Here is a 56,805-nt window from a genome sequence, read left to right on the forward strand (position 1 = left end):
GAATCGGTGCGCGAGACTTCGCGTCGCACCGTCGCCATACTGGTCGCGCTGGTCGCGCTGGCCGCCTGCGGTTCGGCTCCCACCGTCGAACAGCCGACCTCCGCCACCGGGTCCGCGCCGCGATTGCCCGCTCCCACAGGTCATTTCACCGTCGGGCGTACCGTGCACCACCTCGTCGACGCAACCCGCCGTGACCCCTGGACGCCGGAGCGCGACCGTGAGCTCATGGTCAGCGTGTATTACCCGGCGCAGCCCGGAACCGGCACGCCCGCACCGTACGCGACCCCCGGGGAAGCTGAGTTGCTGCTGCGCCGCGAGGGCGCGCCCGCGGACCCGGAGGCCGCCCGGCTGCTCGGCGCCACCCGTACCAACAGCGCCGCCGATGCCACACCGGTCGACGGTTCCCACCCGCTGGTCGTGCTGTCGCCCGGATTCGGCGCACCCCGCTACACCCTCACCGCCCTCGCGGAGGACCTCGCCTCGCACGGCTATGTGGTCGCGGCGGTCGACCACGTCAACGAGGCGTCCGGAACCGAACTCCCGGACGGACGGATCGCCACCTGCGTGGTCTGCGAGACGGTGGACGCCCCGGGCACGCTCGACACCCTCACCGCGGCACGGGCGGCCGATGTGTCCTTCCTGCTCGATCGGTTGGCCGCGACCGCGCCGTCGTGGCCACCGGCCCGGTACGTGGCCGCGAGCCGGATCGGTATGGCGGGCCATTCCATCGGCGGTGCCGCGGCCGCCGCGGCCATGGCGCGGGATCCATGGGTGCGCGCCGGAGCGAATATGGACGGCGCGTTCTTCGGTGCTGCGCCCGCGGACGGGTTCGGCGACCGCGCCTTCCTGATGCTCGGCACCGATGACGAGACGCACCGGCCCGGCGGTGCCGACACCACCTGGGACGCCATGTGGGCGGCACTGCACGGCTGGAAGCGGTGGCTGACCGTCACCGGTTCCGATCACTTCACCTTCAGTGACAGCCCCGTGCTGGTCGAGCAGTTGGGCGGCGGGGCCGACCTGCTCGGCCTGCCCACGACGAGCACCCTCTCCGGGCCGCGTGCGGTGGAGCTCACCCGCGCTTACGTCCGCGCCTTCTTCGATCGGCATCTGCTCGGTGTCGCACAGCCGCTACTGGACGGCCCGCACCCGGCCTGTCCGGAGGTGCGCTTCCAGCACACCTGAACCGTGCCGGGTCGCCGCGGCGGGCTGGGCGGGGATCGTCCGTATCGTCGATGTGGACATGTTGATCTTTTTACTGGTCCTCGCGGGCTTCGCGTTCCTGGACTCGCTCGACGTGCTGATGGTCGGCGTCACCACGGCGGTGATCTACGACAGTCGGCTCGGTCGGCGCTCGCCGGTGCCCGGGGTGCTCAGCTTCCTCGCCGGAGTCTTCGCCGTCACAACGACTTTCGGCATCTGCACGGTACTGGGGTTGAGCTTCGTCACCGACCTGGTGGATTTCACGGTGACGCCGACGCTGCGGTACTGGGGTGAGCTGATCGCGGGAATCGTACTGCTGGCACTCGGGGCCGTCCGTATCTCCGGGAGTACGACGGCGACGGTGCCGACGTGGGCGCTGGAGGCGCGGCGACGGCCGTGGCTGCTCGGGCTGGCGGGGATCGCCATCGGTCTCGGGCAGGCCCCCACGGCGGTGCCCTATCTGGCGGCCCTGGCCATGCTCTCGGCACGCGACCCCAGACCCGCGCTGTGGCCGCTGATCATCATCGGATACTGCGCCATCGCGCTGCTGCCGCCGGCGCTGGTCCTGCTCACCGCCACCCGCGAGACCGCGCGGGCCCGGCGGTTCCACCGGAGCCTCGTCCGGGGCATGCGCCGGTTCGGCCCGGCGTCGGTGCGGGTGCTCTTCCTGATCTTCGGAGCCGTCCTCGTGATCGACGCGCTACGCCACCACGCGGTGCTGTGGTGAGATCCGACGCCGCTCACGCACCACTACCCGGCGACGGATCCGTGGGGGATTCGGCACGGTGCCGGGCGAACTCACGGCCGACGGCGGTGATCGGCGGGTCACCGTAGATCCACTCGCGGGCGATGCGGTGCCAGTTGTTGGTGGCGGTCAGGCTGCCGATGGTGCCGAAGGTCATGAGTTCGGCGCGGCGGGAGAACAGGTGTTCGGCGGGCAGGTTGTCGACGCGTTGCACGACGGCGTCGGCGCGGGGGTCGACGGCGCGGGCGAAGGCGGTGGTGGCGATATCGCCGGTCACCGTGACCTCGTCGTCGACCAGACTCCACCACGCGGTCGCGGCGATGTACTCCAGGCATTCCTCGGCGGGGACGGGCGTGGTCGGGTCGATGACGCCGCGGCGCACCAGCAGGGTGCGCAGATCCTCCGCCCGTCCTTCGACGGCGGCGCGGACGCAGTCGATTTCGAAGCGCACGTATTCGGGACGCATGCGGTGGAACAGCCCGAAGTCGACGAATGCCACGCGCCCGTCCGCGCCGAGCAGGACATTGCCCGGGTGCGGGTCGCCGCAGTACTCGTTGTCGCGGTAGAGGGAGCCGACATAGAAGCGGTAGACGATCTCGGCGATGCGTTCGCGGTGCGACGCGGGCAGTTCCGCCCCCGTCACGAAGGGCCGGCCGTCCACGAGGTCGCTGACCAGCACCCGGCGAGTGCACAGGGGTGCGACGACATCGGGCACGTGTACGAGGGTGTGATCGCGGTAGCGATGGGCCATATGCCGCTGTGCCCGCGCCTCGGCCAGGTAGTCCAGCTCGCCGGTGATGGCGAGCGAGACTTCCTCGAGCACCCGGGAATCGGCGAGGGCGGGCAGCATGGGCCGCCAGAAGGCGGCGAACAGCCGTAGATTCTCCAGGTCGGCGCGCACGGCCTCCTCGATGCCCGGGTACTGCACCTTCACCGCCACCGCGCGGCCGTCCCGCAGCGTCGCGCGATAGACCTGGCCGATGGACGCGGCCGCCAGCGGCTCGGTGTCGAACTCGGCGAACACCTCCCGCATCGGCCCGAGGTCGGCCTCCAGTACCGAACGCAGCTGTGGGAAGGGCATGCGCGGCGCTTGATCGCACAGATCCGCGAGGCGTTCCCGGAAACGCTCCCGGTGCGATTCCGGGAACATGTCCAGGTCGAGCAGCGACATGGTCTGCCCGACCTTCATGGCCGCGCCCTTCATCCCGCCGAGAATCGTGAACAGCTGATCGGCGGCCCGCAGCGTCTGCTTCTCCGCCAGCCGCGCCCGCAACTCCTCCGACCGCCCCACCATGGACAGCCGAACCCCGGTGTCGCGCAGCACCTCTCGCGCCACCGCCCGACCGAGTCGGTGGGCGCGAGCGATCCGGCTGGTCGGGATGCGATCGGCCACCCCACCATCGTCACCACCGGTGCGGCGCACTGTCAAAGGTCGGCTCGCACCCCGCTGTCCCGGAACACCGACCGAAAGGGCACCCGACGCGAACGCACGCCGAGTCACACACGGCAAGTACAGCGCGCGACGCCGCGCGTTCTGCGCGCGAGATGCCCCTTCGGCCCCGACCGCGAAGCCGGTCACCGCGGATGCGAGCGGAGCGGCCACGTGGGGTGGTCGCCGCTCCTCGAGCCGGTGCTCAGTGTTGTTGCGGGCCGGGCTGTTGGGGGCCCGGGCGCTGCGGGTCGTAGTAGGTCGGCTGCTGCGGGTAGGACACCTGGTGCGACGGGTCGGGGAGACCGCGCTGACCGGAGTCGCGCTGACCCGCGTCGCGCTGGCGACCCAGTGCGGCGGCGGTGGGATCCTCCACCGGCTGCCGGGCATCGGCCTCGGCGGCGCGGACCGCGCGTTCGGCGGCCGGGTCGGTGGCCATATCGAACCAGTCGGCGACCTCGTCGGAATCGTCCTCGGGACGTTCGCCGGTGTCTCCGTCTGGGGCCGGTTCGTAGCGGAAGACGCCGTCCTCACCCTGGGTGGCGAAGTTGCGGGCGAAGCCCTCCAGGGCCTTGCCGAAGTCGCTGGGCACCATCCACACCTTGTTGGCGTCCCCGCGCGCGACCAGGGGCAGGGTCTGCATGTACTGGTAGGCCAGCAGCTCCGGCGTCGGCTTGCCGGACTTGATGGCCGCGAACACCTTCTCGATGGCCTTGGCCTGGCCCTGCGCCTGCAGATAGGCGGCGGCGCGCTCACCCTGGGCGCGCAGGATGCGGCCCTGCCGTTCACCCTCGGCGGACAGGATCGCCGATTGCTTGGAGCCCTCGGCGGACAGGATCTGCGCCTGCTTCTGACCTTCGGCGGTCTTGATCGACGCCTCCCGCTGACCTTCCGCGGTGAGAATCATGGCGCGCTTCTCGCGGTCGGCCTTCATCTGCTTCTCCATCGACTCCTGAATCGACGGCGGCGGATCGATGGCCTTCAGTTCGACGCGCGAGACCCGCAGCCCCCAGCGGCCGGTGGCCTCGTCGAGCACGCCGCGCAGCTGGCTGTTGATGAAGTCACGGGAGGTGAGCGTCTCCTCCAGCGTCATGCCACCGACCACGTTGCGCAGCGTCGTCACCGTCAACTGTTCAACGGCGGCAATGTAATTCGAGATCTCGTAGACCGCGGCCTGCGGGGTGGTGACCTGGAAGTACACCACCGAGTCGATCTGCACGGTCAGGTTGTCCTGCGTGATCACCGGCTGCGGCGGGAAGGACACCACCCGCTCGCGCAGATCCACCTTGGCGCGAATGCGATCGGCGAACGGCACCAGGAAGGTCAGCTGACCGGACACGGTGCGGGAGTAGCGGCCGAGGCGTTCGATGACGGCGGCCTCCGCCTGCGGCACCAACGCCACCGATTTGAACACCACCACCACGACCAGCAGGACGAGTACGGCGGCAACGATGAGTACAGCCATAATTTACGGCCCTTTCCACACGACGGCGGTCGCGCCGTCGATCTCCGCGACGTAGACGGTCGCGCCTTCCTCGTAACGATCGGACGGGTCGAGCGGCCGGGCGCTCCACACCTCGCCCTCCAGTTTGACCCGCCCGCCGTGCTCGTCGACGGGCTCCAGCACCCGCGCCGTCTTGCCCGGCAGCGCCTCCATACCCATGGGCTTGGCGGGGCGAACCGCGTAGCGGCGCAACAGAACCGGACGGACCACCAGCATGAGCGCGACGGCGGAGATGCCGAACACCACCGCGTCGACGATCAGGGAGGTGTCCGTCAGCCCGCTCACGCCGGCCGTCACCAGCGCGGCACTTCCCAACATGAGCAGGGTCAGATCCCCGACCAGTACCTCCGCCGCCGCGAGAAGCAATCCCGCGACCAGCCAAATGATTGCGGCCACGCCTCCACCCTAGTGCTTTTACCGCTACGTCGGCGGAGATCGAATCCGAACGTGACCTGATACCGGTGCGTGATCCCTCACCGGCGTCGAGGACCCGCACACCCAACCGGTCCGCGGCACGGCCGGTATCGCGGCCCAGCTGGTGTGGCGGCACGGCGCGGTATCCCGACGCAGCCGGCATCCCAGCGCAGCCGGCATCCCAGCGCAGCCGATATCGCGCGACGGCGCGGTGTCGCCGCAGGGTGCGGTGTCGCGGCGCGGCCGGTGTCGCGGTTCACTCCCGTAGGACGCGGGTCGCTGCCTCGCGCGGCACGCTCGGACCGGTAGCTTCTATGCGGTGAGCGGGCGTGACATGTACGGCGGTGACATCTACTCGGGCCATACCCGGAAGCAGCGGCGCGAGGTGCCGAAGGTGGTGGCCGAACGCGATCTCGTCGCCGAGGACGCTGCCACCGGATTCTGCGGTGCCGTAGTGGGTTTCGACCGCAGCTACGACGGCGAGTTCGTGAAGCTGGAGGACCGCGCCGGTCGGGTACGGCTGTTCGCGCTGCGCGAGGCGGCCTTCCTCATCGACGGTCGGCCGGTGACCCTGGTGAAACCCGCGGCCACCGCGCCCCGGCAGCCCACGCGGTCCGCCTCCGGGTCCACCCGGGTGGACGGGCTGCGCGCCCGGGTGGCGCGGGCCAGCCGGATCTGGGTGGAGGGCGTGCACGACGCCGCCCTCGTGGAACGGGTGTGGGGGCACGACCTGCGGGTCGAGGGCGTGGTGGTCGAGCATCTGGAGGGGCTGGACAATCTCGCGCAGCGGCTGGGCGAGTTCGGCCCGGGGCCGGGTCGCCGGGTCGGCGTCCTGGTCGACCACCTGGTAACCGGTTCCAAGGAGACCGGCCTCACCACCGGGCTCGGCGAGCACGTCCTCGTCACCGGACACCCGTACGTGGACGTGTGGGAGGCGGTGCGGCCCGCCGCGCTGGGCATTCGCGAATGGCCGCGGGTGCCGCGGGGCGAGGATTGGAAGACGGGCGTCTGCACCCGGCTCGGCTGGGGTACACCGCAGGACGGGTGGCGGCGGGTGTACAACGCGGTCAACGGTTTTCGCGATCTGGAGAGTCCGCTCATCGGCGCCGTCGAACGACTCATCGACTTCGTCACCGAACCCGCCTAGGACCGCGCGACACAGCAGCCTTCGCCGGGCGCGCCCTGCGGCGTGCCCCGCCGCCTGGCCACCTATGGCCACGAACCGCCGTACGACGTGATAACACCCGCACCGCCGGACACCTGGCACCGCACTACGCCGTCGGGTACCGCTCGTCGACCGGAACCCGCGGTCGTCGAAGGCCATCGCACGCCACAACCGTGTCATGCGCGCTCGCGCCTCAACGCCGAGTGCGCTGTCGGATCTCCGGCGTGCGGTGGCCATGCCCGCCGCTCCCGGACCTCGGCCGCCCACCGGGCTTCCCGCTCCGCGCGCCCGGTCCGCAGCCCTCCAGTTATCCTCGAAGAATGAGTACCCCGAGCGCCACGCTGACGGTCTGGGCAGGCTCCTGGCTGGCCGGGCACAGCGCCCCCGACGACGTGCTGGACGCGCTGCGCGCCTGGGCGCCCCGGCAGACCGTGGCCGCCGGGGACCCCGTCACGGGCGGTCACACCGGGCTGCCCTGGGCGTCCGACGACTCGCTCGACGCGCACGGCGCCGGAATCATGGTGCTGCTCAAGTTGATTCGGGAAGCCGTGGCCGGCCCGAGCGCTCGGGCGCGGCTGGTGCTGCCGGTCCCCGGCGATGTGCGCGGCCTGCCGAGCGGTACCGAATTCGCGTCCGCCGCAATGGAGGTCGGCGAGGGGCTGCTCTTGGGCGCGCCGGGCGGCCACGGCACCGGCCTGGTGCCGACGTGGTCCGACGACGACACCCTGCGGTGGACCGTCTACGCGACCCCCATACCGCCGACCGCCGAACCCGATATGCCCTTGGGCGAGGCGGAATTCACCATGCGGCAGGCGGTGCGCGAGGCCGCCGACGCGCTGCAGCGACTACAGACCACCCGACTCGGCGCCGGTACGGCGGGACCGCGCGAACTGGTGGAGGCGGAATTGGCGAGTCATTCCAAACACCGCTACCCGGACTCCATGCCGCTGCGGGCCCGGCGCATTCTCGACACCGCCGACCAGGTGGCCGCCATTCTGACCGTGGCCGAACGCGAGCCCGCCTCCGCACCCACCTCCGCCAGTGCGGCCGCCGCGCAGGAGACCCTGCTGCGCCCGCTCTGGAACGCGATCCGCGGTGCCCGGCTGGCGGCGGTCCATGCTGCCGGGTCCTGACCCGGACGCGCCCGCCGTGCGGGAAGATCGAGCCATGAACGACGCCCTACGGTTCGTTTCCACCGTCGACGAGCTCGACGCGCTCCCGCTGCTCTCGGTCATCATGGCCGCCAAACCGTCCCGCTCGGTCTTCCAGAAGTGGATCGACCGCCAGGAGGGCGGACCCATCTGGGTTCGCATGATGAGCGACGACCGCTACACCTCCGAGGAGCTGAGCGTCGGCCCGTTCCCGCTCTCGGCCCCGCAGCGGTTCTGGTTCGTCGTGCTCTACGACCCGTCGGTGCAGGGCCATCCGAACGATTGGGAGATCGTCGACGAGCTGGCGCGCGACCGCGCCGAATAATCGGATGCGCGGGCCCACGACCCCGTCCTACCGTGGTTCGGGTGGAGGTCATGTTCAAACGCACCGGCCAGCGTCGCTATGCGACGGTGGTGACCGATGCCGCGCACGGTGCCCGCGAACTCGATCCGGCTCCCGGATATCACGATGACGTCCCGCACGATCTGGCGCACTACCTGGTGGAATGTGAGCTCGGCCTGACCGCTGGGGTGTTCGGTCGCGCCGCCCGCGGTGGCGGCGCGTTCCGCCCGGTGTCCACCGGCGCGCAGGATGCCCGCGCCGCCCGCCGCCATTCCCGCAAACAGCGCCAGCGCGAGGACCGGCTGCGCCTCACCGATCACGACGGCGACAACGAAATGAACCTGTCCGAGCGACTCGCCGGGCTGTGCCTGGTCTACTGGGCGCGGCGGCACGACCCCACGGCGCGGCGCCCCTCCTGGGCCGCCGCCGAGGCGGAACTGGACGACTCACACCGCGCCGCCCTCGAACGGATCGTCGATCGCCTCGATGTGCTGGCTCCGCGCTGGCGGGCGCTCCGCGTCGGCGATGCGATCGGCTTCACCTGGCCGTATCCGGAGCCGACGACACCGTAGACATCTCCGATGACGCGCACGGGACGCGGGCGGGATTCACCGCCCGCGTCCCGCGCGGCGAGCGGTCGTCGGCCTCCCGACGTGCCTATACTCCTGCACCGAATCGCACCGCCGCGCTACCGTCCGGCAGTCCGCGGCGGCTCATATCGCTCGGTCCCCGCATGTCTGATCGAATCCCGCCTGCCCGTGGACGAATCTCGGAGGTACCGCATGAGTCGACACACGCCCTATTTCGCCGATGTCCAATCGCACTACGACCTCTCGGATGAATTCTTCTTCCTGTTCCTCGATCAGACCCGCACCTACAGCTGCGGATATTTCGAGCGCCCGGACTATTCCCTCGAACAGGCACAACTGGCCAAGATCGACCTCGCGCTCGGAAAGCTCGACCTGCGGCCGGGAATGACACTGCTCGATATCGGCTGCGGTTGGGGATCGACCATGGTGCGGGCGTTGGAGCGATACGACGTGAACGTCATCGGCCTGACCCTGAGTCGCAACCAGCACGCCTATGTCGAATCGCTGCTCGACCAGCGGCCCTCGGGTCGCCGCGCCGAGGTCAGGGTGCAGGGATGGGAGGAGTTCGACGAGCGGGTAGACCGGATCGTCAGCATCGGCGCGTTCGAGCACTTCCGGCGGGAGCGCTACGCGGACTTCTTCGACTTCGCCTATGCCGCGCTGCCCGACGAGGGTCGAATGCTGTTGCACACCATCGTCATGTACACACAGGGACATCTGCACGATCACGGCATCACCTACACCCGCGACGATGTCGATTTCCTGAAGTTCATTCGGAAGGAGATCTTCCCGGGCGGGTGCCTCCCGTTTCCGGCCAGCTCGGCATTCGGCGGCGTCAAGGAATTCGCCGAGGCCGCCGATTTCACGGTGGAGCGGATTCACCCGCTGCAACCGCATTACGCCAAGACCCTGGACCACTGGGCCGCGGCGCTGCGGCAACGCCGCGCGGAGGCCATCGCGCTGTGCGGCGAGGAAACCTATGACACCTACATTCGGTATCTGACCGGTTGCGCGGCCCGATTCCGCTCCGGGCTCATCGATGTCATGCAGTTCACCTGCGTCAAATAGCGGACGGCGGCCGGTGGATCGGAACGTCCCGATCCACCGGTCCGCAGGCCCGAGGCGTCACACCCGCTGCTCCTGCTGCTCGTAGTAACGCTTCATGGACGGGTAGTAGTCGTCGAAGCTCGGTTGCGCCGCACCGTGTTCGGCGGCTACCCACGCATCCAGGTAGTACTCCCAGCCGGGGCCGACGTCCGCGGCGGCGACTCCCGGTGCGAGGTGCTGGGTGAAGGTGAGTTCGGTACCGTCGGACCGCGCGGTGAGCACCGCTTCGAGCACCCATTCACCGAGGTCGTCGGTCGTGCGCAGGATCAGGTGGCGGGGTGGTTCGCAGGTGTCGATGTGCATGTCGAAGATGGGCTGGTTCTCCTCGAAGAGCATGCGCACCTTGATGGTTCGCCCCGGCCCGGCGTCACCCTCCCAGGAGCCGTACCAGCGGGCGGTGCGTTCGGATTCGGTGACGCTGGCCCACACGTCCTCGATGGGCGCGCGGAAGTTCCGGGTCAGAACCAGGTCGCGGCCCGCTGCGGTGCGGAGCAGGCGACCGTTCGGTTGGGGTGTCATGCGGTGTTCTCCTCGGTGTCGGGCTCGGCCGGGCGGGTGCGCCGGTCGCGCCGGGTGCGGAAGACTTCGGTCTCGAGTGCGTCGAGACGCCGTTCCCAGGTGTCGACGCTGGCGAGTTCCGCGATCCAGTCCGCGATCTCGCGCAGCGGTGCGGGATCGAGGCTGTAGTAGCGCTCCCGCCCCACGAGCTCGTCGTGCACCAGTCCGCTTTCCCGCAGCACGCGCAGGTGACGGCTGATGGCCGGGCGGCTGATCGGGAAATGCGACGCGATCGCACCGGCCGTGCGCCGCTCGGCGCGCAGCAGGTGCAGGATCTCCCGGCGTACCGGGTCGGCTATCGCGGCGGCCACCTCGTCCACCCCTGAAGCGTAACCGATTGGTTACGCGTTTGACCAGGCCCCGGCATCATACGACCGGAGACACGCCGATCCCGGCGTTCGCGGCGATCCCGCCGTTCGCGGCGATCCCGCCGTTCGCGCCGTTCGCGCCGTTCGCGCCGTTCGCGCCGTTCGCGCCGTTCGCGCCGTTCGCGGCGAAGGATCCGCCCGAAGTGCGTTACGCGCGGGCGATGGCGTAGAGGTCCCGGGCCGGACCGGTCGGGCGCTGCCCGCGCGGCCAGACCGCACGCAGCGGCCGTTCCAGCTCGAGCCCGGCCACGGTGGGCGACAACAGGATTCCCTCGGCCAGTTCACTCGCCACGGCCAGCGAGCTGAGCACGGCCGGACCCAGCCCGGTCGCCACGGCCGTCTTGATGGCGGTGGTCGAGGACAGCTCCAACAGGACGTCGGGCTGCCAGTCCGGGATGACGCGCCGCATGGCGCGCTCGAAGGAGATACGGGTGCCGGACCCGGACTCGCGGTAGATCAGCGGGGTCGCCGCGAGATCGTCGACGGTCAGTGCGGTGCGCCGAGCCCACCGGTGTCCGGGCGGGATCACCACCACGAGGCGGTCACGGCACACGATATGCCCCTCCAGATCGCGCGGCACCGTCGGACTCTCGACGAAGCCGATATCGACCCGCCCGTCCAGCACCGCGCGCACCACCTCGGCGGAGTTCCCGGATTCCAGGGCGATCGTGGTCGCGGGCTGCCGCGCGCGCAGCGACATCAACCACTTCGGGAACAGGTACTCGGCCGCGGTCTGGCTGGCCGCCACCTGGAGCCGGGAATCCCGCTCGGCCCGCAGCGAGTCGATCCCGGCGTCCAGGCGTGCGGCCGCGTCCACCACCTCGCGGGCCCAGGTGGCGATGAGCGATCCCGCGGCGGTCGGACGCGACCCCAGTGAGGTGCGCTCCAGCACCGGCACACCGACCAGTCGCTCGAGGTAGCGAATGCGGGAACTCGCCGAGGGCTGGCTGATGCCGTGCGCCTGCGCCGCACGCCCGAGACTGCCCAGTTCGATCACCGACAGCAACAGGTCGAGGGCGGCCACATCGGGCACTCGCGGCGACAGGGGCATAGAACGAGTCTATGGACCCATCGGCGGGCGACCGCTACCGGGGGCGCTGTGCCGGGCGCACGCTGGAGCCATGACCAGCACACTCCCCCGCCCCGCCGTGTTCCGCCCCCGGCACCGCACCCGGTCGGTGCGATGGACGCGGGTCGAGCGCTCCGACGCCTTCCGGCATATCGGGCCGAACTGGTTCGCCGCCGTCATGGGCACCGGCATCGTCGCCACCGCCGCGGTGACCCTGCCCTGGCAGCCGCACGGGCTGCGCGGGGCCGCCACCGCCGCCTGGGCGCTGGCCGCGGCGTTGCTCGTCGTGGTCGCCGGTGCCTTCGCCGTGCACTGGATGCGGCATCCCGAGGCGGCGCGGGCACACGGTCGCCATCCGGTCATGGCGCACTTCTACGGCGCACCGCCCATGGCGCTGCTGACCGTCGGCGCGGGCACCCTGCTGCTGGGTTCCGACGTGATCGGAATGCGGGCCGCGGTCGCCGTCGACTGGGTGCTGTGGTCGGCGGGGACCGTACTCGGTCTGCTGACCGCGCTGGTCATCCCCTATCGAATGATCAGCGGACAGCCCAGCCGCCCCGAGGCCGCGTTCGGTGGCTGGCTCATGCCGGTCGTGCCGCCCATGGTCTCCGCCGCCACCGGCGCGCTGCTGATCCCGCATCTCCCCGCTGGCCAACCGCGGTTGACCATGATGTTCGCCTGCCTGGCCATGTTCGGGCTGAGCCTCATCGCCGCCGTCATCACCATCACCCTGATCTGGTCGCGGCTGCTGCACCACGGTCCGCCCGCCGCGGAATCGGTGGCCACCGTGTGGATCGTGCTCGGCCCGCTGGGCCAGTCGGTGACCGCCGCCGGGATGCTCGCCAATGCCGCTCCGGTCGCGCTGCCGGATCCCTACGCCCGGGGCCTGCTCGTCTTCTCGGTGGTATTCGGCGTCGCCGTCTGGGGATTCGCCATGCTGTGGCTGGGTCTGGCGCTCGCGGTCACCCTCCGGCACCGCACGGTCATGCCCTTCAACCTCACCTGGTGGGGCTTCACCTTCCCGGTCGGTACCTGCGTCACCGGCAGCAGTGCACTGTATGCCCATACCGGGGCCGATCTCTTCGCCGTCGCCGCGGTGGGACTGTACGCGTTGCTGGTGGGCGCATGGGTCGTGGTCGCCGGACGCACCCTCGCCGGAATCCGCGCGGGCGAACTGCTCCGGCCGCCCGCTCCGGTAGCCGCCTGACCTGCGGCACACGGTGATTCGACAAGTGGCGATCGCGCCGGAACCCAATCGTTTCGGCGCACCACGCATTTCCGCACACTCTGCCGCCTTGCACTCGCTGCATCATTGCGGCGCGTGCCTTTCGGACCGGGCCGATGCGCCCGGCGGCATCCGCGCTCAGGCGCGGCGCGTCGGGCGGTTGTGGCTGTTCGGCCGCGGGCGCGGCTGCGGGCGCGCCGCCACCGTCGGGCGGTTCGCCCAGGACTCGAAGACGACCAGCGCCACGGCCGCCGCGATCAAGGCCAGCGCCACCGCCGTCGACTGCAAGATGACCACACAGATGGCGGCCGCTTCCAACAGCCCCAGCACCGGGGCCCACACGAAGAAGTCCGGCGTCCCGAAGGCCCGACCCTGCATTGATTCTCACCCACCATCCGGCTCGTGGCGGCGCGCCGCCGATTGTCCCGAGATGCTATCGGTGGTGCGGCGGCTTCACAGCGCTGGGGAATCCAGTTCGCTCACCAGCCACCGACCGTCCGCCTGCTCCTCCAGCGTCACGACCATCGGCAGGGTGAGGCTCTCCGACTCGACCGTCGCATTACCGCGCGTCTGCTTGGCGATGGCGATCGTGCGGGCGGTCGTGCCCGCCATCGATACGAAGCCGCAGTGCACCTCGTCGAGACGGCTGCTGACCTGAACATTCACCATCGCGTCGCGCAGCGCCCCGCTGCTTCCGGCGAACGACTCGTGCCACGATCCCGTGGTCGCGGCCAGCACGCTGTCGAAGTACGAGTCGAGATCGGTGTGGTCGTAGGTGCTCACCAATGTCACGAAGGCGCGGGTCGCCTCGACCGCCGCCTGTTCCCGGTCATCGACGTACTGAGCCTCGAGTACTTCCTGGCGCAAGGTGGTCGCGCTGTCCCGCTCGTCGGCGTACCGCGTGTAGGCCAGACCGGCCGCGCCGATCCCCGCGACCGCGACCATCGCGCAGACCATCGCCGTGACGATCGCGCCCACGGAACGCCGCGACCCCGCACTCGGCGGCGGGTACTGCCCCGGCCGCGCCCCTACGGGCGACCGACCGCCATCGTGCCCCATCCACCGCGTTGCCCCCGGATTCGGTTGCGGCGGTTGCGGAATCCGTTGCTCGTGCTCGGGTGTGGACATGCGGGGCTCCCCTCCGGTCGATAGTGGCGACATCGTAACCGCCGCCACCGACCGGCGACCCCCGCCGCTCCCCTCGCACGTAACACGTTGACCGCCAGTCCGATTCAGCAACCACAGAACAACGACGGGACTGTGCGATGAACGAGCCGCGCCCCTGGCCACGCTGGCTGCGGTGGGCGAGACAGCTACTGGGAGCGGCGGCCGCCGTGGCCCTGGTCACCGGCGCGTTCGCCATCCTCGCCCCCACCATCGACCACGATCGCCCCCAATCACCGATGTACCCGCTGCCACCGGTCGTGTCCAAGCCCCTCGACACCGGCCAATGGCCCGCCCATCGCAGCCCCGGCACGGAACTGCCCGAAATATCGGACGAAACCGAACGCTACCGCCGCCCCGCCCCCGCGCAACGCCCCACGGGCAGCCAGCCTTAACCATCCGGCACTCGGTACGGCGTCCGACGCAGCCCGTTCAACACCAGAGCGAACGCACCCTCTCCTACAGCGATGTCGCGCGCAAGGCATCGATCAGGATCGATATTCCGGTACAAGGTGGCAGCCTATCTCGAAGTGCCGGGTTCCGATATCGAAGGAAGCGAGAGTGAATGCCCTGAGTCTTGCTCGCCAACGCACGAATCGAAATATGACGAGCAGGCCGAAAGCACACGGAAGAATTGGATTCTCATGTGAAGCTGTTTGATTCACATTCTCTTTTCAATTCTGCCGCAATAGGTTTCGCGGTAGAATAGCTGTATGAATTCGGAGGGGGAAATCCAGCAGTGCGATTCCGCGCTCGCCGCACTGGCGACCGCGATCGACACACTGCTGGCCGAGGACCTGACCGGATTCACCGACACCGCATTCGCTGCCCGCATCCAGGGATTGGAAGCGTGTCGCCGTCGCCTCGAGACGGTAGGGCATCGACACGTGATCGAGATCAACGACCGACAGTTGTGGACCACGACCGGATCGGTGGGGTTGTACCGGTACCTGGTGGAAACCCTGCGGCTAGCGAAGGCCGATGCCGTCGCGCGGGTGAAGGGTGCCGCGCAGTTGGGAGTGATGACCAGTGCCTACGGGGAGAAGTGTGAACCCCGTTTGCCCGCTACCGCGGCCGCCCTGGCTGCGGGGGTGATCTCGGGGGATCATGCGCGGGCGGTGATGCGGGTGATGGACCGCATCCCCGACGCGGTCGACACCGAACACCGCGCGGTCGCCGAGGAACACCTCGCCGACGCCGCCCGCGCCGGGACGCCGGAGATAGTGGGCAAGGTCGGTGACCGAATCCTGGGTTATCTCGACCCCGACGGGACACTCACCACCGCCAAGGACCGCGCCCGCCTGCGGGCGGCGACGTTCGGGGAACAGCGCCTGGACGGGATGAGCCCGTTCCAGGGCTGTTTCGATCCCGAACTGCGGGCCATGGTCGACACGATATTCGCGAAATGGGCGCGGCCGGGCATGTGTATGCCCGACGACCCCGACAGCCCCCAACTCGGCGTGCATGATCCCGACGGGTTCGACCCGAACCGGTTGGCGGCCGCGGTCGGGCGTGATGTGCGCACTCCGGCGCAGCGGCGCCACGACGCATTGACAGCGTTCCTGTCCGCCAGCGGGCCGGACAACCTGGGCGCACATCGCGGCCTGCCGGTCTCGATCGTGCTGACGATGTCGGTCACCGACCTGCTGCGGGGTGCGGGGGTGGCGCGGGCGGCGTCGGGGACGACGATCCCGGTGCGGGAAGCGTGGCGGATGGCGCAGGGCTCGATCCCGCTGCTGCTGCTCTTCGACGAAACTCAAGGCAAGCCCCTGTATTTGGGAGAAGGCGCAAGGATCGCGTCGTCGTGGCAGCGGTTGGCCGCCATCGCCCGCGACCGTGGCTGCACCCACCCCGACTGTTCGGCTCCGGCGACGATGTGCGCGATGCATCACCTGATCCCGTGGGCGGCGAACGGCCCGACCGATATCGACAATCTCACTTTGGTGTGCGATGCCCATCATGCGCAGATCACCGCCGACCCGGAGGATCCGAGCGGGTGGGCCACCCACCGTGTCCCGGCTGGTGGCGTGGATGCGGGGCGGACGGCGTTCTGTCCACCGGTCTCGGTGGATCCGCGACGGCGACCGCGGGTGAATCGGTTCCATCACCCCGAACAGGTACTCGCCGTGAGCGTGAACCGCCGCCGCGCCCGGCTACTGGCCGACCGCACGAGCGTATCCCGCCGCCGGGAGTCTTACCCCGCGTGCGAGCCGCATGGTCGCGAATCCCTGCACCGCGAACCCGGTGGTGGTCGCGAGCTCGGCCACGGCGAACCCGGCGGCAGTCGCGAGCTCGGACACCGCGAACCCGGCGGCAGTCACGAGTACGGACACCGCGAACCCGGCGGCAGTCACGAGTACGGACACCGCGAACCCGGCGGCAGTCACGAATCCCAGCACCACAGATCCCGCCACGGCCACGAGTCCAGGTACCACGAATCCGGCCACGACCGCGAAGCCCGGCATCCTCGCGAACCCCAGCGCGCCCGCGAATAGTGCCGCCCCGCAAGGCCCTGGGTTCTCAGCGATTCGCACACCAGCAGCGCACCCGCACGGCGAATACCCGTGCCGCGCGGCGGAATTGGCCCTGCAACCAGGACCATCCGCCCTCTACACGCCCTGCGGAATCGCGAACACCACCTGCACCCGCTGCATGGACCACTCTTCATCGTGTACCAGGGCGGCCGTTCGCAGTGAGCGTCAGCGGTTCACCCCAAGGCGACCAGGAGACTCGTCACCGTCAGCGCCAGCGAGACGGGCGTCATGACGTAGCGCTCCGGCTTGCTTCGGGAGGCCGCGTACAACAGCGGACTCATGCCGCTGGCGATCCGCAAGCGCGCGGGGAGAACTCGCCGACCGCCGCCCCACGCGAACGCTCCACAAGGAGCCCCGCACGCCAGCGCGACCTGGCACACCGCGAGAACACTCAGCACGACGACGAAGGACACTGCCGCGATCACGGATAGCAGTGTAGTAACGAACCGAACCGATAATGAGGTTCGGCAAGAAGGAGGGATGGACGTGCGGGTCGACGGAACCATCGGCGTGCGGGCCGTGTGGACGGTATTCGCGCTCGTAGTGTGCGGCTACGGTTTCTTCGTCGCATCCGAGCCCTTCTATCAGGTGAGCACCTGCGAAATCATCAACGCCGATACCGCATGCACGAGTTCACTATTCGCCCATTACGGTTGGCGACTCGGAATTCTGATCGCCTGTTCGACCGCGATATCCGCGTTGCCCGCACTCAACCCGACCCGCACGGCAGAGTGGAGCGCTGCGGCCCTGCTGACCGTGGGGCTGATATCGCTGTCGGCAATTCTCGGCCTACCGGTGGCCTTGTACTACGCCCCCATCGTCGTCACGGCGCTGCTCTTGGCAGCCCTGCATGTCGGGGGCCGCTTTCACCGGTTGCGCGGGCCATGATCGACCGCGTCGATCTGTTCGCGCAGGATATCGCCGTGGCCCGCGTGCCGGGCGAATTCCTCGATCATGGCGAGCAGGGTCCACCGGAGGCTGATCGTGCCCTCCTGCGGGATGTCCCTTATGTCGTCGAGGTCGAAGTGGGCGGCGATCTCGCGGGATCGCTGGCTGGCGCGTTGGAATTCGGCGATGACGTCGGCCAGTGACTCGTCGGCGGTGACGGTGAAGGTGCCCTCGTCGCGGTGCGCGTAGCCGTCGCATTCGGATGCGTCGAGTCCAGCCCAGAAACGCTGGAACCAGATTCGTTCCGCGGCGGCGGCATGTTTGAGCAGGGAGATCGGCGTCGTCAGCGAGGTGACGAGTCGGCGGCGGGCGTCGGTGTCGGACAGGCCGCGCGCGGTCGCGATGAGTGCTTCGCGGTTGCGGTCGAGGGTGTTCTCGAGGAGCGTGCGTTCGACGCCATTCGTGATTCGGTGGGTGGTCATGGGTTCTCAACTCCGTTCTGTGGCAGCAAATGGCCCTCGATGGCGCGGCGTGACCGCTCAGCGGCCGATCGGGGGAGAAGGGAAGCATCCGGCGCTGGTGAACGACCGGGAGAGAGTTGCTCGCCGCGGATGGCGGACCGAGCGTGGGCGATATGCCTGCCTGAACCATACCTGGTTCCCAGCCTCGGTAGGCGCGAACCACCCACGAACCCCCGCTCTGCAACATGTTCTAATACATAAGGTTCGCCCGTAGAAGGAGTTGAGCGGATGACGGCGTTCTTCACCGTGGTCGACGGGCGTTATCGTGCCACCGAGATGGCGGAGAGCGCGTGGTCCGCTCGACAGTTGGCCGGGACGGCGGTGTGCGGGCTCTTGGCCCGCGAAGCCGAGTTCCATGCTCCGGCGGGGTTCCTTCCCGCGCGGTTCACCGCGGATCTGTTCCGCCCGGTGCTCAACGAACCGATCGACGTGCACGCCGAGGTGGTCCGCGACGGGAATCGGGTGCGAGTGGTCGATACGTCGATCGTGCAGCACGGCACCGTACACGCACGGGCGAGCGTGATGTACCTGGCGGTCACCGAGCCGCCGCCCGGGCAGGTGTGGGAACCGGTGCGGGATCTACCGGTTCCGGCGCGACGGCTGGCGGGTGAGCACGGCGATCCCCCGTTGTTCAAATCCGGATCCGCCGACTGGACCGGCGATTTCGCCTCCGGCCGCAACAGCGACCGTAAGAGCGTCTGGTACAACCTCCCCGCCCTGGTCGACGGCGAGCCCATTTCCCCGTTCCAGCGCGCCGCCTTCGTCGGCGACGCCACCAACCTCGTGTGCAACTGGGGCACCGACGGTGTCGGCTATATCAACAGCGATGTGACCGTCACCCTCGCCCGCCTCCCCGAAGGCCACGAGGTGGGACTCCGGGCCCGCGACCACGTTTCGGCCAACGGCATCGTCGTCGCCACCGCCACCATGTACGACCGCCACGGCCCCCTGGGCACAGCCGTCATCACCGGAATCTCGAACGCCCGCCGCCAGGTCGACATGGCCGCCTTCGCCGAATCCAGATCCATCCCGGCCCCGACCCTGCACTGAGTTACCGGACGAATTTCCGAAATTCGGTGGACCCGATGTCGGTCTGTGCGGATCATCGTCGGGTGACCATGAATCCGCAGGAACGTCTTCGGTTGATCGATCGGGTGGAGAACGCCGGGTCGGTGGCCGATGCGCTCTCGTGGGTGATGAATCTCGACGACTCCGATTCGCCCCGCGATGTGATCGACGCGTTGGGGCTGGCGCCGTTTCTCGGTGGGGAGCAGCCGCATGCGGTGTCGGTGCAGTTGGAGCATGTGAAGCCGGATGCGCCGTTGCGGCCCGAGGATGCGCGGGTGCTGCGGACCAGTGATGACGACGGCACCGAGGCGGTGCTGTCGGTCGGGACGGGGTGGACGCTGCGGGTGGTGCGGCGCAAGACCGGGAGTGCGTCGCTGGATGTGTGTGCCAGCAGTGCGGAACTGGCGCGTGCGGTCGTCGCGGCGTGCAGCGCCGACGCCACCGTCGAGCCGGAGCCGGATGCCAGTCGGGTGTCGATGGGCTTCTGGCACAACGGTGCTCATGGGCCGCAGCGGCGGGAGCGCACCATCACCGCCGACGCGTGGGCGGAGGTCGATCGCAACTACAGCGCCGATGTCGCGGCCGCACTGGGCCGACTGATGGCGATGCGGGCCGAGGAGGTCAGCGGGCGGCTGTTGCTGCTGCACGGGCCGCCCGGAACCGGGAAGACGTCCGCGCTGCGGGCATTGGCGCGGGAGTGGGCGGACTGGTGCCAGGTGGACTGCGTGCTCGACCCCGAGGTGCTGTTCTCCAATCCGGGCTACCTGATGGAGGTCGCCATCGGCGTGGACACCTACGACGAGAACAAGCGGCGCTGGCGGCTGCTCGTTCTCGAGGACTGCGACGAACTGATCCGCGGCTCCGCGAAGGAGACCACCGGACAGGGACTGTCGCGGCTGCTGAACCTGACCGACGGCATGCTCGGACAGGGTCGCGATGTGCTGGTGGCGATCACCACCAACGAGAACCTGTCCCGCCTGCACCCGGCCGTGGTGCGGCCGGGTCGATGCCTGGCCCAGCTGGAGGTCGGCCCGCTCGGGTTCGCGGAGGCCACCGCGTGGCTGGCGCGCGAACTCGGTGACCGCCCGCGGCCGGTGGTCGGCTCCGACGGCATGACCCTCGCGGAACTCATTGCCGCACGCGATGATACGGATCGCATCCAGGCCGTTCCCACAGCACCGACGGCGGGCGGCTACCTGTGAGCAGGTGTTGATCTTCCGCCTGTCGGCCCACCCGCCGCGCCGATCGTGGCACGGCGCGAACGCCCGTACCGCTCAGCGGCGCGCGGGCGGCTCGCAACAGCCGGGAACGCACGGTGCGCCGTTCGTAGTGCAGCCCAGGGCGGTCATCGCGCTCGAGCGCACGGGCTCGGCCCCACTCCGGTACTCCTCCACCAGCGCGGCGACCATTTCCGCGAAGCGCGGATCGGTACCGGGTGTGGCGGCCCGCGCGAACGCCATAACGTATTCGTCCGCGCGCGCCTTGGCCTCATTGTCCAGATCCCAGATCACCTCGAGGTGATCGGACACGAACCCCACCGGGCACACCACCACCGCGTCCGCCCCGCGTTCGTGCAGCGCATCGAGGTGATCGACGATATCCGGCTCCAGCCACGGCACCTGCGGCGGCCCGGACCGCGACTGCCACACCACATCGAATTCGTCGATGCCGACGGCCGCCGCCGCCAGCCGCGCCGCCTCGGCGACCTGCGCGCTGTACAGGCCGCTCTCCCCCGGCGGACCGGCGGCACGGTCGGCCGAGACCGGAATGGAATGCGCGGTGAACACCAGCCGCGCCCGATCCCGCCGATCGTCCGGCAATTCGCCCAGCGCCGCGCGAATTCCGTCGGCGACGGCCGCGATGAACAGCGGATGGTCGAAGAACTGACGCAGTTTCACCAGCTCCGGCGCATCCGCCACCGCCGCCCGCGCCCGCGCGATGTCCTCGTGATACTGACGGCACCCGGAATACCCACCCCATGCGGAGGTGGGGAAGACCAGCGCCGACCGGACACCGTCGGCGCGCATGCGCTCCACGGTCTCCTCGACCATCGGATGCCAGTTCCGATTGCCGAAATACACCGGCAGTTCGATACCGCGCGTGGCGAATTCGGCCTCGATCGCCTTGATCATGTCGCGATTGAGCGCATTGATCGGCGATACCCCGCCGAAGTGCATATAGTGCTCGGCGACTTCGGCGAGGCGTTCGGGTGGCACTCCCCTGCCCCGAGTGACGTTCTCCAGAAACGGCATCACGTCCTCGGGGCGCTCCGGGCCGCCGAAGGACAGCAGTAGCAGTGCGTCGACAGCCACGGATCCTCCTCGCCTATCGCAATCTCGCCTATCGCAATCCGGACTAGTCGCCGAAACCGTTCTCCGGGAACCAGGTGTTGTGCGACGCGCCGCCGTCCACGTAGATGATGGAACCGGTGGTGCCGGGCAGCCAGTCCGAGAGCAGCGCCGCGATGGACTTGGCGACCACGGTCGGATCGTCCACGTCCCAGCCGATGGGTGAGGCGCCGTCCCAGTAGGTGTTGAGCATGTTCAACTGCTTGGCGTCATCGGTGGCGGTGCCCGCGATGGCCTTGGCGGCCAGGGTCTTGATCGGGCCCGCGGCGATGAGGTTGGAGCGAATCCGCTTGGCCTCGCCCACTTCTCGCGCCACATACCGGTTCACCGATTCGAGCGCGGCCTTGGCCACGCCCATCCAGTTGTAGTACGGCATGGCGGTGCGCGGATCGAAGTCCATGCCCACGATGGAGCCGCCCTCGTTCATGACCGGCAGCACGGCGCGGGCCAGGGAGGCGTAGCTCCAGGCCGAGATCTCGAACGCCTTGGCCGCGTCCGGGCCGGGGCCCTGCAGGAACGGCACGGCTTCCGGACCCATGAGGGTCTTGGGCGCGAACGCGATGGAGTGCAGCACGCCGTCGATGCCCTCGGGAGCCAGTTCGCGCAGCTTGGCGGGCAGGTCGGCCAGGTTCACCTCGTCGGTGACATCGAGGCCGATGGCCGGGGGCACCTCCTGGGGCAGGCGCTTGGCGATGCGGTCGATCAGCCGCAGTCGCTCCGGAATACCGGTGATGATCACCTTCGCGCCCTGTTCCTGCGCGACCCGGGCCGCGTGGAAGGCGATCGACGAATCGGTGATGATGCCGGTGATGAGGACGGTTTTTCCGGCGAGCAGTCCACTCATGGGTTGGTCGGTTCTCCTCGTTGACAAGTATTGCGGGCCTGTGGGATCGGGAGCGGGCCTCAGTGGCCCATGCCCATGCCGCCGTCGACGGGGATGACGGCGCCGGAGACGTAGCGCGAATCCTCGGAGGCCAGAAAGCTCACCACCGCGGCGACATCCTCGGGCTGGCCGAGACGCTGAAGCGGAATGAACTTCTTCGCCATATCCCGCAGATCGTCCGGCAGCTCCGAGGTCATATCGGTCTCGATGAACCCGGGCGCGACGACGTTCGCGGTGATGCTGCGCGAACCCAGCTCACGGGTAACCGACCGCGCCAGACCGATGACGCCCGCCTTGGACGAGGCGTAGTTGATCTGACCGGCCTGACCGGCCATGCCGACCACGGACCCCAGGAAGATCATCCGCCCCCACTTGGCCCGCAGCATGGCGCGATTCGCGCGCTTGGCGCAGCGGAACGCACCGGTGAGGTTGGCGTCGATGACGCGGGTGAACTGTTCCTCGCTCATGCGCATGAGCAGCGTGTCGTCGGTGATGCCGGCATTCGCGACCAGCACCTCCACCGGACCCTGATGCTGTTCCACCTCGGTGAAGGCGGCATCCACCGACTCACTGTCGGTCACATCGCATTTCACGCCGAAGAGACCCTCCGGCACCCCCGACCCACGATGCGTGACGGCCACCTTGTGTCCGTCGGCGAGCAGACGCTGGGCGACCGCGAGTCCGATGCCGCGGTTACCGCCGGTCACCAGTACCGACCGGGAAGTGAAGTTCGACATATGAGTCAACCTATCTGTTCGTAGTGATGGCTCGGCGCGCGGTAGGCGAATTACGGCAGGCGCTGACGATAGACCAGAGCCGTCACGACGCCGGCGGCGGTCACCAGCATGCCGAGGATCAGCCACGGTCGGCTGGCATCGCCCATGGTCATCTCGTAGCCGATCTGCTGCTCCAGGGTGTCGTACACCTGGTTCAGTTCCTCCAGGCTGGACGCGGAATAGAACTCGCCGCCCGACAGCGTGGCGATCTCGTGCAGCGAATCGTCGTCCACGGGCACCCGCACCCGCTGTGCGCCCGTACCGTCCTGGTCCGGGATCTCGACCGTGCCCCAGGTGGTGCCGAAGGAGATGGTCGAGACCGGCACGCCCTTCTCCTTCGCCAGCCGCGCCGCGGTGAAGGCGTGCCGGGGATTGTCGACGTCCTTGTCGTCGGGCACGGTCTGCTTGCCGTCGGACATGAGCACGATGCGCGCGGGCGGCGGCGTCTCCGCGCCGCCCAGCACCGCAGCCAGGGTGTCGATGGATTGCAGCGCGGTGAGAATGCCCTCACCGGTGGCGGTGCGCTCGGACAGCTTGATGTTGTCGATGGCCGCCTTCACCGCCTCGCGCTTGGTGGTGGGCTGCATCTGCACCGAGGCGGTACCGGCGAAGGTCACCAGGCCCAGATTGATGCCGGGGGTGAGGCCGTCGGCGAACTCCTTGGCCGCCTGCTGCGCCACCTGGAGGCGGCTCGGCGGCACGTCGGTGGCCTCCATGGACAGCGAGACGTCCATGACCAGCACCACGGTCGCCCGGTTGCGCGGCACCTTCTGCGCCGCGGTGGGTCCGGCCGCCGCGACGGTCAGCGCCGTCAGGCCGACCAGCAGCAACGCGATCGGCACATGCCGCCCGACCCCGGGCCGTTTCGGCGCGACCTTCTCCAGCATCTCCATATTGGAGAAGGTCATGAGATGGCGTTGCCGCCGCCGCTGCGCCACCACATAGCCCAGCGCGAACGCCGCCACCACGAGGAGGAAGAACAGCCAGCCGATATGTTCGAAATTCGAGAGTGAGAAAGTCACTGGCGCGGCACCCGCCCGGAATTCGGGGCGCCGAAGGTATGGCGCCGGGTGGACACGAACCGGACCACATCGGCGATCCAGTCCCGATCGGTGCGCAGCGGCATCACGGGCGCGCCGCAGCCGCGCAGCGCGGTCTCGACCTGCTGGCGGTGTTGCTGCGCGGCGCGCGCGTAGTCGGCGCGCAGCGTGGGAGTCACGCTGAATTCGCGGGTGCGCCCGGTCTCCGGATCGTGCAGCACCACATCGCCGATATCCGGCAGTTCCAGGTCGCGCGGATCGAGGATTTCGACCCCGAGCAGATCGTGGCGGGCCGAAATGGCGCGCAGGCTGCGCTGCCAGTCGATATCGCCGAGGAAGTCCGAGATCACCACGGCCAGACCGCGTTTGCGCTGCGGTCGGCGCAACGACTCGATGGCGCCGCGCAGATCACCGCGCACCCCGTCGCGGGCGTGCGGGGTGGTGGCGATGGTGCGCAGCATGGATTGCGCGTGAATGCGCCCGGTGCGGGCGGGAATTCGAATGAGCCGCTCGCCGTTGGCGACCACCGCGCCGATCCGGTTGCCGCCACCGCTGGTGAGGTGGGTGACCGCCGCCGCGGCGGCGACGACGAGATCGCGCTTCTGGCACAGCGCGGTGCCGAAGTCCAGGCTGGCCGACAGGTCGATCACGAGCCAGGTCTCCAGCTCACGGTCGGCCACCATCTGGCGGACGTGCGGGTGGGTGGTGCGGGCGGTCACCGACCAATCCATCTGCCGCACATCGTCGCCCGGCTGATACATCCGGGCGTCGCCGGGTTCGGATCCCGGGCCGGGGATCAAGCCCAGGTGGTCGCCGTGCAGTACGCCGTCGAGGCGGCGGCGCACGGTGAGCTCGAGGGTTTTCAACGCCGCCGCGAGCTTCGGGTCGTCGAGACTGCCCGACCGGAACGAGGGCGGGGCATGGGAGCTGCCGCTGAGGTTCGACATCGTCACGGGCGCAACCGGTTCCGTGGCCACCTACTTCGGCTGCGGCTGGCCCGCGCCCGACATCTGGCCGTTGGGCGGCTGCGGCGCAGCCGGATGCTGCTGCGGCGCGCCGTGCGGAGCCATGCCGGGCTGCGGGGCGGGCATGGGGGTCTGCGGGCTGCCCGGCGCGACCGCCTGCGGGGCGACCTGCGGCAGGCCCACCGTCTGCAGCACCCGGCGGATCACGTCGTCGGGGCTGACCTCGTCGGCGAGCGCGTCGTAGGACAGCACCAGGCGGTGACGCAGCACATCCGGCACCACCTCGACCACATCCTGCGGCACCACGTAGTCGCGGCCGCGGATCAGGGCCACGGCGCGGGCGGCGGCGATGATGCCGAGGCTGGCGCGCGGCGAGGCGCCGTAGGCGATCCACCCGGCCACATCCTGCATACCGAAATCGGCGGGTTTGCGGGTCGCCGCGATCACCCGGACCACGTAGTCGACCAAGGCGTGGTGCACGAAGGTGTTGGCGGCCAGCTGCTGCAGGCGCACCAGTTCGGTGGGTTCGAGGATGCACTTGGGCTCCGGCGGGGTGACGCCCATCCGGTAGATGATCTCGCGCTCCTCCTCCACCGACGGGTAGTCCACGACCACCTTGAACAGGAAGCGGTCGCGCTGCGCCTCGGGCAGCGGGTAGACGCCCTCGCTCTCGATGGGGTTCTGCGTGGCCATGACCAGGAACGGGTTCGGCATCGGGTAGGTCTTGCCGCCGATGGAGACATGCCGCTCGGCCATCACCTCGAGCAGGGCCGACTGCACCTTGGCGGGTGCGCGGTTGATCTCGTCGGCGAGCACGAAGTTGGCGACGACCGGACCCAGCTCGGTGTCGAACTCCTCCTTGCCCTGCCGGTAGATGCGGGTACCGATGAGGTCGGTGGGCACCAGGTCGGGGGTGAACTGCACCCGGGAGAAACTGCCGCCGACCACCCGGGCGAAGGTTTCCACGGCGAGGGTCTTGGCGATACCGGGCACGCCCTCGAGCAGGACGTGTCCGCGCGCGAGCACACCGACGAGCAGGCGTTCGACCAGCCGATCCTGACCGACGATCACCCGCTTCACTTCATAGATCGCCTTTTCCAGGGTCTGGACATCGCGCTCGAGGGTGCTGGGTGCCGACGGCGACTCCTTCACCGTACTTACCGCGTTCACACCATCACTCGAAGTCACCAACATCCCCGCTTTCGCCTCGGTCTTGTGCGTGCTGGTCCCAACTATTCCAGGTATCGCGCGCCGGTGCCGCACCCGGTTCGGGAAGAGTCGCTGTTTTTTGCGAATCGACGGCTTCACTAGTGTTCGGATCGGGCGCCGATCGACGGCCCGTCCCGCCCGCAATTCGGTGTGCGATGGTTCTCAGGCCGCCGAGCGGGTGGCTTCGACGCGGCCGGTGATCCGAATGCGCGAGCCCGCCAGGACACCCGTATACGTGCGGCGGCCATGGGTGCGCTCGACACCGGTGGTGGATTCGGTGAGGCGCAGCGCGGCGGCCCACTCGCGCAGGTGCCGCTCGGTGGATTCGGGTTGGTCGCGCGGCGCGACCCGGCCGCGGAACTCCACCTCCTGATGCTCGGCGCAGGGCAGCGAATACACGCCCTGGTGCCAAACCCACACCAGCGGAGGGAGTTCCACGCCGGTCTCGGCCACCGCACGCGCGTTCACCGCCGCGGAGATCGCGTCGGCGACCTCCATCGTGAGCGAAATCGTCTGCGTCTCGGTCGGATAGCACGTCATACCGGGCACGGTCTCACCGATGCGCGCGAAATGCCTGTCACCGCAAGGTGCGCGTGTCCCGGCGCGGGCGGCACGGGGTCAGTCGGCGCTCTCCTCCACCGACACCACCATGCCGGTGGTCGCGTCGATCTGCACCTCGTATTCGGCGCCGGTGCGGGTCGCCACGTCGACCTCCCACGTCGGCGTTCCGTCGGCCATCTCCAGTTCGATGGACTGTACGGTCGCGCCCATCAGCGCGTCCTGGGCGGCCCGCAGCGCCTCCTGATCGCTGACCGCGGGCTGCACCGCGGGTACCGCGGCGGCGGGTGCGGCTGCCGCGCCGAGCGCGGCGGCGGCCAGCACCACACCGAACGAGAATCGGCGCAGGCCGTCGGTGCCGCGAGGAATCGTGACCGTCACGATGATGCTCCTTTGCTCGTACTCCGGGATTTCGCAGGCGCGGCGGGATCGATCTTTCGCGCCCTCGCGGACGGAACTACCACCGTCGCGGCGGTTCATGCGCGAACGTTCGGGAGGTTCGGCGGAAGCATCGTGGAAAGAAACATCGAGAAACGGCGACAGAACGGTCACGCGTGGGTACAGTTTTCGACACGTTCCCACACCGGACCGCCAGCGTCGGCGACTCCGGAGTTCGGGCGCTGTCGCTGATCTACCGAGGACGTGCTGTGTCGCTGCATCGAGAGACCTCCGGTTCCCTTTCCGTCCAGGACCTGCTCGGTGCGGTCGAGGCCGGAACATCCACCAGTCATCGCGCCGACTCCGGTTCGGGCGGATATGTCAGGGCCGTCGCGGGTGTGGCGGTGGCGGCGGGAGCGCTGCTCACCACGGTCGCCCAGCTGGCTCCGGCCGCCGCGGTCGCCGCTCCCCCGACGCCCGTCGACGAGGCCGATCCGGTCGCCGATCCGGTGCCGCTGGACATCCCGTCCGCACCCGAGCTGCTACAGGCCGCGGTGGACGCCACCGTCGCCGCGGTGACCAACCAGATGCCGCCCACCCCGACCGAGATCGCCCCGCCCGCGCAACCCGCTCCGGCACCGGCGGCCACGCCCTTCGGCCTGGCCGGGCTCCCGGCCGAGATCGCCGCACCGCTGGCGCAGGCCGAGCAGACCATCAAACAGCTCCAGCAGCAGTTCGCCCCCGCCGCGCCCGCTCCCGCACCCTTCATCGCCGCTCCTGCCGTACTGCCGGTGGGTGGCCAGATCAGCTCCGGATTCGGCAGCCGCTGGGGCGCGTTCCACTACGGCGTCGATATCGCCGACGCGCTGGGGACACCGATCCACTCGGCGCTGGGCGGCACCGTCGTGGAGGCCGGACCGGCCGACGGCTTCGGACTCTGGGTGCGTGTGCTCCAGGACGACGGCACCACCGCCGTCTACGGCCACGTCAACGACATCTACGTCGCCGAGGGCCAGCGGGTGAACGCGGGCGACGTGATCGCCACCGTCGGCAACCGCGGCCAGTCCACCGGCCCCCACCTGCACCTGGAGATCTGGGACCAGCACGGCAACAAGATCGACCCGGTCTCCTGGCTCGCCGCCAAGGGCGTACTCATGGAACAGCGCTGGGGCGCACACTGACCACACCGGAAGTGTCTCCCCTGCCCTGCGCCACTCCGCCCGCTCGCACGGAGTCATGCAGCCGCGCCAGCGCAGTAGCGCCGGGCGCCCACACACCTGAACTATGACCGAGGCGAAACGCTTTCATCTCGGTGCGCGGCACTACGGGTCGAAGAGATCGCGGGCAACTGGGACGGACTGTCGGACAGGGCCAACCTCACGGTTCCGCTTGGCCCGGCGGGCTGGATCTTCGTCGTAACTCCTCTCGGATGGGCCGCCCGTGGCAGCCGGACAAAGGGAAGCCAGGGACGTCGACGCGCTACCGATGGCGTTAATCGATGCCGGGTTCACGGCACGCCGTGTTCGCGGACGAGTTCCCGGAGATCAGCGGCGATGAGCTGTCGGGCCTTGCAGCGATTCCCCTGATCTATGGCGACTGCACAGCCGCCACGTGAACAGTAGAATACAGAACCGATCGCCTTCACCGACGAAGGTTCTGACACCGTCGCCCAGCAAAGCCGGTGATACACAGTGTCCACTGCACGCGCCCTGTGCTCTGTCTAATGAAATGGAGTTGTCATCCATCAGCATCGGCTGCCGGAGCTGTGTGCCCAGTTGACACGTACCCTCGAATCCTGCGTATTCCGGATATCCGATTGGGTCGATGGACGGTACCGGGGCGACACCATTGGCGCGCGGTCTCTCGCCACCGTCACTCGGATATACCGAGGAATCGACGTGACCAGCGCTGCTGCCCTCCGCGGTATCAGGATCTCCGCGATGGACTTCCCGATGCCCGGCCGTATGCAACATCGAGCCTCGCCTGTAACCAAGGAGGCCGCCGCCGACATTGCGGCCAAGCGCGAGTTCGTCGTCCGCCAGGTCGAGATGGCGAAGGTCGGTGTCACCAACCTGCTCCTTCTGGGCAGACGGCCCACCGCGGCGGACTGGGCCGCGGAACATAGACGCATTATCGTGCAGCGTGCGAATCTGCCGGCAAACGGGCGGCCCGAGCATCTGCGCACGCCGTTGACCGATGCCGATCGGATCGCGTTCAACGATTTCTTCGGTAGGAATATCCGCACTGAAGGCGGCGAACTCGATCCCGAGACAGGGTATTTCGTTGGTGGACAAGAGACCCCGCTCAGCATCACCTACGCGGAGGCCGGGCGGCGAGCCCACGCCCGATTCGGGGCTGGAAACGAGCACATCGAAGAACTGCAGAACACCGTTCGGCTGTCCGACGGGACGGTAATAGACTCGAATCGACTGGTCCGGGGTGAACGCTGGGAGGAAGTTTCGCGAGCGAAGGCCGCCGCACAAGCCGCGCTCGGCCAAGACGTGTCTACCTGGCGTATGACGCGGAATAGCCACGACATCGTATCGATACCAGCGACACAGGCCGATCGGGAACGAATGCGCCAGGATGCCTATACACAGCTGGCACAACCCGATTTCACCATCAGAAACTGGGCAGACGTCCAATACAAACTGAGCCTGGGGTGGGAGATGAGAGGCGGGACCGATGGGGCGGCCAGAACACTTGCGGCCGAGGCCGGAATGTTTCATCTGAATCGCGTGCCTGTCTACCCACACGATATCGATCTCCTCGCGATGACCATGGACCAAGACAAGTTCATCGACTACATCGTCGAGCACGACCGCAGCATGCGGGATCCGGCAGGAGAACCCGTGCTGAACCCTTAGAGCCAGATTCACCAAAGGCGACCACCGAGGTGTTGACGAATGTGGTCTACGAGGTCACCGGGGTTCTCGATGCCCTCAGTGGGGCGTAGCAGCGCCGCACCGCAGGGCTCGGCGTGGCGGAGACGCGCGGTTCCGCTATATTCACGGTCGCAGCTGGTTCGCCGGAGGTGGAGTCGAGGAGCCCCTTATCCGCCCGATGGCGTCGAGCCGAGGGACGCGCGTCCGCGCGGACCGAGGTGAAGAGGGAACCCGGTGGAATTCCGGGACTGTCCCGCAGCGGTGAGTGGGAACGACGGCCGTCACAGGCACTGGGCGCGCGCCCGGGAAGCGACGGCCGGTAGGTCCAGCCCCGGACTCCGACTCCGGGGTCGACCCGGGTCGGGTCGTCGCCCACGAGTCCGAAGACCTGCCGGTTGTGCCGGATACGCCGTATCCGGCGGCCGTCGCCTCGTGGATCGGGCGCTGCGCCGAGTGGGACCCGGGCACGGGAAGATGCTGCAGGGGCTCCGTCGGTGTGCGTTCGGTGCGGGTGGCGGCCATCGGCTGTCTACCTCACGAGGCGACTATGTATTCCCCCTCCGAACCGGGGCTCTCAGACGCGGGGCGTCCGGCCCGGATTTCGCCGATCACATCCGGTGTTCCCTCGGTCGTGCGGAGTCTGCGGCGGCATTCCGGGCCGCGGGTGCCGTTCTCGGTCGAATTCAATCCACCCCGTGACGCCGCGGGCGAGGCCCGGCTGTGGCGGGCGGTGCGCGAATTCGAGCGGATGCACCCGGCTTTCGTGTCGATGACCTACGGTGCCGGTGGCTCCACCAAGGACCGCACCGCGCGCATCACCGGCCAGTTGGCCCAGCAGACCACCCTGCTGCCGGTGGCGCACCTGACCGCGGTCGGCCTCAGCGTCGCCGAACTGCGCGCGCTGGTCGGCTCGTACGCCGATTGCGGAATCCGCAATATCCTGGTGCTGCGCGGGGATCCGCCCGGCGACCCGCTCGGCGAGTGGCACCGGCATCCCGACGGCGTCGAGTACGCTGAGGAGCTGGTGCGCATCGTGCGCGATCTCGGTGACTTCCACGTCGGCGTCGCATCCTTCCCGCAGGGGCACCACCGCTCCCCCGACCTGGACACCGACACCGCCTTCCTGGCCGCGAAACTGCGTGCGGGCGCGGATTACTCGATCACTCAGATGTTCTTCGACGTCGAACACTATCTGCGCCTGCGGGATCGGGTGCTGGCGGCCGATCCCGTGCAGGGCGCGAAACCGATCATCCCGGAGCTGATGCCGATCACCTCCATGCGCACCGTCGCGCGCGCCGAGGAACTCAGCGGCCGCGCGCTGCCCGCGGCCGTCCTGGACCGGCTGCGCCGGGCCGCGGGCGACGGCCCCGAGGAGAACCGCGCCGCGGTCCGCAGGGTCGGCATCGAGATCGCCACCGAGATGGCCCAGCGCCTCATCGATGAGGGCGCACCCTGCCTGCACTTCATCACCCTCAACTTCGCCAAGGCCACCACCGAGGTGCTGACGAATCTGGGCTACGAGGTCACCGCCGCCCCGCTGAGCGCCTGACCGTCCCCCGGTCCGCTGATCACCCGACGGTGGACGGCACGTACGGAATGTGCTGCGAGCTGTTGTCGTCCACCCGGATCGGGCGACCCAACTGCGGGAAGGCGCGCTGGGCGCAGTCGGTGCGCTCGCAGACCTTGCAGCCCGCGCCGATCGGCACGGCCGCGCTCGGATCGTCCACCGGCAGCGCGTGGGAGTAGACGAGCTTGTCCGCGTACGCCAGATCGCAGCCCAGCCCGATGGCGAAATCCCTTTTCGCGGAGAGGTATCCGGGCGTCTTCTCGTCGGTGGTGCGGGCCAGCCACAGGTAGTTGCGGCCGTCGGGCATCCGCGCGATCTGGGTGCGGATGCTGCCCGGGGTGGCGAACGCCTCGTGCACGACCCACAGCGGACAGCTGCCACCCACCCGGGAGAAGTGGAATGCGGTGGCGGACTGGCGTTTCGAGATGTTCCCGGCGCGGTCGGTGCGGACGAAGAAGAACGGCACCCCGCGTTTGCCGGGCCGCTGCAGGGTGGACAGGCGGTGGCAGACGGTCTCGAAGCCGACCTCGAATTGGGCGGCGAGCAGTTCGATGTCGTAGCGCAACGCTTCGGCGGCCGTCCAGAACCGGGTGTAGGGCAGGATGAGCGCACCGGCGAAGTAGTTGGCCAGGCCGATCCGCAGCAGTCCCCGCGACTGCTCCGGCATGGCGTCGGCCTCGTCGATGAGGTCGGCGATGACCGCTCCCTGGGTGAGGAAGGCCAACTGCGTGGCCAATTGGAAGGCACGCTGGCCGGTCGAGAGCCGACGTGCCAGGGTCAGCACGCGGTCATTCGGGTCATACACCCGTTTGGGGCCGGGATGATTCGGATCATCGGTGCGGATCGCGACCGTGATGCCGAACTCCTCTCGCAACAGGCGGGTCAGTTGCAGGTCGAGCCCGCCCGGCTGGAAACCGTTGCGCGTGAACAGTTCCTCAGCCGCGGTGTCGAGTGCGGGGATGTGATTGCGCCGGTCGTAGAAGTAGTCGCGCACATCCTCGTAGGGCATGGCCGTGGCGGAGTCGCCCCGGCCGCCGTCGATTTCGGCGGAGAAGCGCTCCATCTGCTCGGTGGCCCCGCGCAGGCGACGATGCAGGGAGACGAGCAGACGCGCCGCCGCCGGCACCCGGGCCACCAGATCGTCCATCTCGGCGGTGGTGATGGCGGCACCGTCGGGGTCCTCGGCGAAGACGTCCTGGAGGTCGGCGATGAGCCGGGCGTCGGTGTCGGCGGCGAAGAAGCCCATATCCAGATCGAAGCGGGAGTTCAGGCGCAGCAGTACCGGCACGGTCAGCGGTCGTTGATCGTGCTCGAGCTGATTGATGTAGCTCACGGATAGCTCCAGGGCCTTGGCCAGCGCCGACTGGGAAAGTCCCCGCTGTTCCCGGAGCGTGCGCAGTCGCGCGCCCGCATACATCTTCTGCATGCCCTCAATTTAGCAGCCTCGCTTTACACAACTTTCACACTTTCACCGCCGCGCTTACACAAAAATAGGCATTTGCGGGGGATTTCCATGTCCGCGCTGCCTGTATAGCGTGCGAAATATCCCGATGAACCTCGATGCCTGGGAGGCCCCGACCGTGAAGAACCATCTCGTCCGCACCCACCGCTCCGCGGAGAGCTTCCCCCGGGAGGAACATCTCGCATGGCGGATCGCCGAGGTGGCCGCCGATGCCGTGGAGGTTGCCCCGGAGACGGAGGAGATGATCGTCAACCGGATCATCGACAATGCCGCCGTGGCCGCGGCCGCGCTCACCCGCCGCCCCGTCGCCAATGCCCGCGCCCAGGCGCTGGCCCACCCCTACCGGCCCGGTGCGGCCGTATTCGGGGTCGACGGCCGTTTCTCCCCGGAGTGGGCGGCCTGGGCCAATGGGGTGGCGGTGCGCGAACTCGACTTCCACGACACCTTCCTGGCCGCGGAGTACTCGCATCCGGGCGACAACATCCCGGCGATCCTCGCGGTGGCGCAGCACGCGGGCCGCTCCGGCCGCGACCTGATCCGCGGTCTGGCAACGGGTTACGAGATCCAGGTCGACCTGGTGCGCGCCATCTGCCTGCACGAGCACAAGATCGACCACGTCGCCCACCTCGGCCCGTCCGCCGCCGCCGGTATCGGCACCCTGCTCGGACTCGACACCGAGACCATCTACCAGGCCATCGGCCAGGCGCTGCACACCACCACCGCCACCCGCCAGTCCCGGAAGGGCGAGATCTCCAGCTGGAAGGCCTATGCCCCGGCCTTCGCCGGGAAGATGGCCGTGGAGGCCGTGGACCGGGCCATGCGCGGCGAGGGTGCGCCGTCTCCCATCTGGGAGGGTGAGGACGGTGTGATCGCCTGGCTGCTGGGCGGCCCGAAGGCCGAGTACAACGTGCCGCTGCCCGGTCCGGGCGAGCCCAAGCGCGGCATTCTCGACACCTACACCAAGGAGCATTCGGCCGAGTACCAGAGCCAGGCCCCGATCGACCTGGCGTTCCGGCTGCGCGAGCGGATCGGCGACCTCGATCAGATCGCGTCGATCGTGCTGCACACCAGCCACCACACCCACTATGTGATCGGCACCGGTTCGCGCGACCCGCAGAAGTTCGACCCCCGGGCGTCGCGCGAGACCCTGGACCACTCGATCATGTACATCTTCGCGGTCGCCCTGCAGGACGGCACCTGGCACCACGAGCGTTCCTACGCACCCGAGCGTGCCCAGCGGCCCGACACCGTCGAACTGTGGCGCAAGATCTCGACCGCTGAGGATCCGGAGTGGACGCGCCGCTATCACTCCACCGATCCGAGCGAAAAGGCGTTCGGCGCACGTGCCGAGGTGACCCTGAAGAGCGGCGAGGTCATCACCGACGAGTTGGCCGTCGCCGACGCGCATCCGCTGGGTGCGCGCCCCTTCGCCCGCGCACAGTACATCGCCAAGTTCCGTGCCCTCGCCGAGGGCGTGATCGAACCGGCCGAGCAGGACCGCTTCCTCGAGGTGGCCCAGCGCGCGGGCGAATTGTCGCCCGCCGAGCTGCCCGAAATCACCTTCTCCGTATCCACGGATGTGCTCGCCCGCGCACCCCGGTCGCCGCGGGGGCTGTTCCGATGACGGGTCTGCTCGCCGCCGCCACCTCCGCCCCCGACAAGCGCGCCGCTTTCCGGGCCGGACTCGCCTCCGGGCGGATCCAGCGATTCCCGGGAGCCTTCAACCCGTTGGTGGCCAGGCTGATTCAGGAGATCGGCTTCGACGGCGTGTATGTCTCCGGGGCGGTGCTCGCGGCGGATCTGGCCCTGCCCGATATCGGTCTGACCACGCTCACCGAGGTGGCGGGACGCGGTCAGCAGATCGCGCGGGTGACCGACCTGCCGGTGCTCATCGACGCCGATACCGGGTTCGGCGAGCCCATGAGCGCCGCCCGCACCGTCACCGTCATGGAGGACGCCGGACTCGCGGGCCTGCATCTCGAGGATCAGGTCAACCCCAAGCGCTGCGGCCATCTCGACGGCAAGGCCGTGGTATCGACCGAAGAGATGGTCCGGCGGCTGCGAGCGGCCGTATCGGCCAGGCGTGACCCGAATTTCGTCATCTGCGCCCGCACCGACGCCGCCGGGATCGAGGGGATCGACGCCGCGATCGAACGGGCCCGAGCCTATGCGGACGCGGGCGCGGATGTGATCTTCACCGAGGCACTGCACACGGCCGCCGATTTCGAGAAGTTCCGGGCGGCGGTGTCGATTCCCCTGCTGGCCAATATGACCGAGTTCGGCAAGTCCGACCTGCTGACCGCCGAGGTGCTGGAGTCGATCGGCTACAACGCCGTCATCTATCCGGTGTCGACGCTGCGCCTGGCGATGTACGCCGCCGAGGCCGGGCTGCGGGAGATCTTCGAACAGGGCACGCAATCCGGGCTGCTGGACCGGATGCAGCATCGCAGCCGCCTCTACGAGCTGCTGCGGTACCAGCGATACAACGAATTCGATTCCGAGATATTCAATTTCACTCTGGGAAGGAATCAGTGATGGGGGATATCACCGTCCCGACCATCTACAAGGGGCTCGCGGGCGTTGTCGTCGACACCACCGCGATATCCAAGGTGGTGCCCGAGACCAACGCGCTGACCTATCGCGGCTACGCCGTGCAGGACCTGGCGGCCAACTGCACCTTCGAACAGGTCGCCTACCTGCTCTGGTACGGCGAACTGCCGAACGACGCGCAGTACGCGCGGTTCTGCCAGCAGGAGCGCGCCTCCCGCCGGGCCGACCGCTCGCTGCTGTCGCTCATCGCGAAGATGCCCGACAACTGCCACCCGATGGACGTGGTGCGCACCGCGATCAGCTATCTGGGCGCGGAAGATCCCCTGGAAGACGACAATTCACCGCAGGCCAACCGCGCCAAGGCGTTGCGCATGATGGCGGTGCTGCCCACCATCGTGGCCGCCGACCACCGCAAACGGCACGGCCTGGAACCCATTGCGCCGCACTCGCAGCTGGGCTTCGCCGAGAACTTCCTCAACATGTGTTTCGGGAAGGTTCCCGCTCCGGAGCTGGTGCGGGCGTTCGAGGTCTCGCTGATCCTGTACGCCGAGCACAGCTTCAACGCCTCCACCTTCGCCGCGCGCGTGGTCACCTCCACGCTCTCCGATATCTACAGCGCGGTCACCGCCGCCATCGGCGCGCTCAAGGGACCGCTGCACGGCGGCGCGAACGAGGCCGTCATGCACGACATGCTCGAGATCGGCGACCCCGATCTGGCCGCACGGTGGCTGCGCGACAAGCTGTCCCGCGGTGAGAAGGTCATGGGTTTCGGCCATCGGGTGTACAAGAACGGCGACTCCCGGGTGCCGACCATGAAGCGCGCGTTCCTGGACATCGCCGCCGTCACCGACGGACAGCCGTGGGTGCGGATGTACGAGATCCTGGAGAGCACCATGCGTGAGGCCACCGGGATCGCCCCGAATCTGGACTTCCCCACCGGCCCGGCCTATTACCTGCTCGGCTTCGATATCGAGATGTTCACGCCGATCTTCGTCATGAGCCGCATCACCGGCTGGACCGCCCACATCGTCGAGCAGGGTGAATCCAATGCGTTGATCCGGCCACTGAGCGAATACGTCGGTGTGCCACCGCGTTCCGTCGTGGCCTGAGCGGACGCGATGCCGGGCCGGTCCCGCGCGGAACCGGCCCGGTCGTCACGCCGCGACGCGGCTGCCTCAGGCGAGGTCGAAGCGGTCGTTCTCCATGACCCCTACCCAGGCGCCGACGAAGTCGTCGACGAACTTGCGGCCCGCGTCCTGCTGGGCGTACACCTCGGCCACGGCGCGCAGCACCGAATGCGAACCGAAGAGCAGATCGTTGGCGGTGGCGGTCCAGCGGGTCTTGCCGGAGGCGCGGTCGACGCCCTCGTACACGTTCTCCGCGGACTCCGACGGCTTCCACTCGGTGCTGTCGTCGAGCAGGTTGACGAAGAAGTCGTTCGTCAGCGTGCCCGGACGGTCGGTGAAGACGCCGTATTCGGAGCCGCCGTAGTTCGCGCCGAGCGCACGCATGCCGCCGATCAGCACCGTCAGCTGCGGAGCCGTCACGTCGAGCATGTAGGCCCGGTCCAGCAGCAGCCGTTCCAGCGGGGCCTTCTCCCCGGAGCGCACGTAGTTGCGGAAGCCGTCGGCACGCGGTTCCAGCACCGCGAACGACTCCACATCCGTGTTCTCCTGGGTGGCGTCCGTGCGACCGGGCCGGAACGGCACGGTGACCCCGTGCCCGGCGTCCTTGGCGGCCTTCTCGACGGCCGCCGATCCGGCGAGCACGATCAGATCGGCGAGGGAGATCTTCTTGCCGCCCGCGGCGGAGCCGTTGAACTCCGCCTGGATGCGTTCCAGCACGGGCAGCACCTTCGCCAGTTCGGCGGGTTCGTTGACCTCCCAGTTCTGCTGCGGTTCGAGCCGGATGCGGGCACCGTTCGCGCCACCGCGCTTGTCGGTGCTGCGGAAGCTCGCCGCCGACGCCCACGCGGTCTTGACCAGCTGCGTCACCGACAGGCCGGAGTCGAGGACCTTGGCCTTGAGCGCCGCCACGTCCTGATCGTCGACCAGTTCGTGATCGACCGCGGGCACCGGATCCTGCCACAGCTGCGGTTCGGGCACCCACGGACCCAGGTAGCGGCTGACCGGACCCATATCGCGGTGCAGCAGCTTGTACCACGCCTTGGCGAAGGCTTCGGCCAACTCCTCGGGATGCTCCAGCCAGCGGCTGGTGATCTCCCGGTAGATCGGATCCTCGCGCAGCGACAGATCGGTGGTCAGCATCGTCGGGGCGCGCCCCGGCCCGCCGAACGGGTCCGGGATGGTGCCCGCACCCGCGCCGTCCTTGGCTGTCCACTGCCAGGCCCCGGCGGGGCTCTTGGTCAGCTCCCATTCGTAACCGTAGAGGTTCTGCAGGAAGCCGTTACCCCACTGGGTCGGGGTGGAGGTCCACACCACCTCGAGCCCACTGGTGATGGCGTCCTTGCCCTTTCCGGTGCCGTGCGCGCTCTTCCAGCCCAGCCCCTGCTGTTCCAGCGGGGCGGCCTCGGGTTCCGGGCCGACCAGGGCGGCATCGCCCGCGCCGTGGGTCTTGCCGAAGCTGTGCCCGCCGACGATGAGCGCGGCGGTCTCCTCGTCGTTCATGGCCATGCGGCCGAAGGTCTCGCGAATATCGCGGGCGGCGGCCACCGGATCCGGCTGGCCGTTGGGCCCTTCCGGATTCACGTAGATCAGGCCCATCTGCACCGCGCCGAGCGGACCGGACAGTTCGCGGTCACCGCTGTAGCGCTCGTCGCCGAGCCAGGTGTCCTCCGGCCCCCAGAAGATCTCCTCCGGCTCCCACACGTCGGGGCGGCCGAAACCGAAGCCGAAGGTCTTGAACCCCATCGACTCCAGCGCCACATTGCCCGCGAACACCAGCAGGTCGGCCCAGGAGATCTTGTTGCCGTACTTCTGTTTGACCGGCCACAGCAGGCGGCGGGCCTTGTCCAGGTTGGCGTTGTCGGGCCAACTGTTGAGCGGCGCGAAGCGCTGCGCGCCCTGGCCGCCGCCACCGCGTCCGTCGGCGATGCGGTAGGTGCCCGCGGCATGCCAGCTCATCCGGATGAACAGGCCGCCGTAGTTGCCGTAGTCGGCGGGCCACCAGTCCTTCGAATCGGTCAGCACCGCGGCCACATCCGCCTTCAGCGCCTCGACGTCCAGCTTCCGGAACTCCGCGGCGTAGTCGAAATCCGCGCCGAGCGGGTTGGATTTCGAGGAGTGCGCGTGCAGCACCGAGACATCGATCTGCTCCGGCCACCAGTCCTTGTTGGTGCGCGGGCGATGGTCGGTCTTGGGGGTCGGGGCCGGGATCGCCGGGTTCTCACTCTCGCTGGTGCTGTGAGTTTCGGATGTCACGACATTCCTTCCTGAATGAATGGAGCGGGCTGCGATCAGGGGCGCGCGGCCGCGGCGCAGTCGGGGCACAGACCCCAGTAGATGACCTCGGCCTCGTCGATGGTGAAACCGCTGTCATCGGACGCGGTCAGGCACGGGGCCGCGCCGACGGCGCAGTCGACGTCGGCGATGGTCCCGCAGTTCCGGCAGACGACATGGTGATGGTTGTCGCCGACCCGCGTCTCGTATCGGGCCACCGATCCGGAGGGCTGAATGCATCGGATCAGGCCCGCGGCGGTCAGCGTGTGCAGCGAGTCGTACACCGCCTGGTGCGATACCGCCGACAGGCGGTCCCGGACGGCGCGGATGATGGAATCGGTATCGGCGTGCGGGTGGTCGTGCACGGCACTCAGCACCGCGACCCGCGGGGCGGTCACGCGCAGCGAAGCTCCCCGCAGCATCTGCTGGAACTCCGTGGCCGTGGGCACACCCAGAGTCTCGTCCGCTCTCTGGAACGAGTCAAGCATTCTGGCGGATCCGGAAAACCCGCTATCGATCGTGCGACGCCGCGACCGCGCCGGTATCGAGCAGGCCCGTCAGCGTGGCGAGCAGGTCGGCGCGCTCCGGATACTCGCCCGGCTGCCACGGGCATGCGATATCCAGGGCGACGACCCGACCGGTGGCGATCACCCGCCGCACCGCGTCGAACACGGCGTCACGGGTGGGGCCGCCGGTCACCGGATAGAGCAGACCTGGAACCTCCTCGGCGGTGATCACGTCGACGTCGATGTGCAGCAGGACCGGGCCGTCCGGCAGCGTGATCGTGTCGACGCCGCAATGCCGCACCGGCGCGGTCGAAAGGTACTCCCGCTCACCGGGATCCAGATCGCGGGCGTCGACCAGTACCGTCCGCTCCGCGGCCACCGGACGCAGCCCGAGCGGTTCGGCCATCAGGTCCGCGTGTGCCCCGAGCGCGAGGCGCAGCGACATGCCGCCGATATAGCCGGAGGTCGACGATTCCAGCGTGTGCACATCACCGTGCGCGTCGAACCAGACGACGGCGGGGTCGATTCCGCGCCGCTGCACGCCCGCCAGCGTGCCCAGGGCGACCGTGCAATCCCCCGACAGCACCACCGGTGTGCCCTCGACCGCGGCGACGGTGGCCGCCACCTCCCGGTACAGGGCGACCAGACGCTCCCAGACGGTGCCGTCGGGCAGCTCGGGCACCACGGTCCGATAGCCGGGACCGGGCATCGGAATGGCGTCCGGGGCCAAGGGTTCGTCTTGATGGAACGGCACGAGAACAGGCGAGGACATGGAGCGACGCTAGATCCGGAAACCGGTGTCCGCAATATGTTTCGGGTCGGCGGTCCTCACGCGGACGCGGTCGGCCGTCCCGCGGCGCGGGCGCGGACGTGGATGCGTTCGCCGTGTTTGCCGAAGAGGCTGAGCACCTCCACGCTGCCGCGCCCGGCAGCGCCGAACCAGTGCGGTATGCGGCAGTCGAATTCGGCCGCCTCGCCGACGCCCATGACGAAATCGTGGTCGCCGAGCCGGACGCGCAGGTGGCCGCGCAGCACGTAGAGCCATTCGTAGCCGTCGTGGGTGCGCGGGTACGGGGTGTCGTCGTGGGCGGGAATGGTCATCTTGTAGGCGCGTGGTTCGCCCTGGTGCCGCGACAGCGGGATCAGGACGCGGCCGTCCTTCCTGGTGGGTTGCTGCGGTATGCGCGGGTCGACGATGCGCGGGGCGACCACGATCTCGTCGAGCGGCACCCCGAGCGCCACCGTGATCGGCAGCAGCAGTTCGAGACTCGGTTTGCGCTGACCCGACTCCAGGCGCGACAGCGTACTGGTGGACAGTCCCGTGAGCCGGGCCAGCTCGGACAGGCTGTAGCCCTTCTGCTCCCGGGCGCTGCGCAGACGAGGTGGGATCTGCTCGATCACGGAGCCGACGCTGGGCTGTCCATCCATGGGCCCAGTCAACCAATTCGTCCCGGGATCGGCAACAACCGTTGCCGGTATCGCGGGCGTGGCCCGATGCTCGGCTCGGAGGTGAGCCGATATGAACACGACAACGACAACGACATCGACAACCACGACCACCCGACTGCCCACCGGGGTGTACCTGCTGGGCTTCAGCCTGTTCGCCATGGGCAGCGCGGAGTTCCTGCTGGCCGGAGTCCTACCCGAGGTCGCGACCGACCTCGACGTCCCCCTCTCCTCGGCCGGCATGCTCATTACCGCGTTCGCGCTGGGTGTCGTCTGCGGCGGACCGCCGTTCGCGGTGCTCAGCCTGCGCTGGCCGCGCCGGACCGCACTGATGGCGACCCAGGGCGTCTTCGCCGCATCCATCGCCCTGGGCCTGTTCGGCGACTACACCGTGCTGCTGGCCTCCCGGGTGGTGGCCGGAATCGCCTACGCCGGATTCTTCGCCATCGCGTCGGTGACCGCGATCGGCCTGGTCACGCCGGACCGCACCGCCCGGGCGTCCGGGGTGGTGGTGAGCGGACTCAGTGTGGCCATGGTGGCGGGCGGCCCCGCGGGCACCCTGCTGAGCCATTTCACCGGCTGGCGCGGCGGATTCTGGGCCGTGGTGGTCCTGACACTCGCCGGGATCATCGGGTGTCTGCTCGGAATACCCGCTGCCGCACAGGCTTCCGTGCCGCACACCGGAGCCGCGGTGACACGGGAGCTGGACACGTTGCGCAAGCCCATGCTCTGGGTGGTCTGGTCGGTGACCATTCTGACCACCGCGGCGTACATGATCACGTTCAACTATCTGGCGGCCATGCTCGCCGACATCACCGGCATGGCGGAGGTCTGGATTCCGGCCGTGCTCGCACTCTTCGGCATCGGGGCGTTCGTGGGGCTGTCCATCGGCGGCCGCATCTCCGATCGACGGCCGCATCTCGCCCTGGGAACCGGTGCGGTCGGGATCGTACTGCTGTCGGCGCTGCTGGCGGCGGCCATGCCGACGGCGTGGGTGGTGGTGCCGGTGGTCTTCCTGCTCGGGATCGCCGCCTTCGTGCTCAATCCCGCCCTCTACGGCCGGGTGTTCGCACTCGCCGGCGATGCGCCGACGCTGGCCGGCGCCACCACCGTGTCGGCGTTTCAGCTGGGCATCAGCTGCACCCCCGTGCTGGCGGCGCTCACGCTCACCCGCGGGTCCGCGTTGACCTCGGTCTGCCTGATCGGCGCGGCGCTCGCGGCGGCGGCCGTACCGCTCATCCGCCTGGACCGGGCACGGCAGGAGGCGGCGACGGAACTCGCGCAGGCGGACGAATCGCGCTGAGTTCGACGCGGGTCGACGCGGGATCGATGCCGGGGGTGAGAAGCGGCCGGGCCGGACACCGGCTCGGATCGCGGTCGGGCTCGATCGCTCTCGGCCTGGATCGCTGCCGGCCTGGATCGCTCTCGTCCCTGATCGCTGCCGGGCTCGGATAGCACCGACGGGAGGTGGATTTCGCGGTTGGGTTCTCCCGTCGGTGCCCGTATCCGTTACAGCGTCGGTCCCGCTGCGGGACGGGGCCGCGGGCCGCCAGGGCATGCGGCCCGTGGGTCTGCCGATCGGTGGGCAACCTGCCAACCCTCGACACGCTGAGAGTTAGCGAAACGCGGTTCATGATCGGAAACCCGCTGAAAGCGTAGCGTTGTCACACCGGCAGGCAAGACATCACACGAGCGTTGGCACCGAATGTCATGGATTGGTGGCACTTCCGGTCATAGATGGCCCAAAATTCGCCATTCCCACACGTTTTACGGTACCCCGTATCAGCCGGGCACGCCGGTGCCGGGCAGCAAACCTCCCCGCCCGGCCAGCACCGCCTCGTCGAACAGGGTCTGATAGCTCTCCCGTGCCAGGTGAGCCACCGAGCCGGGGCGCAGGTACCCGTCGAGCTGGTGGGCGGTATGCACGAGTCGCACCGCCCATCGGCCCGCGCGCTCCCCGGTGTACAGCAGCCGACGCTCGATCTGATAGGCCAGATCCATACAGGCCGAGCCGATCTCGGCATAGGCCCGCGCCTCCGGCTCCCAGGCGGGTCGTCCGGCCTCCGCGGGTTCCAGGGCCGCCACGACCGCGGCCAGTTCGTCCCCGGCTCGCCGCAGGCGGCGTTCGTAGCGGACGAGCCCGTCCCGACCGGCCAGGCGGCGTGCGGTGACCGGCCCCTGTCGGTGGATGCGCTCGGCCTCCGCAGTCCGCGCGACTCCGCGTAGCGCGGCGGCGGGCAGGTCCCGCAGCAGCCAATCCACCGCCAGTACCGCGTCGATCTCCGCTACCAGCATCGTCATCCCGCCTTCTGCCCGTGAGGCCGCACAAACAATCGGTACCGCTCGTACCGTCAGCCGATATTGGCGGAGAGGTCCGGAATCATCCGGTACGCCTCGTCCTGCCAGGTATTCCACGCGTGAATGCCGTACGCGGGGAAGGAATAGGCGACATTGCCGCCACCCAGGGATGCCATGCGCACCTGGAAGGAGCGCGTATTGGCCAGTGCCAGCGCCTCCAACGCCATGCCGTTGGCGGTGGCGATGCTCGGCGGGTCACCGGCGGTGGGGAGACCGCTCGCGGCGGCGACCCACAGTCGGGTGTTGTTGGCGATCAGATTGGGCGCGAAGACGAACGGATCCATGCGCAGCCACTGCGGCCCCCAGGGTGGGGCCATGGAGTCGACGTTGTAGCCGCCCGCGTCCAGCATGGCCAGGCGGATGGCCTCCCGCATGCCGGGCGCGGAGATGTTCAGGTAGCCGGAATAGGCTCCCGCGAAGCTGAACTGGTCGGGATGGTAGGCCGCCAGGGTGAGCGCGGCGCTGCCGCCCATGGACAGGCCGAACACGCCGTTGCGATACGGGTTGAACCCCAGCCGGTCACGCAGCGCCCAGCGCAGGTCGCGGCTGATGAAGGTCTCCCACTCGTAACGGTAGCTCTTGCCCGGACCGCCCGAGAGGGTGTCGGTCACGCCCGAGCCGGTATTGCCGGGGCCGGTGCCCGCCGGGATCCCGAAGAATTCACTCGGGGCGTTCCAGTCGGCGTAGAAGCTGGACTGGCCGCCGACCGGCATGACGACATTGATATTCCAGCTGGCCAGCACCTCGGCGACATTGGTCTCGATCTCCCAGCCGTTGAGGTCCTCCCGCGCCCGCATTCCGTCGAGCGCGTAGACGACCCGGTTGGTATTGCCGTCGGCGGCGCGCAGCACCCGGGTCTTGATGGGACCCATGCTCGGTGAATCCACCCAGAAGTCGAAGGCCGCGGGCGTGAACGCCGCCGTGGCCGTGGCCGTCGAGCCCACCAGGGCGATACCCGCGGACAGCAGCGCTACCAGCGCCAATGCCGCACTCCGACAGCCGATACCGAACCATCTCACCGAATTCGACGCACTGCGAGTCGATCGCATGGATGCCGACCCTTTCCCTCGTGCGGTCGCGAGACCACAAGGCACACAACCGGTCCCCGCACCGGACGGACGCGAGCACCGGGTGCTCGAGGAGGGTATCGGCACCCCGTCAGGAAATGTTGCTATAAATTAGCTGCAAATTCTGTGCGGTCGGTCACATCAACCCTTCAACGATCGTCTTCCGGGTTGGGACGCCAGGTCAGACCCAGGATCACGATGGCGATGCCAAAGAGCACGCACACCGGTTGCAGGATGCTGAAGGTGCGGATGACCGCGATCTGCACGATGATCCAGCCGATCAGCAGGCCGCCGCTGGCGATCGCGACGGTCGGGGCGCGGCGCTCACCGTGCGCGGCGGACCAGGAGGTGACGGCCATCGGAACCGCGACGACGAGCGCCAGGGCGAGGGCGGCGAAGACCGGACTCTCGAACGGGAGCCGCCGCACGATGGTCTGCCCCAGGTCGATTCCGCCGCCCGCCAAGCCGACGGCGCCCGCCACGGCCCAGATCGCCACGAAACCCGACAGCAGCACGAGGGCGGCCTGCTCGAGGGCGGTCTCTCGAATGTTCTGCGTGAATGCCATGGTTCGACGGTCGCGTGGCGGCCCTGGTCATCGGAAGTCGCGTTGGGCCCCGGGCCACGGGACCTTGGCCCTCGGATCGCCGCTCCGGGCGGCGACGGCACGGTCCACACCAGCCTGGATGCCGTTGGTCCTCGCATCAGGGGGCGATCTGCCCTGCCCCGGGCGGCCGTACGCGCCGACAGTGGAGACAGTTGGCGCGCATCGCGTCGAAAGCACGGTCCGGCACCGCGTCGCGCACGATCGCGCCGGAGAAGGAGGCAGACGGTGATGTACTGGTACGACCACGGACCGAGTGGCTGGGGCTATGTCGGCATGGGCATCGGCATGCTGCTGTTCTGGGGACTGGTGATCGCGACCTTCGCCCTGATCGTGCGGATGACCGCGCGACCGGACCGGGAAGGGAAGCCACCCGTCACCCAGACCCCGGCCGAGCAGCTGCTGGCCGAGCGGTTCGCCCGCGGCGATATCGACGAGCAGGAATACATCAGCCGCCTCACCGCGCTGCGCACCCACACCGCGACCCGCACCTGACCGCCACAGCGCGTCGGCGGTAGCCGCATCGGCGGTAGCCGCATCGGCGGTAGCCACTGACCGCCTGGACCCTGTCCTATCGGCTGCTCACTTTCGGCGGCCCCGGCGGCGACGTGCCGTTCATCAACGACTGGCCCACCCTGGCCCAGCTGGTCCACGGCCTGCTGCCCGCCGGTCTGTACCTCTACTACCTGGCCAACCTCCGCGCGATCGGTCCGGCCCGGCCGAACTGACGACCCGGCCATCGAGCGTCGCGGCCCGCCGAACCGATCGTCCGGCGCGGGCCCGTCGGCCCGCGGTAGCCGCGTCGGCCGCGCCCTGCCACGGCCGACGCGCCATAGGTTGTCGAGCGGCCGCGTGCTCCACCGATGTGGTGGGGGGCGACCCTGGCATCGGGAGGTGCCTGCCCACCGAGGGGAGTGGTCAGCCGGTGCCCTGCCATGCGCGCAGGGCGGTGTCGACGGTGGCGCCGACCGGCGCCGTGGTGTCCAGGGTGACGGCCGCGGGCCAGGGGCTTGCGGTGGCGGACAGGGCTTTCGCGATCTCGGGGGTGGCTTCCGAATCGCCGGGATCGCGGGTGAACATGCGTTCGGCGGCGATATCGGGTGGGCACGCACAGCGCAGCTCCACCAGGTCGGCGACCGTGTGGTCGGCCAGTTGCGCTGCGCGGGTGCGGGATTCGGCGTCGGACCAGCTGGCGTCGAGGATCACCGAGTCGCCCTGCTCGAGGCGGGCGCGGGCGCGGTCGAGGAGTTCGGCGTAGACCCGGGCTTTCGCTTCGGGACGGTAAGCGCCGGCCCCGAAGGTTCCGCCCGTGCCGACCACGGCCCCCACCGCGCGCAGTTCGGCGCGCACGCTGTCGCTCGACAGCAGTTCCGCTCCGGTTTCCGCGGCGAGAGCTTGTGCGATGGTGGACTTTCCGGTTCCGGGCAGCCCGCCGACCAGGGTGAGCCGCACGGCCCCGGCGCTCAGGTGCGCCGCGGCCAGGTCGAGATGCCGGGTGGCCCGCTCGGCCGCGGCGGCGACACCCTGGTCGGCGCGGATGCGGTCGGTCTTGGCCCGCACCATGGCGCGGTAGGCGATGTAGTGGTGGCGCAGGGAGGCCGGTGGGGTGTCGTCGGCCGCGTGCAGGTAGTCGTCCAGGAATCGGGTGGCGAGCGCCGGATGGCCGCGGAACTCCAGATCCATGGCGAGGAAGGCGGCGTCGTCGAGGCAGTCCACATAGCGCAGTTGGTCGTCGAAATCCAGGCAGTCGAGCACGCGGAAGCCGTCGGGTAGCGCGAAGATGTCCTCCACGAGCAGATCACCGTGCCCGTCGACGATGCGGCCAGCGGCGATGCGCCGGGCCAGCAACGGTCCGCGACCGTCCAGATAGCGGCCGACCAGCCGTGCGATGCGGTCGACCACCGCCGGATCCACCGCATCGCGCGGCTGCTCGCGCAGGCTGTGCAGCAGCACATCCCAGCGGTGCCGCAGGGCGGCGGGCACACCCGCGCGGTCGATCTCGGGGCCGCGCCGCGCCGCGCGATGGAAGTCGGCGATCAGCGCGGCGAGTTCGGCCAGTTCCGCGTGGGTGACGGTGCCGCGGTCGAGTCCGGTGGACAGTCGGGCCGCCTCGGGCATGCGGCGCATGACCACCACGGGCTCCCCCGCCCCGCCCCCCGGATCGGTGAGATGGGCGAGTCCGAGGTACACATCGGGTGCGAGCCGCCGGTTCAACTCGATCTCCCGCAGGCACGCCCGCTCCCGGGCGGCGATGCTGCCGAAGTCGAGGAAGTCGGTCACGACGGGCTTTTTGACCTTGTAGGCGCGTTCGCCGCAGAGCAGGACCAGACCGGTGTGGGTCTCCCGCAGCTGCGCGAACGGTTCACCGTTCGTATCCGTCATCTCAGCGGTCCGCCGGATGGACGACCAGCACCGGGCAGTGGGCGTGCTGTACCAGCGCGTTCGTGGTCGATCCCAACAGCAGCCCCGGGAAGCCGCCGCGACCGCGGTTGCCGACCACCACCAGTTGGGCTGTGCGCGACCAGATTCGGAGCTGGTCGGCGGGGGCCGACGGATAGACACGGCGGGTCACCCGAACCTCCGGGTACTTCTCCTGCCAGCCCGCCAGCCGTTCGGCGAGGATCGCCCACTCCCGATGTTCCAGTTCGGATTCGGGCACGGTCAGCCGATCGCCACCGGCGAAATCGCCGAAATTCCAGTCGCTCCAGGTGTGCACGGCGACCAGTTCGGCGCCGCGCTCGGCCGCCTCCCGGAAGGCCGCGGCGATGGCGGCTTCACTGACCGGACCGCCGTCGACTCCCACCACGACCGGGCCGGCGTCGTGGATCACGTTGTCCGCGTTCGGATCCGGGCGTACCACGACGACCGCGCCGTGTGCGTGCGCGGTGACGGCCAGCAGTGTCGAACCCAGATGCGCGATGCTCCCGGAGGTGCCGGTGGCACCCAGGACCGTCGCGTAGGCGTGGGCGCTCTCCTCGATGAGCAGGGCGGCGGGGCTCTGCGCGGTCAGCGCGACCGTGACCGCCAGGCTAGGGTCGCGCTGGCGCGCGATCGCTGCCGCGCGGTCGAGCAGGACGCGACCGCCCTCCCGGACCGCTTCGATCACCGGCGGAATGAGCACGTCGTAGCTACCGAAGACCGCGCTCATGCCCACGAGGTCGAGGCCGTGCACGAGACGCAGCGCGCGCTGCCGGGCGGCGGCGTAGTCGGCCGCCCATCCGACGGCGATGTCCGATCCCACCGAGCCGTCGACGCCGACCACCACCGCGGCCGAGGCGAGCTGATGCGGATCGTCGGGGTACTGGGCTGTCATGGCGATCTCCTGACTGTGCGATCGGCTCGCGGCCGGTGTGGCGGTCGGTGCGGTGCGGTGCGGCGGTCGGTGCGGTGCGGTGCGGCGGTGCGGTGCAGTGCTGCGGTCGGTGCAGTGCGGTGCTGCGGTCGGTGCGGTGCGGTGCGGCACCGAGGTCAGTGCGGCGACACCAGGTTCCTGGTGTCCAGCATGCGGACTCCGAACGCGCCGGTGACGGCCGCCATGGCCGCGGCCATGCCGAGGCCGCCGAGCAGCCCGATGCCGACGATCAGCGCGGTCGGCTGGCCGGGCTGCCACAGCGGGGTGGTGATGAGGGCGAACGCCGCGAGTCCCGCGATCCAGCCCACCGCATTGGCCCAGATCCACAGCGCCGCGCGCTCGGTCCGCTCGCGCAGCACGAACCATTGGGCCACGCCGATCGCGAACACCATCACCAAGGCTCCGACCGCGATCACCGGCGCCTGCACCGCGGGCGGCCATTCGGTGATGCGGTCGCCGTAGAGCACCGGCATCGCGCCGATCGTCCACGCCACCACCGCTCCCACCACGGTAGCCCGAACCCAGCGTCCGGTGGCGAAGTCGCGCAGCCACTTCCGCAGCACCAGGGACTGGAACGAACCGAGTACCGCACCCTCGACGACGGCGGCGAGCAGCAGACCCGCGACCACGACCGCGGGGGCGGCGTCGAGGAGCAGCGCGCCCGCGACGGCCGGGGCGACGAAACCCAGGAATTCACCGGCGGTCACGGTGGTGAACCACTGCCGCCACCGGCCGGTGTGATTCGGCTGGGATCGCGCCAGCTCGATCACCAGGTACGGATCGGTCGCCGACGTCCGCTGGCGCGGATGCTCGTGCAGGTAGTCCGCCTCGACCTCCTCGTGCTCGATCGTCCCGGGCGCGACCAGACGGCCGATTCCGGCGAGCCAGTCACCGTCGATGCGAATCGACACCGAATGCGGTGTACGGAAATTGCGCCACCAGTTCTTCGCGGCGGCATTGCCCACCCGGACGATCACGGTGTCGCCGGAACGCGCGTAGGACACCGGCAGCGCGATCCGCCGTCCCGATCGGCGGCCCAGGTAGCGCAGTTCCGCGACGGTGTGCCCCAGCCCCACGGGAAGTCGCAGCGCCATCAGCACCGCGGACGAACCCACACCCGAGGTCTCGTACTTCGTGGTCATCGCGACCTCCGCACCGCCGGCGAGGCGACGCCCGGTTCGTTCGCCCGGTGGCGCCGCGTCGAGGAATATCGTCGCTTCGATCGTGGCCCGCCACCGCTGTCCGCCGACAGGGTCCCCCGCCGCCTGCGGAGGTGACCATCGTCCTCGCGGGGCGGGCACGACGGCTCTCACCCACCGCGGAGGCGCTGACGCACGCTCGGGGAACCATGACAACCCATCCGAAAGAGGCGAACGACCATGTCCCATCAGAGTGATCCGCTCGCGCCCGCCGTGCACACCGCGCACGAATGGCTCAATGCCATCGCCGACGGGCTCGACACCTATGACAAGGCCTTCGCGCACCGTGCCATGCGTGCGTGGTTGCACACCGTGCGTGATCGCATCGGCGTCAACGCCGCCGCCCATCTGAGCGCGCAGCTGCCGGAACTGCTGCGCGGCATCTTCTACGAGGGCTGGATGCCCGCACATGTGCCGGTTTCGCACGACGTGGCGTCGTTCGTCACCCAATTCGCCCGGGAGGCGGGCGTTTCCCGCGACGAGGCGGCGGCGCTGGCCGGTGTGGTGACCGATTCCTTCGCCGGACTGTTCTCGCCCGGGCAGCTCGACCACGTGCTCGCCCAGCTCCCGGTGGCGCTGCGCCATGTGCTGCTCGGTGCGGACCTGTCGGGTGTGCTGGCGGGCGCGGCGGTGCTCACCCAGGGCGAGACCGACCGAGTGGACGAGTTGGAGGTGCGGGTGGCGGCACTGCGCGACGCGGTGGCGGTGCTGGCGCGCGGGCTGGAGGATTTGCCCGGCGGGCCGTCGCCGGAGGCCGCCCGCGCCGCCCAGCACGCCCACCGCATCCTGCTCGCCGAGGGGCTGAGCGACACCCGGCAGCAGCCGGTGTAGGGAGCGCGACAGCGCAGGCGGCCCGTGGTTCTCACCACGGGCCGCCGTCGTGTGGCGAGCCCCCCGGTGCGGCCGCGCCTTTCCACGTCCGCGCAAGTGGCCTCCCGTAGCCGCTACTCGAGGTGCCTATGCCGTCCGCCCTGATCGTCAGCGGCCCGGGGAACGGTTCAGTAGCCGATATCGCGACGGCGCAGACCGGCCAGAGCTGCCAGCATTCCGAGGCCGGTCAGGGCGAGGAGGGTGAGCAGCGGGCCGGGCCGGGGGTCGTCGAGCGGGACTCGGGGCAGGTGGGCGAAGGGGGTGGCCTGGTCGAACCAGGCCGGGAGATCGAAGGATTCGACGAAGAGGGTGGCGACCGCGCAGTAGGCGAAATAGCCCCACGAGACGGGAGTGGCCAGGCGCGGCAGCCAGCCGTAGGCGAGTGCGGCCACGGCCGCGACCAGCCAGGCGGCGGGCAGGTAGGTGAGTGCGGCGGCCGCCAGCCGCAGCGGTTCGGTGGCGGCCGAGGTGATCATGCCGTGGCTCAGTCCGACGCCGATCCCACCGGCGGCGAGCACCACGGCGCTGCCGATCAACGCCACGCTCAGATGACCCGCGAACCAGGTCGTCCGGCCGACCGGGGCGGCGAGCAACGGGTCGGCACGGCCCTCGGTTTCCTCGCCGCGCGCCCGCAGCACCGCCGTGACGGTGTAGGCGGCGGTCAGCAGGGCCAGCGTCGACAGGGACAGCGCCAGATACGAATCCACGGCGTCATCGGCACCGCCGGGCAGGAACGCGGCGATATCCGGATTGTCGGCGATGAACTCCTCGATGCTGTCCGCGAATGATCCATAGGCCAGTCCCAGCCCGAAAACACCTGTCACCCAGCCGATCAGCGCACCGCGCTGGAGCCGCCACGCCAGGCTCGCCGGGGATCGCAGGGCCGGGGACGCGGTCGCCCGCCCGGTGCCGTACGCGAACAGCCCGGAACCGAAATCGCGCCGGTCCAGCAGCCATACCGCCACCGCGAACAGGACCGCGGTCGCCGCCGCGAACAGCAGCAGCGGCCACCAGCGGTCCACCACGTAGGGATAGCTGCGCTGCCCCCATCCGATCGGTGAGAGCCACGACGCCGTGCCATTGCCCACGTCGCCCACCGCGCGCAGCACCCAGGCGGCGGCGAGGGCCAGCGACACGGCACCGTACACGCTGCGTGGATTCTCGAACATCTGCGCCGCCACCGCCGTGACCGCGGCGAAGGTCACCCCGGTCCCGGCCAGCACGGCCCCGAGCAGTAGCGAACCGCCCACCGGCAGGCCGGTCCCCACCGCGACGGCGCAGACGGCCACCGCCGCGACGGCGTTCGCCGCGACGGCCAGCAGCAGCGCCGCGACCAGTGCCGCGCGCCGACCGACCCGGGCGGAGCGAATCAGTTCGGCCCGACCGGTCTCCTCGTCGGTGCGGGTGTGGCGGCCGACCAGAAACATATTCATGAGCGCGATCACGATGGCGAGGTAGGTGAAGATCTCGAACAGCACCTCCCCGCCGATGGTGTCGAGCAGTCGCAGCGGCCCGCCCAGCGCCACCACGGCGGCATTGCCGCCCATGGTCCGCCGCAGCGCCTCCAGCTTCTCGGGCGTGTCGTAGAGGCGCTGGCTGCTCACCGACTGCAACGCCAGCAGCGCGCCGAGGCCGAATATCCACCAGGGCAGCGTGAATCGCTCCCGCCGCAGCGCGAAGCGCAGCAGGGTGCCCGCCCCCGCCGCCTGGGTGGGCCGCGTCTCCCGGGTCGTCCCGGTATCCGGGGCGGTCACGACGACGCCCGTACCGGCTCGGTCCGGCTGCCGTAGTGGCGCAGGAACAGTTCCTCCAGGGTCGGTGGCGCACTCTCCAGACTGCGCACCCCCAGCCAGGCCAGCGAGCGCAGAATGGCGTCGAGATGTTCCGGTTCCACGTCGAAGCGGGCGCGGGTGCCGTCGGCGACCAGGTTGTGCACGCCGGGTACCGAACCCAGTTCCGTTGTCGGGCGCACGGTTTCGACGGTGATGGTGGTGCGGGTCAGATGCCGCAGCTCGGCGAGGGTGCCGCTCTCGACGGTATGTCCGTCACGGATGATGCTCACCCGATCGCACAGCGCCTCGACCTCGCCGAGGATATGGCTCGACAGCAGCACGGTACTCCCCCGCCGCGTCAGATCCCGTACGCAGGAACGGAATTCGGCGTCCATCAGCGGGTCCAGGCCCGCGGTGGGTTCGTCCAGCAGATACAGTTCCGCCTCGCAGGCCAGCGCCGCCACCAGCGCGACCTTCTGCCGGTTGCCCTTGGAGTAGGCGCGGGCCTTCACCTTGGGGTCGAGCCGGAATCGCTCCAGCAGGTCGTCGCGGCGGCGGCGGTCCGCCCGTCCGCGCAGCCGGGCCAGCAGGTCGATGACCTCGCCGCCGGTGATGCCGGGCCACAGCGTCACCTCTCCGGGCACGTACGCCAGCCGGGCGTGCAGGGCCACCGCGTCCCGCCAGGGGTCGCCGTCCAACATCCGCACCGTCCCGGCGTCGGGCCGCAGCAATCCCAGCAGGATCCGGATGGTGGTCGTCTTCCCGGCCCCGTTGGGTCCGAGGAATCCGTGCACCTCTCCGGTGCGCACGGTGAGGTTCAGCTCGTCGAGCGCGCGTGTGCGGCCGAACGTCTTGGTCAGGCCGGTGATGGTGATCGCGTCGGTCATGGTCATCCCTTCTCCGCCAGGGGAATCCGTACGGTGCGGCCCGCGGCGAGCCGGTCGACCCGGCCGCGGCATTCGATCTCGATATCCGGTACGGCTCCCGGATCGGAGCGGACCTCGAGTTCGGTCGCGCCGACGCCGACGGTCATGCGGTGGCCCCGGTAGACGATCGGGAAGCTGAGCGTGCCCAGTTCCTTCGGCCACGCTGGGTCGAATATCAGTCGGCCGGAACGCAATTCCAGGCCGGTGAAGCAGCGTTGCAGTAGATCGACGCTGCCCGCCATGGCGCCCAGATGGATTCCCTCGGCGGTGGTGCCGCCCTGGATGTCGGCGATATCGGAGGACAGCACCCGATCGAAGAACTCCGCGGCCCGATCCCGGTGCGCGCGGGCCAGCACCCAGGCGTGCACCAGGGCGCTGAGGGTGGAGCCGTGGGAGGTGCGCGCCAGGTAGTAGTCGATGGTGCGCGGAATCATCTCCGGGGGCAGTTCGTAGCCGAGGTCGGCCAGCAGCGCCCGCAGCTCGTCGGCCGAGAGCAGATAGAACAGCATCAGCACATCGGCCTGTTTGGCCGCCCGGTAGCGGTTGACGTCGTCGCCCTCGGCCTCCAGCGCCCGGTCCAGGCGCTGGATATCGCCGTAGCGGGCCCAATCCAGTTCCGCGAGCCGGTCGTAGCCGTCGAACTGGCTGATCACCCCGTCGTGGAACGGCACGTACATGCGCCGGGTGAGGTCCTCCCAGATGCGCGGTTCACCGGGATCCACCCCGAGCGATTCCAGCAACCGCCCGCGCTCGCGCGGACCCAGCAGGGCCAGGGCATCGAGCGTGCGCCGGATGGTCCAGACCGCCATCACATTGATGTAGGCATTGTCGTCGATACCGTCCAGGGGCGCGTCCGGATACCCGGAGTGGAATTCGTCGGGCCCGATGACGCCGCGGACGCGATAGCGATTCCGCTCGGGGTCGTACCCCACCCGGCTCGCCCAGAACCGGGTGATCTCGACCAGCAGTTCGGCCCCGTACTCGGTGAGGAACTCCACGTCCCCGGTGGCCTCGTGGTACTCCCACACGGTGTAGGCGACCGCCAGCCCCGCGTGGTGGGCGCGCACGCTCGGATCCGGATTCCAGTGTCCCGATTCCGGATTCAGGTGCAGGCGCTGCGACTCCTCGCGCCCGTCGCTGCCGGACTGCCAGGGGAACAGCGCACCGGCCCAGCCGCCCGCCCGCGCCGCCCGCCGCGCCTCCGGCAGGCGGCGGTGGCGGTAGCGCAGCAGCGCGCGGGTGACCATGGGAAAGCGCACGGTGAGGACGGGGCAGATGAACATCTCGTCCCAGAACACGTGCCCGCGATACGCCTCGCCGTGCAGCCCGCGGGCGGGTACGCCCACGTCGAGATCGGCGGTGTGCGGGGACAGGGTTTGCAGTAGATGCATGAGGTGGAAGCGCACCAGGCGCACCCCGTGGTCGTGGCCGTCGAGGTCGAAACGCGCCCGCTCCCACAGGTGTTCCCAGGCCGTGTCGTGCTCGGCCAGCAACCGCGCGAAGTCGCCGCAGGCGGCCAGCTCCCGGGCGGCGGCCTCGGCCGGGGTGGCGATGGCGTGGTCGCGTCCGGTGTAGACGGTGGCCACCTTCTCCAGCGTCACCGAACCCCACTCGGCGGTGTCGACGGTGAACTCCTGGCCGACCACCCGCCCTTCGTCGATGAATCTCGTTGTCTCATAGCAGGTCTCGCCGGTGACACGGACCGTCGAGCGGGCGGCCACGGCGATCGGAATCTCGGAGCCGTTGGTGCGCACGGCGACCAGCACGGCATCCGGCGACAGCACGGCGGTGGTGACGGGCACCAGGTGGTCGCCCGACAGGGCGCGATAGCGATCCACCAGCGTGTTCCGCACGTCGGCGTCGATGACCGAGCGCAGGGTCACCGGCCCCGACCAGTTCTCGGCGGTGAGGGTGGTCTCCAGCGCGCAGATATGGGGTGCGTGCATGGCGGCGAAGCGGCGCTGCCGCACCGTGGTGATGCGTCCGGCCGCGTCGCGGTATCGGAAGCGCCGAATGAGAATCGCCCGGCGCAGGTCCAGTTGCTGGCGATAGGACAGCAGTTCGGCGTGGTCGACGTCGAACCAGTCGCCGTCGCCGATCCGGAAGGTGACCGGCAGCCAGTTGGGCAGATTCACCAGGCTCTCGTTGTCCACGGTGCGTCCGGCGATCTGGTCGAAGCGCCGGTTGTAGACGCCCGCGACATAGGTGCCGGGGTAGTGCCGTTCGCCCGCGGCACATTCCGGGGCGGCCCCGCGGGTGCCCAGATAGCCGTTGCCGACCGTGCACAACGCTTCGCGCAGCTTCTCCGCGGCCGGGTCGTAGCCCTCGAAGGTCAGCATCCACTGCTCCGAGGCGGACAGGTCGGGGTCGGTGCGCAGCCAGTCCGCCAATCGGTCCAGCAGGTCGCGCACCCGGCGTGGTCCGGCCACCGCGAAGCGCGCGGCGGTGTAGCGGTCCCCGCTCTCGGCGTGGCGGACCGCGATGCCGATACCGTCGGCCTCGATGGCGTCGAACGCGTCCTCGTCGGTCAGGTCGTCGCCCAGGTACACCGGCACGGCGGGCACGGCGAGCCGGTCCAGGATCCAGCGCAGCGCCCGGCCCTTGTCCCACTCCACATCGGGGCGCAGTTCGGTGACCTTGCGGCCGCCGGTGGCGCGCAGCCCCACCGCCCGTGCCACGTCGTGGGCGGCGCTCACCACCGCCGCGACCTGCTCGCGCGGCACCGTACGGTGGTGGACGGCGACGGTGAACCGTTTGGGCTCCACCAGCGCCCCGGGCACGTCGGCGAGCCGGTCGCGCAGCAACCGCGCCGCCTGTTCGACCACCGCCTCGGCATGGGGTGCCGCGCCGTGCACGTGCCGGGTGCCGTCCGGGGCCATCAGCTCGAAGCCGTGACTGCCCGCGTACCACAGCCCGTCCATCCCCACCCGGGTCCGCAGATCCTCCAGTGCGCGGCCGCTGACCACCGCGACCGGGCAGGTCGCCGCCAGTTCGGCCAGTATTGACCGCGCGCCCTCCACCGGTTGCGCGGCGGCCGGATCGGGCACGATATCGGAGAGTGTGCCGTCGAAGTCGAGCAGTACGGCGGCCTTGCCGGTATCCAGCAGATCGGTGATCCGCGACCACGACCGCAGCGCGTCCGGGAGTTCGGATACCCGGCGAAATCCGCTGCGCAGCAGCACGTCCGACGCGTCCGCCACCACGGTGTCCGCGCCCTGCTCGCGCAGCCGGTCGGCATGTCCGCCCCGGTCGACGCCGATCACCGATCCGAAGCCGCCTCGGCGACCGGCCGCCACTCCGGCCTCGGCATCCTCGAGCACCACCGTGCGCTCGGGCTCGACCCCGAGCCGGTACGCCGCCTCGAGCAGCATGGCCGGGTCGGGTTTGCCCGCCAGCCCGAGCCTTTCGGCCTCCAGGCCGTCGACCCGCACCTCGAACAGGTCGGCCAGCCCGGCCGCCGCCAGCACCTCGGCCGCATTGCGACTGGCGGAGAACACCGCCGTGCCGAGACCGGCGGCGTGCAGCCGTCGAATCAACGCCACCGTACCGTCGAAGACACGCACGCCGTCCCGCGCCACCCGTGCGAGGAACAGGCGATCCTTGCGGTTGCCGAGCCCGCATACGGTGTCGACGTCCCCCTGC

55 protein-coding genes and 1 riboswitch (2 of these 56 cut by a window edge) are annotated in these 56,805 nt (G+C 69.4%); of the genes, 23 read left to right on the forward strand and 32 right to left on the reverse strand.

All coding sequences use genetic code 11. The annotated features are described in order from the left end of the window. Both QJS31_RS00570 and QJS31_RS00575 read left to right on the forward strand, forming a co-directional pair. Positions 1-1,185 carry the 3' portion of an alpha/beta hydrolase gene (locus tag QJS31_RS00570; RefSeq protein WP_282784832.1) on the forward strand. Its footprint begins 12 nt before the window's first position, so 1,185 of the gene's 1,197 nt are visible here — the last part of the coding sequence; its start codon lies beyond the left edge, outside the window; the stop codon is at positions 1,183-1,185. A gap of 58 nt (positions 1,186-1,243) precedes the next feature. Continuing rightward, positions 1,244-1,930, forward strand: coding sequence for a GAP family protein (locus QJS31_RS00575; protein WP_282784834.1), 687 nt, complete (start codon positions 1,244-1,246; stop codon positions 1,928-1,930). Positions 1,931-1,943: 13 nt separating this feature from the next. On the opposite strand, the gene QJS31_RS00580 is transcribed toward QJS31_RS00575, so the two are convergent. The 3 genes from QJS31_RS00580 to QJS31_RS00590 form a co-directional block, all read right to left on the reverse strand. Beyond that, positions 1,944-3,341, reverse strand: coding sequence for an AarF/ABC1/UbiB kinase family protein (locus tag QJS31_RS00580; RefSeq protein WP_282784836.1), 1,398 nt, complete (start codon positions 3,339-3,341; stop codon positions 1,944-1,946). 241 nt (positions 3,342-3,582) lie between these two features. Then, entirely contained in the window at positions 3,583-4,842 is a 1,260-nt protein-coding gene (locus QJS31_RS00585) for an SPFH domain-containing protein (protein WP_282784838.1), read from the reverse strand. Between the two features lie 3 nt (positions 4,843-4,845). Then, on the reverse strand, positions 4,846-5,277 hold the full coding sequence (locus QJS31_RS00590; protein WP_029928649.1) for an NfeD family protein: 432 nt from the start codon (positions 5,275-5,277) through the stop codon (positions 4,846-4,848). Positions 5,278-5,629: 352 nt separating this feature from the next. Between QJS31_RS00590 and QJS31_RS00595 the strand changes: the two genes are divergently transcribed. The 5 genes from QJS31_RS00595 (at position 5,630) to QJS31_RS00615 (ending at position 9,612) form a co-directional block, all read left to right on the forward strand. Beyond that, entirely contained in the window at positions 5,630-6,442 is an 813-nt protein-coding gene (locus QJS31_RS00595; RefSeq protein ID WP_282784842.1) for a DUF3097 domain-containing protein, read from the forward strand. A gap of 338 nt (positions 6,443-6,780) precedes the next feature. Continuing rightward, positions 6,781-7,593 (forward strand): hypothetical protein, encoded by an 813-nt coding sequence (locus tag QJS31_RS00600; RefSeq protein WP_306355695.1) that lies wholly within the window; start codon positions 6,781-6,783, stop codon positions 7,591-7,593. A 34-nt stretch (positions 7,594-7,627) separates the two neighbouring features. Further along, positions 7,628-7,936: a hypothetical protein gene (locus QJS31_RS00605; protein ID WP_306355696.1), complete on the forward strand. Its 309-nt coding sequence runs from the start codon at positions 7,628-7,630 to the stop codon at positions 7,934-7,936. 41 nt (positions 7,937-7,977) lie between these two features. Continuing rightward, the gene (locus QJS31_RS00610; protein ID WP_372341523.1) at positions 7,978-8,526 is read left to right on the forward strand and encodes a hypothetical protein; all 549 of its coding nucleotides are present in this window, start codon (positions 7,978-7,980) and stop codon (positions 8,524-8,526) included. 210 nt (positions 8,527-8,736) lie between these two features. Next, positions 8,737-9,612, forward strand: a complete 876-nt coding sequence (locus tag QJS31_RS00615; protein ID WP_306355697.1) for a cyclopropane mycolic acid synthase family methyltransferase — start codon at positions 8,737-8,739, stop codon at positions 9,610-9,612. 57 nt (positions 9,613-9,669) lie between these two features. Here the strand turns inward: QJS31_RS00615 and QJS31_RS00620 are convergent, their stop codons facing one another. Beyond that, positions 9,670-10,170 (reverse strand): SRPBCC family protein, encoded by a 501-nt coding sequence (locus QJS31_RS00620; protein WP_282786449.1) that lies wholly within the window; start codon positions 10,168-10,170, stop codon positions 9,670-9,672. Further along, entirely contained in the window at positions 10,167-10,529 is a 363-nt protein-coding gene (locus QJS31_RS00625) for a metalloregulator ArsR/SmtB family transcription factor (RefSeq protein WP_282786451.1), read from the reverse strand. Before QJS31_RS00625 ends, QJS31_RS00620 begins: the two co-directional genes overlap by 4 nt. A 29-nt stretch (positions 10,530-10,558) precedes the next feature. Here QJS31_RS00625 and QJS31_RS00630 point away from each other — a divergent pair, with 29 nt between their 5' ends. After that, entirely contained in the window at positions 10,559-10,747 is a 189-nt protein-coding gene (locus QJS31_RS00630) for a hypothetical protein (protein WP_282786453.1), read from the forward strand. Here the strand turns inward: QJS31_RS00630 and QJS31_RS00635 are convergent. Continuing rightward, on the reverse strand, positions 10,726-11,628 hold the full coding sequence (locus QJS31_RS00635) for a LysR family transcriptional regulator (protein WP_306355698.1): 903 nt from the start codon (positions 11,626-11,628) through the stop codon (positions 10,726-10,728). The genes QJS31_RS00630 and QJS31_RS00635 overlap by 22 nt on opposite strands. Before the next feature lie 70 nt (positions 11,629-11,698). Here QJS31_RS00635 and QJS31_RS00640 point away from each other — a divergent pair, with 70 nt between their 5' ends. Continuing rightward, the gene (locus tag QJS31_RS00640; RefSeq protein ID WP_306355699.1) at positions 11,699-12,853 is read left to right on the forward strand and encodes a TDT family transporter; all 1,155 of its coding nucleotides are present in this window, start codon (positions 11,699-11,701) and stop codon (positions 12,851-12,853) included. A 156-nt stretch (positions 12,854-13,009) separates the two neighbouring features. Here QJS31_RS00640 and QJS31_RS00645 read toward each other — a convergent pair whose 3' ends face one another. Together QJS31_RS00645 and QJS31_RS00650 are read right to left on the reverse strand one after the other, a co-directional pair. After that, positions 13,010-13,249, reverse strand: a complete 240-nt coding sequence (locus tag QJS31_RS00645) for a hypothetical protein (RefSeq protein WP_143981136.1) — start codon at positions 13,247-13,249, stop codon at positions 13,010-13,012. A 75-nt stretch (positions 13,250-13,324) separates the two neighbouring features. Next, entirely contained in the window at positions 13,325-13,816 is a 492-nt protein-coding gene (locus tag QJS31_RS00650) for a hypothetical protein (RefSeq protein ID WP_306355700.1), read from the reverse strand. Between the two features lie 320 nt (positions 13,817-14,136). On the opposite strand from QJS31_RS00650, the gene QJS31_RS00655 reads away from it, so the two are divergent. Together QJS31_RS00655 and QJS31_RS00660 are read left to right on the forward strand one after the other, a co-directional pair. Further along, the gene (locus QJS31_RS00655) at positions 14,137-14,430 is read left to right on the forward strand and encodes a hypothetical protein (RefSeq protein WP_282786205.1); all 294 of its coding nucleotides are present in this window, start codon (positions 14,137-14,139) and stop codon (positions 14,428-14,430) included. Between the two features lie 318 nt (positions 14,431-14,748). Next, entirely contained in the window at positions 14,749-16,530 is a 1,782-nt protein-coding gene (locus QJS31_RS00660) for an HNH endonuclease signature motif containing protein (protein ID WP_306355701.1), read from the forward strand. Positions 16,531-16,742: 212 nt separating this feature from the next. Here QJS31_RS00660 and QJS31_RS00665 read toward each other — a convergent pair whose 3' ends face one another. Then, on the reverse strand, positions 16,743-16,994 hold the full coding sequence (locus QJS31_RS00665; RefSeq protein ID WP_282784570.1) for a hypothetical protein: 252 nt from the start codon (positions 16,992-16,994) through the stop codon (positions 16,743-16,745). A gap of 55 nt (positions 16,995-17,049) precedes the next feature. Between QJS31_RS00665 and QJS31_RS00670 the strand changes: the two genes are divergently transcribed. Next, positions 17,050-17,457: a hypothetical protein gene (locus QJS31_RS00670; RefSeq protein WP_282784568.1), complete on the forward strand. Its 408-nt coding sequence runs from the start codon at positions 17,050-17,052 to the stop codon at positions 17,455-17,457. Here the strand turns inward: QJS31_RS00670 and QJS31_RS00675 are convergent. Then, the gene (locus QJS31_RS00675) at positions 17,436-17,939 is read right to left on the reverse strand and encodes a DinB family protein (RefSeq protein ID WP_306355702.1); all 504 of its coding nucleotides are present in this window, start codon (positions 17,937-17,939) and stop codon (positions 17,436-17,438) included. The two genes, QJS31_RS00670 and QJS31_RS00675, sit on opposite strands and share 22 nt — an antisense overlap. 267 nt (positions 17,940-18,206) lie before the next feature. Here QJS31_RS00675 and QJS31_RS00680 point away from each other — a divergent pair, with 267 nt between their 5' ends. After that, the gene (locus tag QJS31_RS00680) at positions 18,207-19,028 is read left to right on the forward strand and encodes a thioesterase family protein (protein WP_306355703.1); all 822 of its coding nucleotides are present in this window, start codon (positions 18,207-18,209) and stop codon (positions 19,026-19,028) included. A 68-nt stretch (positions 19,029-19,096) separates the two neighbouring features. Further along, positions 19,097-20,248 (forward strand): DUF5925 domain-containing protein, encoded by a 1,152-nt coding sequence (locus QJS31_RS00685; RefSeq protein ID WP_306355901.1) that lies wholly within the window; start codon positions 19,097-19,099, stop codon positions 20,246-20,248. Between the two features lie 72 nt (positions 20,249-20,320). Here the strand turns inward: QJS31_RS00685 and QJS31_RS00690 are convergent, their stop codons facing one another. From QJS31_RS00690 to QJS31_RS00725, 8 genes are all read right to left on the reverse strand, one after another. After that, complete coding sequence (locus tag QJS31_RS00690) at positions 20,321-21,358, reverse strand: ferrochelatase (RefSeq protein ID WP_306355704.1); 1,038 nt, start codon at positions 21,356-21,358, stop codon at positions 20,321-20,323. Between the two features lie 43 nt (positions 21,359-21,401). Beyond that, positions 21,402-22,238, reverse strand: a complete 837-nt coding sequence (gene inhA / locus QJS31_RS00695; RefSeq protein WP_029928678.1) for an NADH-dependent enoyl-ACP reductase InhA — start codon at positions 22,236-22,238, stop codon at positions 21,402-21,404. A gap of 59 nt (positions 22,239-22,297) precedes the next feature. Continuing rightward, positions 22,298-23,014 (reverse strand): 3-oxoacyl-ACP reductase FabG1, encoded by a 717-nt coding sequence (gene fabG1, locus QJS31_RS00700; protein ID WP_029928679.1) that lies wholly within the window; start codon positions 23,012-23,014, stop codon positions 22,298-22,300. A gap of 50 nt (positions 23,015-23,064) precedes the next feature. Further along, complete coding sequence (locus QJS31_RS00705; RefSeq protein WP_282784557.1) at positions 23,065-24,075, reverse strand: VWA domain-containing protein; 1,011 nt, start codon at positions 24,073-24,075, stop codon at positions 23,065-23,067. Next, positions 24,072-25,040 carry a DUF58 domain-containing protein gene (locus QJS31_RS00710; RefSeq protein ID WP_282784574.1) on the reverse strand — a complete coding sequence of 323 codons (969 nt, stop codon included), beginning with the start codon at positions 25,038-25,040 and terminating at the stop codon, positions 24,072-24,074. The genes QJS31_RS00705 and QJS31_RS00710 overlap by 4 nt, the downstream gene beginning before the upstream one ends. A gap of 30 nt (positions 25,041-25,070) precedes the next feature. After that, positions 25,071-26,252 (reverse strand): MoxR family ATPase, encoded by a 1,182-nt coding sequence (locus QJS31_RS00715; protein ID WP_306355705.1) that lies wholly within the window; start codon positions 26,250-26,252, stop codon positions 25,071-25,073. 177 nt (positions 26,253-26,429) lie between these two features. Continuing rightward, entirely contained in the window at positions 26,430-26,807 is a 378-nt protein-coding gene (locus tag QJS31_RS00720) for a hypothetical protein (RefSeq protein ID WP_306355706.1), read from the reverse strand. A gap of 78 nt (positions 26,808-26,885) precedes the next feature. Continuing rightward, the gene (locus tag QJS31_RS00725; protein WP_306355707.1) at positions 26,886-27,206 is read right to left on the reverse strand and encodes a PepSY domain-containing protein; all 321 of its coding nucleotides are present in this window, start codon (positions 27,204-27,206) and stop codon (positions 26,886-26,888) included. A gap of 266 nt (positions 27,207-27,472) precedes the next feature. On the opposite strand from QJS31_RS00725, the gene QJS31_RS00730 reads away from it, so the two are divergent. The 3 genes from QJS31_RS00730 to QJS31_RS00740 all read left to right on the forward strand — a co-directional run bounded on the left by QJS31_RS00730 (position 27,473) and on the right by QJS31_RS00740 (position 31,637). Further along, complete coding sequence (locus QJS31_RS00730) at positions 27,473-28,384, forward strand: M23 family metallopeptidase (RefSeq protein WP_306355708.1); 912 nt, start codon at positions 27,473-27,475, stop codon at positions 28,382-28,384. 717 nt (positions 28,385-29,101) lie between these two features. Continuing rightward, positions 29,102-30,070 carry a hypothetical protein gene (locus QJS31_RS00735; protein WP_282779926.1) on the forward strand — a complete coding sequence of 323 codons (969 nt, stop codon included), beginning with the start codon at positions 29,102-29,104 and terminating at the stop codon, positions 30,068-30,070. 237 nt (positions 30,071-30,307) lie between these two features. Beyond that, positions 30,308-30,478, forward strand: a riboswitch (cobalamin riboswitch). Between the two features lie 157 nt (positions 30,479-30,635). Next, complete coding sequence (locus tag QJS31_RS00740; RefSeq protein ID WP_372341522.1) at positions 30,636-31,637, forward strand: methylenetetrahydrofolate reductase; 1,002 nt, start codon at positions 30,636-30,638, stop codon at positions 31,635-31,637. A 19-nt stretch (positions 31,638-31,656) separates the two neighbouring features. Here the strand turns inward: QJS31_RS00740 and QJS31_RS00745 are convergent, their stop codons facing one another. Then, the gene (locus tag QJS31_RS00745) at positions 31,657-33,081 is read right to left on the reverse strand and encodes a short-chain fatty acyl-CoA regulator family protein (RefSeq protein ID WP_282779922.1); all 1,425 of its coding nucleotides are present in this window, start codon (positions 33,079-33,081) and stop codon (positions 31,657-31,659) included. A 154-nt stretch (positions 33,082-33,235) separates the two neighbouring features. On the opposite strand from QJS31_RS00745, the gene prpD reads away from it, so the two are divergent. The 3 genes from prpD to QJS31_RS00760 are packed head-to-tail and all read left to right on the forward strand — an operon-like array spanning position 33,236 to position 36,776. Beyond that, positions 33,236-34,741 (forward strand): 2-methylcitrate dehydratase PrpD, encoded by a 1,506-nt coding sequence (gene prpD, locus QJS31_RS00750; RefSeq protein WP_282779934.1) that lies wholly within the window; start codon positions 33,236-33,238, stop codon positions 34,739-34,741. Next, positions 34,738-35,652 (forward strand): methylisocitrate lyase, encoded by a 915-nt coding sequence (gene prpB, locus QJS31_RS00755; protein ID WP_306355710.1) that lies wholly within the window; start codon positions 34,738-34,740, stop codon positions 35,650-35,652. The genes prpD and prpB overlap by 4 nt, the downstream gene beginning before the upstream one ends. Beyond that, positions 35,652-36,776: a bifunctional 2-methylcitrate synthase/citrate synthase gene (locus tag QJS31_RS00760; protein ID WP_282779918.1), complete on the forward strand. Its 1,125-nt coding sequence runs from the start codon at positions 35,652-35,654 to the stop codon at positions 36,774-36,776. Before prpB ends, QJS31_RS00760 begins: the two co-directional genes overlap by 1 nt. Positions 36,777-36,842: 66 nt before the next feature. On the opposite strand, the gene katG is transcribed toward QJS31_RS00760, so the two are convergent. The 4 genes from katG to QJS31_RS00780 all read right to left on the reverse strand — a co-directional run bounded on the left by katG (position 36,843) and on the right by QJS31_RS00780 (position 40,999). Next, complete coding sequence (gene katG / locus QJS31_RS00765) at positions 36,843-39,047, reverse strand: catalase/peroxidase HPI (protein ID WP_306355711.1); 2,205 nt, start codon at positions 39,045-39,047, stop codon at positions 36,843-36,845. A gap of 35 nt (positions 39,048-39,082) precedes the next feature. After that, positions 39,083-39,487, reverse strand: coding sequence for a Fur family transcriptional regulator (locus QJS31_RS00770; protein ID WP_372341535.1), 405 nt, complete (start codon positions 39,485-39,487; stop codon positions 39,083-39,085). An 88-nt stretch (positions 39,488-39,575) separates the two neighbouring features. Next, entirely contained in the window at positions 39,576-40,343 is a 768-nt protein-coding gene (locus QJS31_RS00775) for an arginase family protein (RefSeq protein WP_282779913.1), read from the reverse strand. 56 nt (positions 40,344-40,399) lie between these two features. After that, positions 40,400-40,999 carry a helix-turn-helix domain-containing protein gene (locus tag QJS31_RS00780; RefSeq protein ID WP_282779912.1) on the reverse strand — a complete coding sequence of 200 codons (600 nt, stop codon included), beginning with the start codon at positions 40,997-40,999 and terminating at the stop codon, positions 40,400-40,402. A gap of 91 nt (positions 41,000-41,090) precedes the next feature. On the opposite strand from QJS31_RS00780, the gene QJS31_RS00785 reads away from it, so the two are divergent. After that, on the forward strand, positions 41,091-42,320 hold the full coding sequence (locus QJS31_RS00785) for an MFS transporter (protein ID WP_306355712.1): 1,230 nt from the start codon (positions 41,091-41,093) through the stop codon (positions 42,318-42,320). Positions 42,321-42,799: 479 nt separating this feature from the next. Here the strand turns inward: QJS31_RS00785 and QJS31_RS00790 are convergent, their stop codons facing one another. The 3 genes from QJS31_RS00790 to QJS31_RS00800 all read right to left on the reverse strand — a co-directional run bounded on the left by QJS31_RS00790 (position 42,800) and on the right by QJS31_RS00800 (position 45,008). Then, positions 42,800-43,318 carry a hypothetical protein gene (locus QJS31_RS00790; RefSeq protein ID WP_282779908.1) on the reverse strand — a complete coding sequence of 173 codons (519 nt, stop codon included), beginning with the start codon at positions 43,316-43,318 and terminating at the stop codon, positions 42,800-42,802. Between the two features lie 50 nt (positions 43,319-43,368). After that, a complete protein-coding gene (locus QJS31_RS00795) occupies positions 43,369-44,424 on the reverse strand; it encodes an alpha/beta hydrolase family protein (RefSeq protein WP_306355713.1) in 1,056 nt (351 codons plus the stop codon). Positions 44,425-44,591: 167 nt separating this feature from the next. Next, positions 44,592-45,008, reverse strand: coding sequence for a hypothetical protein (locus QJS31_RS00800; RefSeq protein ID WP_143981154.1), 417 nt, complete (start codon positions 45,006-45,008; stop codon positions 44,592-44,594). Between the two features lie 267 nt (positions 45,009-45,275). On the opposite strand from QJS31_RS00800, the gene QJS31_RS00805 reads away from it, so the two are divergent. Further along, complete coding sequence (locus tag QJS31_RS00805) at positions 45,276-45,539, forward strand: SHOCT domain-containing protein (protein WP_306355902.1); 264 nt, start codon at positions 45,276-45,278, stop codon at positions 45,537-45,539. Positions 45,540-45,962: 423 nt separating this feature from the next. On the opposite strand, the gene QJS31_RS00810 is transcribed toward QJS31_RS00805, so the two are convergent. From QJS31_RS00810 to QJS31_RS00820, 3 genes are all read right to left on the reverse strand, one after another. Beyond that, a complete protein-coding gene (locus tag QJS31_RS00810) occupies positions 45,963-47,426 on the reverse strand; it encodes an AAA family ATPase (RefSeq protein WP_282785949.1) in 1,464 nt (487 codons plus the stop codon). Between the two features lies 1 nt (position 47,427). Further along, the gene (locus QJS31_RS00815) at positions 47,428-48,357 is read right to left on the reverse strand and encodes a universal stress protein (RefSeq protein ID WP_306355714.1); all 930 of its coding nucleotides are present in this window, start codon (positions 48,355-48,357) and stop codon (positions 47,428-47,430) included. A gap of 155 nt (positions 48,358-48,512) precedes the next feature. Beyond that, on the reverse strand, positions 48,513-49,538 hold the full coding sequence (locus tag QJS31_RS00820; RefSeq protein WP_306355715.1) for a hypothetical protein: 1,026 nt from the start codon (positions 49,536-49,538) through the stop codon (positions 48,513-48,515). 237 nt (positions 49,539-49,775) lie between these two features. On the opposite strand from QJS31_RS00820, the gene QJS31_RS00825 reads away from it, so the two are divergent. Next, positions 49,776-50,426 carry a DUF2267 domain-containing protein gene (locus tag QJS31_RS00825; RefSeq protein WP_306355716.1) on the forward strand — a complete coding sequence of 217 codons (651 nt, stop codon included), beginning with the start codon at positions 49,776-49,778 and terminating at the stop codon, positions 50,424-50,426. A gap of 167 nt (positions 50,427-50,593) precedes the next feature. Here QJS31_RS00825 and QJS31_RS00830 read toward each other — a convergent pair whose 3' ends face one another. The 3 genes in view from QJS31_RS00830 to otsB are tightly spaced (at most 2 nt apart) and all read right to left on the reverse strand, a layout consistent with a single transcriptional unit that may run on beyond the window. Next, entirely contained in the window at positions 50,594-52,219 is a 1,626-nt protein-coding gene (locus QJS31_RS00830; protein WP_282781771.1) for an ABC transporter permease, read from the reverse strand. After that, positions 52,216-53,124 carry an ABC transporter ATP-binding protein gene (locus QJS31_RS00835; protein WP_282781773.1) on the reverse strand — a complete coding sequence of 303 codons (909 nt, stop codon included), beginning with the start codon at positions 53,122-53,124 and terminating at the stop codon, positions 52,216-52,218. Before QJS31_RS00835 ends, QJS31_RS00830 begins: the two co-directional genes overlap by 4 nt. Positions 53,125-53,126: 2 nt before the next feature. Next, positions 53,127-56,805, reverse strand: partial view of a trehalose-phosphatase gene (otsB, locus tag QJS31_RS00840; protein ID WP_306355717.1) — the 3' portion only. The gene runs 281 nt beyond the window's last position; 3,679 of the gene's 3,960 nt are visible here — the last part of the coding sequence; its start codon lies off the right edge, out of view; the stop codon is at positions 53,127-53,129.

The sequence above is a fragment of the Nocardia sp. CC213A genome (genome assembly GCF_030766805.1).
Classification (GTDB): Bacteria; Actinomycetota; Actinomycetes; order Mycobacteriales; family Mycobacteriaceae; genus Nocardia; species Nocardia otitidiscaviarum.

Coding starts and splice junctions, on each gene's coding strand:
- QJS31_RS00575 (WP_282784834.1), top strand. CDS start 1,244: ATGTTGATCTTTTTACTGGTCCTCGCGGGCTTCGCGTTCCTGGACTCG.
- QJS31_RS00585 (WP_282784838.1), bottom strand. CDS start 4,842: ATGGCTGTACTCATCGTTGCCGCCGTACTCGTCCTGCTGGTCGTGGTG.
- QJS31_RS00595 (WP_282784842.1), top strand. CDS start 5,630: ATGTACGGCGGTGACATCTACTCGGGCCATACCCGGAAGCAGCGGCGC.
- QJS31_RS00600 (WP_306355695.1), top strand. CDS start 6,781: ATGAGTACCCCGAGCGCCACGCTGACGGTCTGGGCAGGCTCCTGGCTG.
- QJS31_RS00605 (WP_306355696.1), top strand. CDS start 7,628: ATGAACGACGCCCTACGGTTCGTTTCCACCGTCGACGAGCTCGACGCG.
- QJS31_RS00615 (WP_306355697.1), top strand. CDS start 8,737: ATGAGTCGACACACGCCCTATTTCGCCGATGTCCAATCGCACTACGAC.
- QJS31_RS00620 (WP_282786449.1), bottom strand. CDS start 10,170: ATGACACCCCAACCGAACGGTCGCCTGCTCCGCACCGCAGCGGGCCGC.
- QJS31_RS00635 (WP_306355698.1), bottom strand. CDS start 11,628: ATGCCCCTGTCGCCGCGAGTGCCCGATGTGGCCGCCCTCGACCTGTTG.
- QJS31_RS00640 (WP_306355699.1), top strand. CDS start 11,699: ATGACCAGCACACTCCCCCGCCCCGCCGTGTTCCGCCCCCGGCACCGC.
- QJS31_RS00645 (WP_143981136.1), bottom strand. CDS start 13,249: ATGCAGGGTCGGGCCTTCGGGACGCCGGACTTCTTCGTGTGGGCCCCG.
- QJS31_RS00650 (WP_306355700.1), bottom strand. CDS start 13,816: ATGGTCGCGGTCGCGGGGATCGGCGCGGCCGGTCTGGCCTACACGCGG.
- QJS31_RS00655 (WP_282786205.1), top strand. CDS start 14,137: ATGAACGAGCCGCGCCCCTGGCCACGCTGGCTGCGGTGGGCGAGACAG.
- QJS31_RS00660 (WP_306355701.1), top strand. CDS start 14,749: ATGAATTCGGAGGGGGAAATCCAGCAGTGCGATTCCGCGCTCGCCGCA.
- QJS31_RS00670 (WP_282784568.1), top strand. CDS start 17,050: ATGGACGTGCGGGTCGACGGAACCATCGGCGTGCGGGCCGTGTGGACG.
- QJS31_RS00675 (WP_306355702.1), bottom strand. CDS start 17,939: ATGACCACCCACCGAATCACGAATGGCGTCGAACGCACGCTCCTCGAG.
- QJS31_RS00680 (WP_306355703.1), top strand. CDS start 18,207: ATGACGGCGTTCTTCACCGTGGTCGACGGGCGTTATCGTGCCACCGAG.
- QJS31_RS00685 (WP_306355901.1), top strand. CDS start 19,097: ATGAATCCGCAGGAACGTCTTCGGTTGATCGATCGGGTGGAGAACGCC.
- inhA (WP_029928678.1), bottom strand. CDS start 22,238: ATGAGTGGACTGCTCGCCGGAAAAACCGTCCTCATCACCGGCATCATC.
- fabG1 (WP_029928679.1), bottom strand. CDS start 23,014: ATGTCGAACTTCACTTCCCGGTCGGTACTGGTGACCGGCGGTAACCGC.
- QJS31_RS00710 (WP_282784574.1), bottom strand. CDS start 25,040: ATGTCGAACCTCAGCGGCAGCTCCCATGCCCCGCCCTCGTTCCGGTCG.
- QJS31_RS00715 (WP_306355705.1), bottom strand. CDS start 26,252: ATGTTGGTGACTTCGAGTGATGGTGTGAACGCGGTAAGTACGGTGAAG.
- QJS31_RS00720 (WP_306355706.1), bottom strand. CDS start 26,807: ATGACGTGCTATCCGACCGAGACGCAGACGATTTCGCTCACGATGGAG.
- QJS31_RS00740 (WP_372341522.1), top strand. CDS start 30,636: ATGTATTCCCCCTCCGAACCGGGGCTCTCAGACGCGGGGCGTCCGGCC.
- QJS31_RS00745 (WP_282779922.1), bottom strand. CDS start 33,081: ATGCAGAAGATGTATGCGGGCGCGCGACTGCGCACGCTCCGGGAACAG.
- prpB (WP_306355710.1), top strand. CDS start 34,738: ATGACGGGTCTGCTCGCCGCCGCCACCTCCGCCCCCGACAAGCGCGCC.
- QJS31_RS00760 (WP_282779918.1), top strand. CDS start 35,652: ATGGGGGATATCACCGTCCCGACCATCTACAAGGGGCTCGCGGGCGTT.
- QJS31_RS00770 (WP_372341535.1), bottom strand. CDS start 39,487: ATGCTGCGGGGAGCTTCGCTGCGCGTGACCGCCCCGCGGGTCGCGGTG.
- QJS31_RS00775 (WP_282779913.1), bottom strand. CDS start 40,343: ATGTCCTCGCCTGTTCTCGTGCCGTTCCATCAAGACGAACCCTTGGCC.
- QJS31_RS00780 (WP_282779912.1), bottom strand. CDS start 40,999: ATGGATGGACAGCCCAGCGTCGGCTCCGTGATCGAGCAGATCCCACCT.
- QJS31_RS00785 (WP_306355712.1), top strand. CDS start 41,091: ATGAACACGACAACGACAACGACATCGACAACCACGACCACCCGACTG.
- QJS31_RS00790 (WP_282779908.1), bottom strand. CDS start 43,318: ATGACGATGCTGGTAGCGGAGATCGACGCGGTACTGGCGGTGGATTGG.
- QJS31_RS00795 (WP_306355713.1), bottom strand. CDS start 44,424: ATGCGATCGACTCGCAGTGCGTCGAATTCGGTGAGATGGTTCGGTATC.
- QJS31_RS00800 (WP_143981154.1), bottom strand. CDS start 45,008: ATGGCATTCACGCAGAACATTCGAGAGACCGCCCTCGAGCAGGCCGCC.
- QJS31_RS00805 (WP_306355902.1), top strand. CDS start 45,276: ATGTACTGGTACGACCACGGACCGAGTGGCTGGGGCTATGTCGGCATG.
- QJS31_RS00810 (WP_282785949.1), bottom strand. CDS start 47,426: ATGACGGATACGAACGGTGAACCGTTCGCGCAGCTGCGGGAGACCCAC.
- QJS31_RS00815 (WP_306355714.1), bottom strand. CDS start 48,357: ATGACAGCCCAGTACCCCGACGATCCGCATCAGCTCGCCTCGGCCGCG.
- QJS31_RS00820 (WP_306355715.1), bottom strand. CDS start 49,538: ATGACCACGAAGTACGAGACCTCGGGTGTGGGTTCGTCCGCGGTGCTG.
- QJS31_RS00825 (WP_306355716.1), top strand. CDS start 49,776: ATGTCCCATCAGAGTGATCCGCTCGCGCCCGCCGTGCACACCGCGCAC.
- QJS31_RS00835 (WP_282781773.1), bottom strand. CDS start 53,124: ATGACCGACGCGATCACCATCACCGGCCTGACCAAGACGTTCGGCCGC.